48 protein-coding genes, 1 tRNA gene, 2 pseudogenes and 1 riboswitch (1 of these 52 only partly in view) are annotated in these 56,328 nt (G+C 74.5%); of the genes and pseudogenes, 24 read left to right on the forward strand and 27 right to left on the reverse strand.

The window, feature by feature from the left end; genetic code table 11:
- The first annotated feature begins 785 nt into the window (after nt 1–785).
- Together AC07A6_RS27080 and AC07A6_RS27085 are read left to right on the forward strand one after the other, a co-directional pair.
- Nucleotides 786–1,685 carry an arginase family protein gene (locus tag AC07A6_RS27080; RefSeq protein ID WP_362473220.1) on the forward strand — a complete coding sequence of 300 codons (900 nt, stop codon included), beginning with the start codon at nt 786–788 and terminating at the stop codon, nt 1,683–1,685.
- A gap of 64 nt (nt 1,686–1,749) precedes the next feature.
- Nucleotides 1,750–3,723, forward strand: coding sequence for a DUF5107 domain-containing protein (locus tag AC07A6_RS27085; protein WP_478778880.1), 1,974 nt, complete (start codon nt 1,750–1,752; stop codon nt 3,721–3,723).
- Between the two features lie 4 nt (nt 3,724–3,727).
- Here the strand turns inward: AC07A6_RS27085 and AC07A6_RS27090 are convergent, their stop codons facing one another.
- Nucleotides 3,728–4,567, reverse strand: coding sequence for a methyltransferase domain-containing protein (locus AC07A6_RS27090; RefSeq protein WP_478778919.1), 840 nt, complete (start codon nt 4,565–4,567; stop codon nt 3,728–3,730).
- Nucleotides 4,568–4,774: 207 nt separating this feature from the next.
- Here AC07A6_RS27090 and AC07A6_RS27095 point away from each other — a divergent pair, with 207 nt between their 5' ends.
- The 3 genes from AC07A6_RS27095 to AC07A6_RS27105 all read left to right on the forward strand — a co-directional run bounded on the left by AC07A6_RS27095 (nt 4,775) and on the right by AC07A6_RS27105 (nt 7,853).
- The gene (locus AC07A6_RS27095; protein ID WP_362473226.1) at nt 4,775–5,347 is read left to right on the forward strand and encodes a TIGR03086 family metal-binding protein; all 573 of its coding nucleotides are present in this window, start codon (nt 4,775–4,777) and stop codon (nt 5,345–5,347) included.
- 121 nt (nt 5,348–5,468) lie between these two features.
- A complete protein-coding gene (locus tag AC07A6_RS27100; RefSeq protein WP_478778881.1) occupies nt 5,469–6,713 on the forward strand; it encodes an aminotransferase class I/II-fold pyridoxal phosphate-dependent enzyme in 1,245 nt (414 codons plus the stop codon).
- Nucleotides 6,714–6,758: 45 nt separating this feature from the next.
- Nucleotides 6,759–7,853, forward strand: coding sequence for an MBL fold metallo-hydrolase (locus AC07A6_RS27105; RefSeq protein WP_478778882.1), 1,095 nt, complete (start codon nt 6,759–6,761; stop codon nt 7,851–7,853).
- On the opposite strand, the gene AC07A6_RS27110 is transcribed toward AC07A6_RS27105, so the two are convergent.
- The 4 genes from AC07A6_RS27110 to AC07A6_RS27125 form a co-directional block, all read right to left on the reverse strand.
- The gene (locus AC07A6_RS27110; RefSeq protein ID WP_478778883.1) at nt 7,850–8,530 is read right to left on the reverse strand and encodes an XRE family transcriptional regulator; all 681 of its coding nucleotides are present in this window, start codon (nt 8,528–8,530) and stop codon (nt 7,850–7,852) included. The two genes, AC07A6_RS27105 and AC07A6_RS27110, sit on opposite strands and share 4 nt — an antisense overlap.
- Nucleotides 8,531–8,592: 62 nt before the next feature.
- The gene (locus tag AC07A6_RS27115) at nt 8,593–8,931 is read right to left on the reverse strand and encodes a MazG-like family protein (protein WP_478778884.1); all 339 of its coding nucleotides are present in this window, start codon (nt 8,929–8,931) and stop codon (nt 8,593–8,595) included.
- On the reverse strand, nt 8,928–9,572 hold the full coding sequence (locus tag AC07A6_RS27120) for a DedA family protein (RefSeq protein WP_362473241.1): 645 nt from the start codon (nt 9,570–9,572) through the stop codon (nt 8,928–8,930). Before AC07A6_RS27120 ends, AC07A6_RS27115 begins: the two co-directional genes overlap by 4 nt.
- Nucleotides 9,569–10,345 carry an MBL fold metallo-hydrolase gene (locus AC07A6_RS27125; protein WP_362473244.1) on the reverse strand — a complete coding sequence of 259 codons (777 nt, stop codon included), beginning with the start codon at nt 10,343–10,345 and terminating at the stop codon, nt 9,569–9,571. Before AC07A6_RS27125 ends, AC07A6_RS27120 begins: the two co-directional genes overlap by 4 nt.
- Nucleotides 10,346–10,465: 120 nt before the next feature.
- On the opposite strand from AC07A6_RS27125, the gene AC07A6_RS27130 reads away from it, so the two are divergent.
- The 4 genes from AC07A6_RS27130 (at nt 10,466) to AC07A6_RS27145 (ending at nt 15,209) form a co-directional block, all read left to right on the forward strand.
- The gene (locus AC07A6_RS27130) at nt 10,466–10,870 is read left to right on the forward strand and encodes a hypothetical protein (protein ID WP_478778885.1); all 405 of its coding nucleotides are present in this window, start codon (nt 10,466–10,468) and stop codon (nt 10,868–10,870) included.
- A gap of 311 nt (nt 10,871–11,181) precedes the next feature.
- Nucleotides 11,182–13,236 (forward strand): phage holin family protein, encoded by a 2,055-nt coding sequence (locus AC07A6_RS27135; protein WP_386275409.1) that lies wholly within the window; start codon nt 11,182–11,184, stop codon nt 13,234–13,236.
- A gap of 75 nt (nt 13,237–13,311) precedes the next feature.
- Nucleotides 13,312–14,727, forward strand: coding sequence for an amino acid permease (locus tag AC07A6_RS27140; RefSeq protein ID WP_478778886.1), 1,416 nt, complete (start codon nt 13,312–13,314; stop codon nt 14,725–14,727).
- A 41-nt stretch (nt 14,728–14,768) separates the two neighbouring features.
- The gene (locus AC07A6_RS27145) at nt 14,769–15,209 is read left to right on the forward strand and encodes an SRPBCC family protein (protein ID WP_362473256.1); all 441 of its coding nucleotides are present in this window, start codon (nt 14,769–14,771) and stop codon (nt 15,207–15,209) included.
- Nucleotides 15,210–15,291: 82 nt separating this feature from the next.
- Here the strand turns inward: AC07A6_RS27145 and AC07A6_RS27150 are convergent, their stop codons facing one another.
- Both AC07A6_RS27150 and AC07A6_RS27155 read right to left on the reverse strand, forming a co-directional pair.
- Nucleotides 15,292–16,878 carry an RNA polymerase sigma factor gene (locus AC07A6_RS27150; protein WP_478778887.1) on the reverse strand — a complete coding sequence of 529 codons (1,587 nt, stop codon included), beginning with the start codon at nt 16,876–16,878 and terminating at the stop codon, nt 15,292–15,294.
- 214 nt (nt 16,879–17,092) lie between these two features.
- Nucleotides 17,093–17,433: pseudogene (locus tag AC07A6_RS27155) on the reverse strand (SAM-dependent methyltransferase); the annotation flags it as partial.
- A gap of 87 nt (nt 17,434–17,520) precedes the next feature.
- Nucleotides 17,521–17,623, forward strand: a riboswitch (ZMP/ZTP riboswitch).
- Between the two features lie 74 nt (nt 17,624–17,697).
- On the opposite strand from AC07A6_RS27155, the gene AC07A6_RS27160 reads away from it, so the two are divergent.
- Nucleotides 17,698–18,543 (forward strand): bifunctional 5,10-methylenetetrahydrofolate dehydrogenase/5,10-methenyltetrahydrofolate cyclohydrolase, encoded by an 846-nt coding sequence (locus AC07A6_RS27160; protein WP_125603269.1) that lies wholly within the window; start codon nt 17,698–17,700, stop codon nt 18,541–18,543.
- Between the two features lie 60 nt (nt 18,544–18,603).
- Nucleotides 18,604–19,863, forward strand: coding sequence for an NADH:flavin oxidoreductase/NADH oxidase family protein (locus tag AC07A6_RS27165; protein WP_478778888.1), 1,260 nt, complete (start codon nt 18,604–18,606; stop codon nt 19,861–19,863).
- Nucleotides 19,864–19,869: 6 nt separating this feature from the next.
- Here the strand turns inward: AC07A6_RS27165 and AC07A6_RS27170 are convergent, their stop codons facing one another.
- A complete protein-coding gene (locus AC07A6_RS27170; RefSeq protein WP_478778889.1) occupies nt 19,870–20,748 on the reverse strand; it encodes a DUF6545 domain-containing protein in 879 nt (292 codons plus the stop codon).
- Nucleotides 20,749–20,807: 59 nt separating this feature from the next.
- Between AC07A6_RS27170 and AC07A6_RS27175 the strand changes: the two genes are divergently transcribed.
- Nucleotides 20,808–21,041, forward strand: coding sequence for a hypothetical protein (locus tag AC07A6_RS27175; RefSeq protein ID WP_478778890.1), 234 nt, complete (start codon nt 20,808–20,810; stop codon nt 21,039–21,041).
- A gap of 98 nt (nt 21,042–21,139) precedes the next feature.
- Here AC07A6_RS27175 and AC07A6_RS27180 read toward each other — a convergent pair whose 3' ends face one another.
- Nucleotides 21,140–21,703 (reverse strand): toxin-antitoxin system, toxin component, encoded by a 564-nt coding sequence (locus AC07A6_RS27180; protein WP_362466869.1) that lies wholly within the window; start codon nt 21,701–21,703, stop codon nt 21,140–21,142.
- 379 nt (nt 21,704–22,082) lie between these two features.
- Here AC07A6_RS27180 and AC07A6_RS27185 point away from each other — a divergent pair, with 379 nt between their 5' ends.
- A complete protein-coding gene (locus AC07A6_RS27185) occupies nt 22,083–22,514 on the forward strand; it encodes a hypothetical protein (RefSeq protein WP_478778891.1) in 432 nt (143 codons plus the stop codon).
- Here AC07A6_RS27185 and AC07A6_RS27190 read toward each other — a convergent pair.
- A complete protein-coding gene (locus AC07A6_RS27190) occupies nt 22,500–23,315 on the reverse strand; it encodes a helix-turn-helix domain-containing protein (RefSeq protein WP_478778892.1) in 816 nt (271 codons plus the stop codon). The two genes, AC07A6_RS27185 and AC07A6_RS27190, sit on opposite strands and share 15 nt — an antisense overlap.
- A 34-nt stretch (nt 23,316–23,349) precedes the next feature.
- Nucleotides 23,350–25,188 (reverse strand): hydroxysqualene dehydroxylase, encoded by a 1,839-nt coding sequence (locus AC07A6_RS27195; protein WP_478778893.1) that lies wholly within the window; start codon nt 25,186–25,188, stop codon nt 23,350–23,352.
- A gap of 198 nt (nt 25,189–25,386) precedes the next feature.
- On the opposite strand from AC07A6_RS27195, the gene AC07A6_RS27200 reads away from it, so the two are divergent.
- Nucleotides 25,387–25,692, forward strand: a complete 306-nt coding sequence (locus AC07A6_RS27200; RefSeq protein ID WP_362466861.1) for a 4a-hydroxytetrahydrobiopterin dehydratase — start codon at nt 25,387–25,389, stop codon at nt 25,690–25,692.
- Between the two features lie 19 nt (nt 25,693–25,711).
- On the opposite strand, the gene AC07A6_RS27205 is transcribed toward AC07A6_RS27200, so the two are convergent.
- The 7 genes from AC07A6_RS27205 to AC07A6_RS27235 form a co-directional block, all read right to left on the reverse strand.
- Nucleotides 25,712–26,137, reverse strand: coding sequence for an RICIN domain-containing protein (locus AC07A6_RS27205; RefSeq protein ID WP_362466860.1), 426 nt, complete (start codon nt 26,135–26,137; stop codon nt 25,712–25,714).
- A gap of 7 nt (nt 26,138–26,144) precedes the next feature.
- A complete protein-coding gene (locus tag AC07A6_RS27210; RefSeq protein ID WP_478778894.1) occupies nt 26,145–26,987 on the reverse strand; it encodes an aldo/keto reductase in 843 nt (280 codons plus the stop codon).
- Nucleotides 26,988–27,153: 166 nt separating this feature from the next.
- Complete coding sequence (locus AC07A6_RS27215; protein ID WP_478778895.1) at nt 27,154–27,921, reverse strand: ABC transporter ATP-binding protein; 768 nt, start codon at nt 27,919–27,921, stop codon at nt 27,154–27,156.
- A complete protein-coding gene (locus tag AC07A6_RS27220; protein WP_478778896.1) occupies nt 27,918–30,818 on the reverse strand; it encodes an ABC transporter permease subunit in 2,901 nt (966 codons plus the stop codon). Before AC07A6_RS27220 ends, AC07A6_RS27215 begins: the two co-directional genes overlap by 4 nt.
- A 10-nt stretch (nt 30,819–30,828) precedes the next feature.
- Entirely contained in the window at nt 30,829–32,100 is a 1,272-nt protein-coding gene (locus AC07A6_RS27225) for an ABC transporter substrate-binding protein (RefSeq protein WP_478778897.1), read from the reverse strand.
- Between the two features lie 112 nt (nt 32,101–32,212).
- Complete coding sequence (locus AC07A6_RS27230; RefSeq protein ID WP_362466850.1) at nt 32,213–34,039, reverse strand: AMP-dependent synthetase/ligase; 1,827 nt, start codon at nt 34,037–34,039, stop codon at nt 32,213–32,215.
- Between the two features lie 641 nt (nt 34,040–34,680).
- Nucleotides 34,681–35,409, reverse strand: coding sequence for a dienelactone hydrolase family protein (locus AC07A6_RS27235; protein ID WP_478778898.1), 729 nt, complete (start codon nt 35,407–35,409; stop codon nt 34,681–34,683).
- A gap of 668 nt (nt 35,410–36,077) precedes the next feature.
- Here AC07A6_RS27235 and AC07A6_RS27240 point away from each other — a divergent pair.
- Nucleotides 36,078–36,752: a hypothetical protein gene (locus AC07A6_RS27240; protein ID WP_478778899.1), complete on the forward strand. Its 675-nt coding sequence runs from the start codon at nt 36,078–36,080 to the stop codon at nt 36,750–36,752.
- Here AC07A6_RS27240 and AC07A6_RS27245 read toward each other — a convergent pair.
- Nucleotides 36,749–37,600 (reverse strand): LysR substrate-binding domain-containing protein, encoded by an 852-nt coding sequence (locus AC07A6_RS27245; RefSeq protein WP_125819403.1) that lies wholly within the window; start codon nt 37,598–37,600, stop codon nt 36,749–36,751. The two genes, AC07A6_RS27240 and AC07A6_RS27245, sit on opposite strands and share 4 nt — an antisense overlap.
- A 160-nt stretch (nt 37,601–37,760) precedes the next feature.
- Here AC07A6_RS27245 and AC07A6_RS27250 point away from each other — a divergent pair, with 160 nt between their 5' ends.
- Complete coding sequence (locus tag AC07A6_RS27250) at nt 37,761–38,852, forward strand: bile acid:sodium symporter family protein (RefSeq protein WP_478778900.1); 1,092 nt, start codon at nt 37,761–37,763, stop codon at nt 38,850–38,852.
- Between the two features lie 9 nt (nt 38,853–38,861).
- Entirely contained in the window at nt 38,862–39,293 is a 432-nt protein-coding gene (locus AC07A6_RS27255) for a (2Fe-2S) ferredoxin domain-containing protein (RefSeq protein ID WP_362466846.1), read from the forward strand.
- 25 nt (nt 39,294–39,318) lie between these two features.
- Here the strand turns inward: AC07A6_RS27255 and AC07A6_RS27260 are convergent, their stop codons facing one another.
- Nucleotides 39,319–40,527 (reverse strand): Kelch repeat-containing protein, encoded by a 1,209-nt coding sequence (locus AC07A6_RS27260; RefSeq protein WP_478778901.1) that lies wholly within the window; start codon nt 40,525–40,527, stop codon nt 39,319–39,321.
- A gap of 187 nt (nt 40,528–40,714) precedes the next feature.
- Entirely contained in the window at nt 40,715–41,554 is an 840-nt protein-coding gene (gene fdhD, locus AC07A6_RS27265) for a formate dehydrogenase accessory sulfurtransferase FdhD (protein WP_478778902.1), read from the reverse strand.
- Nucleotides 41,555–41,763: 209 nt separating this feature from the next.
- Between fdhD and AC07A6_RS27270 the strand changes: the two genes are divergently transcribed.
- The 3 genes from AC07A6_RS27270 to AC07A6_RS27280 all read left to right on the forward strand — a co-directional run bounded on the left by AC07A6_RS27270 (nt 41,764) and on the right by AC07A6_RS27280 (nt 44,762).
- Complete coding sequence (locus AC07A6_RS27270; RefSeq protein ID WP_385762336.1) at nt 41,764–42,705, forward strand: beta-ketoacyl-ACP synthase III; 942 nt, start codon at nt 41,764–41,766, stop codon at nt 42,703–42,705.
- Nucleotides 42,706–42,860: 155 nt separating this feature from the next.
- A tRNA-Leu gene (locus AC07A6_RS27275) sits at nt 42,861–42,945 on the forward strand.
- Nucleotides 42,946–43,100: 155 nt separating this feature from the next.
- A complete protein-coding gene (locus AC07A6_RS27280; RefSeq protein WP_478778903.1) occupies nt 43,101–44,762 on the forward strand; it encodes a serine/threonine-protein kinase in 1,662 nt (553 codons plus the stop codon).
- A 315-nt stretch (nt 44,763–45,077) separates the two neighbouring features.
- Here AC07A6_RS27280 and AC07A6_RS27285 read toward each other — a convergent pair.
- A pseudogene (locus AC07A6_RS27285) lies at nt 45,078–45,797 on the reverse strand (IclR family transcriptional regulator domain-containing protein); the annotation flags it as partial.
- Between the two features lie 812 nt (nt 45,798–46,609).
- Complete coding sequence (locus tag AC07A6_RS27290; protein WP_362466835.1) at nt 46,610–47,140, reverse strand: sigma-70 family RNA polymerase sigma factor; 531 nt, start codon at nt 47,138–47,140, stop codon at nt 46,610–46,612.
- A gap of 537 nt (nt 47,141–47,677) precedes the next feature.
- On the opposite strand from AC07A6_RS27290, the gene metG reads away from it, so the two are divergent.
- Complete coding sequence (metG, locus tag AC07A6_RS27295) at nt 47,678–49,393, forward strand: methionine--tRNA ligase (RefSeq protein WP_427717142.1); 1,716 nt, start codon at nt 47,678–47,680, stop codon at nt 49,391–49,393.
- A gap of 283 nt (nt 49,394–49,676) precedes the next feature.
- Nucleotides 49,677–50,897 carry a glycosyltransferase 87 family protein gene (locus tag AC07A6_RS27300; RefSeq protein ID WP_478778904.1) on the forward strand — a complete coding sequence of 407 codons (1,221 nt, stop codon included), beginning with the start codon at nt 49,677–49,679 and terminating at the stop codon, nt 50,895–50,897.
- On the opposite strand, the gene AC07A6_RS27305 is transcribed toward AC07A6_RS27300, so the two are convergent.
- From AC07A6_RS27305 to AC07A6_RS27320, 4 genes are read right to left on the reverse strand one after another with little or no spacing between them, the layout of a single operon-like run.
- The gene (locus AC07A6_RS27305; protein WP_478778905.1) at nt 50,860–51,675 is read right to left on the reverse strand and encodes a hypothetical protein; all 816 of its coding nucleotides are present in this window, start codon (nt 51,673–51,675) and stop codon (nt 50,860–50,862) included. The two genes, AC07A6_RS27300 and AC07A6_RS27305, sit on opposite strands and share 38 nt — an antisense overlap.
- A 59-nt stretch (nt 51,676–51,734) precedes the next feature.
- Nucleotides 51,735–52,397, reverse strand: a complete 663-nt coding sequence (locus AC07A6_RS27310) for a response regulator (RefSeq protein ID WP_478778906.1) — start codon at nt 52,395–52,397, stop codon at nt 51,735–51,737.
- Nucleotides 52,385–53,695 (reverse strand): sensor histidine kinase, encoded by a 1,311-nt coding sequence (locus tag AC07A6_RS27315; RefSeq protein WP_478778907.1) that lies wholly within the window; start codon nt 53,693–53,695, stop codon nt 52,385–52,387. The genes AC07A6_RS27310 and AC07A6_RS27315 overlap by 13 nt, the downstream gene beginning before the upstream one ends.
- 42 nt (nt 53,696–53,737) lie before the next feature.
- Entirely contained in the window at nt 53,738–55,192 is a 1,455-nt protein-coding gene (locus AC07A6_RS27320) for a YfcC family protein (RefSeq protein WP_478778920.1), read from the reverse strand.
- A 417-nt stretch (nt 55,193–55,609) separates the two neighbouring features.
- On the opposite strand from AC07A6_RS27320, the gene AC07A6_RS27325 reads away from it, so the two are divergent.
- Entirely contained in the window at nt 55,610–56,182 is a 573-nt protein-coding gene (locus AC07A6_RS27325; protein WP_478778908.1) for a hypothetical protein, read from the forward strand.
- A 66-nt stretch (nt 56,183–56,248) separates the two neighbouring features.
- Nucleotides 56,249–56,328, forward strand: partial view of a bestrophin-like domain gene (locus AC07A6_RS27330; RefSeq protein WP_362466822.1) — the 5' end (the start) only. The gene runs 697 nt beyond the window's last position; 80 of the gene's 777 nt are visible here — the first part of the coding sequence; its start codon is at nt 56,249–56,251; its stop codon lies off the right edge, out of view.

Below are 56,328 nucleotides of genomic sequence, written 5' to 3' on the forward strand. Positions count from 1 at the left end.
GGGTCAGACCCCCGGGAACCACCACCCACATCCTCACTGTCAAGGGCGCTCCTTCGTCGCGTCACTTCGTGATCGCCTTCGGCGACCCTTGACAGGCCGACCCGCCCCGGAAAGCCGAAAGACTGCCGGGAAACCCCCAAAGAAACGGCACGGTCCATAGTTGGAGGGACGGGTCCGTCAGGGATGCAGCGAGGGGCCGGGCCCCGGCCCGCTGGGCATCCGGGCCCTCAAGAGTCGCGCGTGGAAGGTCGTAATCGACCTCCCGTGCGGGAGCCCCCAGGCGCGACAGATCGCTACGCGCTTCTCTTTTCTCAGCGGCCGGCGGCCGTCTTGGGCCGATACCCGCATGAGAGGACGACCAGGACAGCCAGGGAAGGCCTCAGGCGCAGCAGATCGCTACGCGGTCCTCGTTTTCAGGCGGCCGACGGCCGTCCAGGGCTGATACCTGCACCAGAGGGCGAAATGAGCAGCCCTGGAGGTGTCCGGGCGCGGTGGATCGCTACGCGCTCCTCGTTCCTCGGCGGGCGACGGCCGATTTGGGTTGATGCCCGTTCCGGGCCGGGATGGAGCTGTCGGCGCCGGGCAGAATCCAGCCCCGCCTGGGGGCACCTCCCAGCGGTAGCTGGGGGAGTTTGAGGCGCGGGGGTCCGGGGGCGGGGCCCCCGGGAGGGGCCCCCGGGAGGGGCCGGGCGGAGTCCGGGGAACGGGCGAAGGGTGGGGAGGGGCGGGCAGCGCGCAGCGGAAATCCCGGCACGGGCAGCGGTGCATGCCACAGGATGGGCGGCATGCGAAGCCTCGTACTCCTCGACGCCCCGTCCAACCTCGGCCTGCGCCCGCCCGCCCCCGGGACCGTGCCCGGGGTCTACAAGCTCGCCGGCGCGCTGCGCGAGCAAGGGCTGCTCCAGCGGCTCGGTGCCCGTGAGGGCGGGGTGGTCGTTCCGCCGCGCTACGACCGGGGTGGGTGGAAGGAGGGCGACGGCGTCTTCCACGCCGACGCCATCGCCGCGTACACCGTGACCCTCGCCGACCGGATCGAGGCGCACCTGCGGGACGGGGAGTTCCCCGTCGTGCTGGGCGGGGACTGCTCCATCCAGCTCGGCGCCGCCCTCGCGATGCGCCGCCTCGGCCGGTACGGCCTCGCCGCCATCGACGGCTCCGCCGACTTCCGGCACCCCGGCAACGAGGCCGTCAACGGGCCCGTCGGGGCGGCCGGGGGTGAGGAGCTCGCGCTGTCGACGGGGCGGGGGCAGAAGGGCTTGAGCGACTTGGAGGGGCTCGGGCCCTACCTGCGGGAGGAGGACGTGCGGCTCTTCGGGCTGCGTGACGGTGACGGGGACCTGCCGGAGCTGCGGGCGGCCGGAATCGCGGCCCACACCGTCGGGGAGATCCGCGAGCGCGGCGCCGGTGCGGTGGCGCGGGCGGCGCTGGACGGGCTGCACCCGCCGGAGACGGCAGGGTTCTGGATCCATCTGGATGCCGATGTGCTCGATCCGTCCGTCATGCCGGCCGTGGACAGTCCGGACCCGGGCGGGCTGCTGCCGGAGGAACTGGCGGAGCTGTTGGGTGAGTTGGGCCGGTCGCCGCGGTGCGTGGGGCTCAACGTGACCATTTACGACCCGGATCTGGATCCGGACGCGCGTGCGGGCGCGCTGCTCGCCGACCTGGTCGCGGGGGCCTTTGCGTAATCCTGACCGGTGGTGATGTGCGGAACCACTGTGCACGCGGCCCACCCGCGTGTTCCATTTCCCCATGGCGACCACCGTGCGACGTGCCCAGCTGATTCTTTCCGCCGCCTCCTTGGGTCCTGACAACCCGCTGCCCGCGCTGCGCGCCCCCGACGGGGTGCACGAGCTGGACGAGCGTTCGCGGCAGGGGCTGCCGCGCGACATGGCGCGGCAGATTGGCCACGAGCCGCTGCGCTCCCTGCTGCCCGTCCGGATCCGCGACGGATACGGACGGCGGCGGGCGGAGCGGGAGTTCGAGGCGGTCGTCATCGAGAACGGGCTGCTGCGCGTCACCGTGCTGCCCGGGCTCGGCGGGCGGATCCACTCGATGGTGCATATGGGTAGTGGGCGTGAACTGCTTTATCGCAACCCCGTGTTCCAGCCCGCTGATTTCGCGCTGAACGGGGCCTGGTTCTCCGGCGGCGTCGAGTGGAACATCGGGGCCACCGGGCACACCGCCCTGTCCTGTTCCCCGTTGCACGCCGCGCTCGTACCGGCGCCCGACGGGGGTGTGATGGTGCGGCTGTGGGAGTGGGAGCGGCTGCGCGACCTGCCGTTCCAGGTGGACCTGTGGCTGCCCGCGGATTCCGAGTACCTGTACGTGGGCGTGCGCGTGCGCAATCCGCACGAGCGGCCCGCCCCCGTGTACTGGTGGTCCAACACCGCCGTCCCCGAGGGCTCCGGGACGAGGATTCTGGCGCCCGCCGAGGAGGCCTGGCACTTCGGGTACGAGCGGACGCTGCGGCGGATTCCCGTGCCGGAGTGGGAGGGCGCCGACCGGACTTATCCGTTGAGTAGTTACCATCCCGCCGATTTTTTCTACGAGGTCGAGGGCAGGGCCGTTGACCGGCCCTGGATCGCCGCGCTGGATGCGGAAGGGCGCGGGCTGGTGCAGGCCTCCACCGGGCTGCTGCGGGGGCGGAAGCTGTTCACGTGGGGCGCGGGGCCGGGCGGCCGGCGGTGGCAGGAGTGGCTGACGGAGCCCGGTACGGGCGGCTACGCCGAGATCCAGGCGGGGCTGGCCCGCACCCAGCTGGAGCACGTACGGCTGGACGCCGGGGCGGAGTTCAGCTGGCTGGAGGCGTACGGGCCGCTGTCGGCGGAGCCCTCGGCGGTGCACGGGGCCGACTGGGCGGCGGCGCGCGGGGCGGTTTCGGCGGCGCTCGACGCGGTGCTGCCGGCCGGGGCGCTGGAGGCGGCGTACAAGGCGTGGCGCGGGCACGCCGACACCGAACCGGGGGAGCGGCTGGCGGACGGCTCGGGCTGGGGCGCGCTGGAAGTGCTGTGCGGGGGCTTCGAGCTGCCCGGCACCCCCTTCCCGGAATCCACCCTGGAGGAGGAGCAGGAGCCCTGGCTGGAGCTGTGGCGCACCGGCGTCCTCCCCGCGCCGGCCGAGGACGCCCCGCCCGGCCCGGGCCTGGTCGCCGCGCACTGGCGGGACATGCTGGAGACCGCCCCGGCGGACCCGCTGACCGAGTACCACCTGGGGGTGGCCCAGTGGCACGCCGGCGACGTCGCCCAGGCGGTGCGCAGCTGGGAGCGGGGGCTGGCCCAGGCGCCGTCGCGCTGGCCGCTGCTGCGCTGCCTGGCGGCGGCCGACGCCCTGGCCGGGAACGCGGAGCGGGCCGCCGACCGCTACGAGGCGGCCTTCGCGGGCCTGGCGGGGGAGGGCCGGAACGGTGCGTCCTGGGCGGCGGCCGAGGCGGCCCTGGGGCGGGAGGCGATGACCGCCCTGCTCGCGGCCGGACGGCCGGCGGCGGCGCGGGTCGTCTGGGACCGGCTGCGGCCGTCGCTGCGCGAGCAGGGCCGGTTCCGGCTGCTGGCCGCCCGGCTGCTGGCGGCCGAGGGGCACGTGGGCGCGGCCCGGCGGGTCTTCGAGGACGGCTTCGAGATCCCCGACCTGCGGGAGGGGGAGGAGACCCTGTCCGAGGTGTGGGCGGCCCTCACGGACCGCCCCCTGCCCCCGGAGTACGACTTCCGGATGCGCCCGGCGGAGTAGTCCCTCAGACGCGGCACAGCAGTTCGCCGTTCAGGACGGAGAACCAGGCGTCGGGGGCCTTCCCCCAGGCGTGCCAGGCCTCGGCGACGGCGGTCAGCTCCTGCGGGGTGGCGTGGCCGGCCTCCGTCGCGACGGAGGCGTAGGAGGAGGCGGTGGTGCGGTCCGCCCACAGCGAGGACCACCAGGACACCTCCTCCGGCGTGGCGTAGCACCAGGCCGTCGCGGAGGCCGCCACGTCGGTGAACCCGGCCGCCCGCGCCCACGACAGCAGCCTGCGTCCGGCGTCGGGCTCGCCGCCGTTGGCCCGGGCGACCCGCCGGTACAGGCTCTGCCACTCCTCCAGGCCCGGAGTCGCCGGGTACCAGGTCATCGCCGCGTAGTCGGCGTCCCGTACCGCCACGATCCCGCCGGGACGGCACACCCGGCGCATCTCGCGCAGCGCCTGTACGGGGTCTCCGACGTGCTGCAGCACCTGGTGCGCGTGGACCACGTCGAAGGAGTCGTCGGGGAACCGCAGCGCGTGGACGTCGGCCTGGGCGAAGTCGACCGCCCCGGACAGTCCGCGCTCGGCGGCGTACGAGGCCGCCTGCTCCAGCACGTCGGCCGCGGCGTCGACCGCGGTGACGCGGCCGCCGGGCGAGACCAGTTCCGCCAGGTCCGCCGTGATGGTGCCCGGGCCGCAGCCCACGTCCAGCACCCGCATGCCGGGGCGCAGTTCGCCGATCAGGTACGCGGCCGAGTTGGCTGCGGTGCGCCAGCGGTGCGAGCGCAGCACGGACTCGTGGTGGCCGTGGGTGTACAGGGCGGTCTCGTGGGCGTCGCGGGCGTCGTGGGCGTCGGTCATGGCGTACTCCTCGTCGTCGTCGAAGGTCGTCGAAGGCGTTGTGATCACCGTAGGCGATCCGCTCGCGATGCGAGATATGCGTTTCGCCATGTGGACAAGCATGGTGTGGGGCAAGGGGATTGGGCGGGTCGGTGGCAGGGAGGGGTGGGGGCGAGGATCGTGGGGCCCAGGGGGCGGCCGACCTCGGGGCGAAGGACGGTGAGACCCATGCCGCAGACGCTGCTGGAATGGCACGCCGCCGCGTTGCGGCTCTTCGGTGACCGCGTGCGGGCCGTCGGGTCCTCCCAGTGGGACGCGGCCACCCCCTGCACCGAGTGGACCGTGCGCGACCTGGTCAACCACGTCACCGGCGAGCAGCTGTGGATCCCGCCGCTGGTCACCGAGGGGCGCACGGTCGCGGACGTGGGCGACGAACTCTCCGGCGACCTGCTGGGCGACGACCCGCAGGCTGCCTGGGACCGGGCCGCTGCCGCCGGGCACGCGGCCTTCGCCGCGCCCGGCGCGCTGGACCGGACGATCACGCTCTCGTACGGGCCCACGCGCGGATCGGCGTACTGCTCGGAGCTGACGGCGGACTGCGTCGTGCACGCCTGGGACCTGTCGCGGGCCATCGGCGCGGACGACCGGCTGCCGGCCGACCTCGTCGAGTTCTCCATCAAGGAGGTCATGCCGTACGCCGACGGGCTCGCCGCGAGCGGGATGTACGCGCAGCCGCTGGAGGTGCCGGCCGGCGCGGACGCGCAGACCCGGTTGCTGGCCCTCCTGGGGAGGAAGGGGTGAGGGGAAAAGCCCGACGGGGCCGTCACGGTTAACGGGCGTATCGACGTAAATAATCGTATAAAGGGCGGGTCGATCGGTGGTGGCGGCGGAAGGCGGGCACGTGTCGGGGATGGCCGAGGGCATGACGGAAGGGCTCGCCGGGCTCTGGCGCCGCCCGGCGCCGGAGGGGCGCGGGCCCGTCAGGTACGGTCCCCCCGCCCCTGAGCCCGGCCTGCCGGTCCTGCCGGAGCTGACCTCCGTGCTCGCCGCCGCCGCGGACCGCGCCGCCCCCGAACCCCCCGGCGGCGGGCAGGACCTGCGCGAGGCCGCCTGCCGCCACTGGGCCCGGCGCGGGCTCGCCACCGCCCCCGAGAACGTGGCCGCCGGACCTGGCGCGCCCGCCCTGCTGCTGGCCCTGCTCGGCGCCTACGGCGGCGACGTCATGCTGCCCCGGCCCTGTCCCGCCTGGTGGACCCCGCAGGTCCGGTTGTTGGGACGACGGGCCTACCACGTGCCGACCCCGGCGGAGTGCGGCGGCGTCCCCGACCCGTACGCCCTGCTGGAGACCGTGCGGCGGGTCCGCGCCGAGGGCGGCGACCCGCGCGTCCTGCTGCTGTCGGTGGCCGACGACCCGACCGCGACCGTGCCGCCGCCCGAGCTGGTGCGCGAGGCCTGCGAGGCGGCCGAGGCCGCCGGGCTGTTCGTGGTCAGCGACGAGAGCTGGCGCGACACCGTGCACCGGCCGCACGACACGCTGGTGCTGAGCCCCGCCGAGATGCTCCCCGACCGCGCCGCCGTCCTCGTCGACCTCGCCGGAGCACTGCTGCCGGGCGGCTGGCCCGCCGCCGTGGTCCGCTTCCCCGGCACCCCGAGCGGCACCTGGCTGCGCGCCCGCACCCTCGACGTCCTCACCGCCACCGGCGCCCTGGTCGCGGGGCCCGTCGCGGTCGCCGCCGCGCACGCCCTCGACGAGACCGACGCCGTCGCCGGACGCGCCTACGCGGCCGCCGCCCTGCACGGCACGGTGGCCGCCGCCGCGCACCGGGTGCTGCTGGCCGCGGGTGCCCTCGCCCGGCCCCCGCAGGCCGGCCGGCACCTGTACGCCGACCTCACCCCGCTGCGCGCCGGCCTCGCCCGGCACGGGGTCGGGGACGCGATGGAACTGGAGGACTGGCTCGGGGCCCGGCTGGGCACGGCCACACCCGGCGGACAGCGCTTCGCCGACGAACTGGGCGCCCCGCGCGTACGGCTGTCGACCGGACCGCTGCTGGGGGCCACCCCGGCGGAGCGGCTCGCCGCGCTGGGCGCCCGAGACCCGCTGACGCTGCCGCAGGTACGGGGCGCACTCGACCGGCTCGGGTCGGTGCTCGCCGGACTGGCCGACTGAAGTGCGGCCCGCGCCGGCGGGCCGCCGCCGAACGGAGACTTCGCGATGAGGGACCAGCCGGACGCCCCCGTGACCACCGCCCCGGGCGGCGCCGCGGCCGCGCCGCCCGGCCACACGGCCCGCCGCCCGCCGGCGCCCGCCGCGCCCGCCGGACCCCCGCCGGCCCCCGCGCCGGTGCCCGCCGCGCCCCGGCCGCTCGGCGAACACCGCCGCTGGCCGCGCTCGTTCGCCGACCGGCTGACCACCCCGCTGCCCGGGCTGCGCGCCTTCGCCCGGCTGGCCCGCGAGGGCGCCTTCCGGCCCGGGGCCGAGGGGCTGAGCGGCATCCCCGACCTACCGTACGAGCCCGCTCCGCTGCCCGCGGTGCCTCCGGGGACGGTGTCCGCCACCTGGGCCGGGCACGCCAGCTGGGTGCTGCGGACCGGCGGCCTGACGGTGCTGACCGACCCGGTGTGGTCCCGACGGATCCTGGGGACCCCGGCGCGGGTGACTCCCGTCGGGGTGCCGTGGGAGGAACTGCCGCCCGTGGACGCGGTGGTGATCAGCCACAACCACTACGACCACCTCGACGCCCCCACCCTGCGCCGACTGCCCCGCGAAACCGCGCTCTTCGTCCCCGCCGGACTCGCCCGCTGGTGCCGCCGCCGGGGCTTCACCCGGGTGACGGAGCTCGACTGGTGGGAGTCGGCGGAACTGGGCGGCGTACGCTTCGAGTTCGTCCCGGCGCACCACTGGTCCAAGCGGTCCCTGCTGGACACCTGCCGCACCCTGTGGGGCGGCTGGATGCTGACCGACACGGCCCGCAGCCGGAAGGTGTACTTCGCGGGCGACACCGGCTACGGCCACTGGTTCGGGGAGATCGGCCGCCGGCACCCCGGCATCGACCTCGCCCTCCTGCCGATCGGCGCCTACGCCCCGCGCTGGTGGCTGCGCGACGTGCACGCCGACCCGGAGGAAGCCGTACGCGCCTGCCTGGACCTCGGAGCCCGCAGGATGGCCCCGATGCACTGGGCCACCTTCGTACTGTCGGCGGAGCCCGTCATGGAACCCCTGCACCGCACCCGCGCCGCCTGGGCCCGCGCCGGCCTGCCCCGCGAGGACCTCTGGGACCTGCCGATCGGCGCCTCCCGCAGCTTCTAGTCCGCCGGCCCGGCCTTCGCCTTCGGCTTCGGCTTCGCGACCACGTGCATGCGCTCGCCCTGCTTCCCGAAGAGGCTGAGGATCTCCACCGGCCGCCCGTCGGCGCTGCCGAACCAGTGCGGGGTCCGGGTGTCCCACTCGGCGGCCTCACCGGGGCCGAGGACCAGGTCGTGCCCGGCCAGCACCAGCCGGAGCCGGCCGGCCAGCACGTACAGCCACTCGTAGCCCTCGTGCGTGCGCAGGTCGGGGTCGGCGCCGCGGTCCGGGATGACCATCTTGTACGCCTGGAGCGGTCCCAGGCCCTGGGTCAGCGCCACGGACGTCCCGCCGTGCCGCATCGCGCGGGGCGTCATCCGCACCCGGGGATCGCCCACCGGAGGCGCCCCGACCAGCTCGTCCAGGGCCACCCGGTAGGCACGCGCCAGCGGCAGCAGGAGCTCCAGGCTCGGCCGCCGCTGCCCGGACTCAAGCCGCGACAGGGTGCTCTTGGAGATCCCGGTCTCCTCGGACAGCACGGCCAGGGTGAGCCCGCGCCGCTCCCGCAGCCGCCTGAGCCGGGGCCCGACCTCGTCGAGCACGGCGCGGTGCGAGGCGGGTCCGTCCGGCGGGACGCCGCCGGGGCCGTCGGCACGGTCGGGGTCGCGGTCATGAGCATGGGCATGGGCGTGGGCGTCCATGCGGGCATTCCACCCCACCGCCGCCGGAACGGCAACAAGACCGGCGGCCAGGGCGGCGCACCTCAGGGCTCCCGGTCGTCCGGAAGGAAGCGGGCCGACTTCAGGGCCAGTTGCTCCGCGAAGTAGGCCGGCGCGTCCGGCCGCATCCGGGCCAGCGTCACCATCCCGGTGATGATGACGTCGCACACCTCGTCGTGCACGTCGTCCCAGCTGTGCGACTGCCCCTTGCGCGGGTTGCTCCCCGTCGCGCCGATCAACGCCTGCGCGGCCTCGCCGAACTCCTCGCCGATCTTCAGCACTTGCAGTACGTGGCTCTGCGGAGGGTGCACCCCGCGTGCGGCGGCGGCCGCGTCGAAGCGGGCGGCGAGGGCGCGGACCGTGTCCCAGGAGGCGGAGTTCACGGCCGGACCCTGCCCGGCCGCAGCCGCCGCCACACCCCCGGGGCCACGCTGATCAGCAGCGTCAGGCCCACCGCCAGCACCACGCCCTTCCACGGCTCCGAGAACAGCGAGCCGCCCAGGATCCCGATCAGCCCGTACGTAGCCGCCCACGCCACGCAGGCCGGCGCGTCCCCCCGGGCGAACCGGCGCAGCGGCAGCCCGCCCAGCAGGCAGGCCAGCATCACCGGGATCCGGCCCGCCGGGAGCAGCCGCGACAGCACCAGCACCAGCACCCCGTGCTCGTCCAGCTTCTGCCGCGCCCGCTCCAGCCGCTCCGGCTCGGCCCGCCCCCGCAGCGACTCCAGCCACCGGGAGCCGCCCCGCGAACGCACCCCGCGCGACCCCAGCCAGTACAGCGCGACGTCCCCGGTGAAGGCGGCCAGCGCGCCCACCGCGACCACCAGCAGGACCCCGAGCGGCAGCGACTGCTGCTGGTGGAACGCCACCACCGCCGCCGAACTCACCAGCGCCCCCGTCGGGATCACCGGCACCAGCGCCCCCAGCGCCACCAGCACGAACAGCGCCGGATAGCCCACCGCCTGCTGCGTGGTCTCCGGCGGCACCCGGCCCACCACCTCCGCCGCCACCCGCCACCGCGTCACGGCAGCCGCACCCGCTCCCCGTGCCCGGGTACCCGTACCGCTACCTTCGGCGCGAGCCGCCCCGCCAGCCGGGCGAACTCCCCGCCCGGCGCGTGGAACTCGTGCGGCCGCACCGCGTCCATCCCGATCGGCCAGTACGTCCCGTAGTGCACCGGAACCGCCGCCGCCGGAGCCAGCTCCGCCAGGGCCCGCGCCGCCCGCTCCGCGTCCAGGTGCCCCGGCCCCAGGTACGGCCCCCAGCCCCCGACCGGCAGCAGCGCCACGTCCACCGGACCGACCTCCTCGGCCATGGTGTCGAACAGCCCGGTGTCCCCGGCGAAGTAGGTGCGCGCCGCGCCCTCCACCACGTACCCGAGCGCCGGCGCCCGCTGCGGCCCGAACGGCACCCGGCGCCCGTCGTGCCGCGCGCTCACCGCCCGGACCCGCACGCCGTCCCGTACGCCGACCTCCTCGCCCGGCACCACCTCCGTCACCGCCAGCCCCCGCGCCCCCGCGAGCCGTGCCAGCCCCGGCACCGCCCGGCGGGCCCCGCGCGGCACCACCAGCCGGGTGCCAGGAGCCAGCAGCGCCAGCGACGGCAGGTGCAGATGGTCGGCGTGCAGGTGCGAGACCAGCACCACGTCCGCCTCCGCCGCCTCCGGAGGCGGCACCGCCCCGCGCCGCCGCCGCAGGTGCGCGAGCCGCCGGGCGAACAGCGGATCCGTCAGCACCCGCACCCCGGAGTCCCGTACCGCACACGTGGCATGACCCCACCAGGTGATCTCCACCGCCACCCGCCACCACCCCCCTTCCCTCGACAGACCGAGCCTAGGCCGATCCCTGCCCGCCCGCGCGGAAGCAGAACCCGGCGCACCCCTCCTCCCCGGGCCCGGATCGGAGTAGGGTCGGGCGCCATGGATGTGCTGCGCGTGGCCGCGATCGCCAGCCTGGCCCCGCTCGAGGAACTCGATGCCGACCCCTTCGCCGTGGACACCCGCGGCCAGCACGCCGTGTGCGCGCGCTGGGCCGCCGAGCAGGGGTACGTGGTCACCCGGCACCTGCTCTTCTACGGGCTGCGGGCCGACCACTGCGGGCTCTGGCGCGACGTGGACGCCGGACAGGTCGACCTGTTCGTCGCCCCCAACCGCCGGGTCCTGGCCCGGGCGCTGCGCTCCGTCGAGGAGTTCACCGCCGAGTGCGAGCGGCGCGGCGTACGGCTGGAGACCGCCGGGGCCGAGGAGCCGGCCTACACCTCCGCCATGAAGGCCGAGGTGCACCGCCGGCTGTCCATGCCGACCGCCGGCTACGACGGCACCTGACCCCGCGGCCCGGCACGACCGGCCCGCGTCACCCCGTACGACGTCACCCCGTACGACGTCACCCCGTACGACGGCACCCGACGCGACCGCACCCGCCGGCCGCCGGTCCGCCGCGTCCCGTACTCCCGTGCGCCACCCGTGTCGACCGGCCGCTCCCGCCGCCCTGTGCGACGCTGGCAGAGGGGACCGCGGGCCGGGCGCGGGCCGGGGAGCGAGGCGGGTGCGGCGTGTGGCGGGAGCGGTTTCGCTGGCGGGCCGTGGGCGGGGCACTGGTGCGCGTGGTGCTCGTCTGGGCGGCGTCCACCCTGACCATGCTGGTGCTCGCCGGGATCCTGCCCGACTTCCGCCTCCAGTCCGCCGACGGTGACAGCGTCACCCGGATCGGGCTGACGGCCGCCTGGGGAGCCGGGGTCTTCGGCCTGCTCAGCGCCCTCGTGTGGCCGGTCCTGGTACGGGCCCTGCTGCTGGTGCCCGCCCTCGTGCTCGGGCTGCTCGTGTTCTTCCTCAACGGCTCGCTGCTGCTGATGGCCCTCAGCCTGATCCCCGCCGGGCGCGGCGCGGCCGTCGCGCCCGAGACGGCGGTGGTCGTGGCCGCCGCGATGTCCGCCGTGGCCTCGGCCACCTCCACCGCCCTCGCGGTGCGCGACGACGAGGCGTACCGGCGCCGGCTGTACCGGCTCGCCGACCGGCGCCGCCGCCGCTTCGGGGCACCCCCCGGCGGCAGCCCGGGGCTGGTCTTCCTCCAGCTCGACGGGGTCGGCTACGAGGCGCTGCGCCGGGCGGCGGCCGAGGGGCTGATGCCCACCGTGGCCGGCTGGCTGGAGCGCAGCCACCGCGTCATGCCCTGGCACACGGACTGGTCCAGTCAGACCGGCGCCAGCCAGCTCGGCATCCTGCACGGCTCCAACTTCGACGTCCCGGCCTTCCGCTGGTACGAGAAGGACACCGGCGAGGTGATGGTCTGCAACCGGCCCACCAGCGCCGCCGAACTCCAGCGCCGGGCCGTCGAGCGGACCCGGGACGGGGGGCTGCTCACGCTGGACGGCGCCAGCCGGGGCAACCTGTTCAGCGGGGGCGCCGACCAGCTGGCGCTGGTGCTGTCCGTCGCGGCCCGGCGGGGCCGCGCCAACCGCTCCCGCGCGGGCTACTTCGCGTACTTCTCCGACCCGGCCAACGCCGTGCGCACCGCACTGTCCTTCGTCGCCGAAGTGGCCCGGGAGACCGGCCAGTCGCTGCGTTCACGGCTGCGCGGGGACCGGCCCCGGGTGGCGCGCGGCGGGCTCTACCCGCTGATCCGGGCCTTCGCGACGGTGGTCGAGCGGGACGTGGTGGTGGCCGCGGTGATCGGGGACCTGCTCGCCGGCCGCGCCGCCGTCTACGCCGACCTGGTCGCCTACGACGAGGTCGCGCACCACTCGGGCCCGCGGGGCCGGGACACCGACCGGGTGCTGGCCCGGCTCGACCGGAGCCTCGCGCTGATCGCCCGGGTCGCCGAGCACGCCCCCCGGGAGTACCGCGTCGTGCTGCTGTCGGACCACGGCCAGAGCCCCGGGGAGACCTTCCTCGGCCGGTACGGGCTCAGCCTGAAGGACCTGGTCCGGGCGGGCTGCGGGCTGCCCGTCTCCCGCCGGGCCGGCCGCACCCGCAGCGGTGCCGAGGCCCGTGCGGCGGTCCTCGCGGCCCTGCACCGGCCGGTGGAGGAGGAGGCGGAGGAGGCCCGTCCGGGGCCGGGGCCCGGTCCGGTGGTGCTGGCGTCGGGCAACCTCGGCCTGATCTCCTTCCCGGACCTGCCGGGGCGGGCGTCGCGGGCGCTGATCGAGCGGGCCCACCCCGCCCTGCTGCCCACCCTGGCCAACCACCCGGGCGTGGGCTTCCTGCTGGTCGACGGGGAGGTGCTGGGCCCCGACGGGGCGGTGGCGCGGCTGGACGTGCCGGGGGAGGCGGAGGCGCTGCTGGCGCCCTTCGGGCCGGGGGCGGCGCGGGCCGTGCGCCGGACGGACTCCTTCCCGCACGTCGCCGACATCATGGTCAACTCGGCGTACGACCCGGAGACCGGTGCCGTGCACGCCTTCGAGGAGCAGATCGGCTCGCACGGCGGGCTGGGAGGGGAGCAGGCGCACCCCTTCCTGATGTGGCCGACCGTACTGTCGGAGCCGGCCCCGGAGCCGGTGGGCGCCGAGGCCGTGCACGCGGTGCTGCGCCGCTGGCTGCGCGAGGCGGACGGCCCCCAGGTCCCGCTGGCCCCGCGGTCCGCGCAGCAGGCCGAGCGGTCCGCGCAGGCCTCGCGGGAGGATTACCGGCCGGGAGCCCCTTCGGATGGAATCCTTCCTTCCGGGGAGCTCTCCGCGCCGGACGAACCCCGGTGATTTGGCGCCCGGTTCGCGGTGGTCAACCATGTGTTGACCTGCCCAGCATGTGAGACACCCAGAGGCGCACCACCGATGACCAGCACCGCAGCCCCGCCCGCAGAAGCAACGGCACCCGCGCAGGCACTCGCGCAGGAACCCCCGCAGGCACCCCGCCAGGGGGACCGGCACGCCCGCCGCTTCGGCCTCCCGGTCGCCGTCTGCCTGGTCATGGGCAACGTCATCGGCGGGGGCATCTTCCTGCTCCCCGCCTCGGTCGCGCCCTTCGGCACCATCAGCCTCCTCGCCTTCGCCGTCCTGACCCTCGGCGCGATCGCCCTCGCCCTCGTCTTCGGCCGCCTCGCCCAGCGCCACCCGCAGACCGGCGGCCCCTACGTGTACGTGCGCGCCGCCTTCGGCGACTTCGCCGGCTTCCTCGCCGCGTACAGCTACTGGATGACCGCCTGGGTCTCGAACGCCGCGCTCGCCGTGGCCTCCGTCGGCTACCTCGCGGTGCTGTTCCCGGCCGTCGGCGAGCACCGGTGGTCCATGTGCCTGGCCGCCCTGGCCGTGCAGTGGCTGCCCGCCCTCTCCAACCTGGCCGGCACCCGGTACGTCGGCGCCGTCCAGGTCGTCGCGACCGTCCTGAAGCTGGTCCCGCTGCTGCTCGTGGCCGTGGGCGGACTGTTCTTCTTCGACCCGGCGAACCTCGGGCCCTTCCAGGCGAACGACCAGAGCCCGGTGGGGGCGGTCTCCGCCTCCGCCGCGATCCTGCTCTTCAGCTACATCGGCGTCGAGTCCGCCGCCGTCAGCGCGGGCGAGGTCCGCGACCCGGCGCGCAACGTGGGCCGGGCCACCGTACTCGGCACCATCGGCGCCGCCACCGTCTACCTGCTCGGCACCCTGTCCGTCTTCGGCCTGGTCGCCCACGACAAGCTGGTCTCCTCCCAGGCCCCCTTCACGGACGCCGTGAACGTGATGTTCGGCGGCAGCTGGGGCGGCACCCTCGTCGCCTGCGCCGCCGTGGTCTCGATGCTCGGCGCCCTCAACGGATGGACCCTGCTCAGCGCGCAGACCCCGTACGCGGCCGCCAAGGACGGGCTCTTCCCGAAGGCCTTCGAGAAGAAGCAGCGCGGTGTCCCCGTCGTCGGCGTCGTCGTCACCGTCGTCCTGGCCTCCGCCCTCACCGTCTACAACTACACGGCGGGCTCGGCGGCGGTCTTCGAGTCGCTCGTCCTGATCACGACCTTCACCGCGACCGTCCCCTACCTGCTCTCCACCGCGGCCCAGCTGTACTTCCTGGCCTCGGGCCAGGGCGAGCGGGTCCGGCGCGGGCAGCTGGTCCGCGACGCCGTCCTCGCCGGAGCGGCCTTCGCCTTCTCGATGTGGCTGGTCGCGGGCTCCGGCTACGCGGCCGTCTACCAGGGCGTGCTCTTCCTCTTCGCGGGCGTCCTCGTCTACGCGCTGATGGCCGCCCGCAAGCGCCGCGCGGCCGGTACGGCCGCGGAGTAATTTGGAAGAAAGACCGGCCAGGGGGGCTCCGAGGGGTCGCCATGTCCGCGATCAGCAACACCATCGACATCGACCGCAGGCCCGAGGACGTCTTCGCCTACGTGACGGACCCCACGCACCTGCCCGAGTGGCAGGACAGCGCCGTGGCCGCCGTCCCCATGGGAGACCTGCCCGTGCACGTCGGTTCCAGGGTCGCCATCACCAGGCAGTTCGGCAAGCGGAGGATCCCCACCACCATGGAGTTCACCGAGCTCGACCCGCCGCGGAGCTGGCACATCCACGGCGTCGACGGCCCGGTCCGGCCCGACGTGCACGGCAGGATCGAGCCCCTCGACAACGGGACGCGCTCCCGCGTGACCCTGTCGGTCGACTTCGAGGGCCGCGGCCTGGGCCGGGGACTGGTCCCCCTGGTGGTGAAGCCCAGACTCCGCAAGGAGATGCCGCGCAGCGAGGAGAAGCTCAAGCACCTCCTGGAGCACTGACCGCCCCGCCCGGGCGGGGAGGAACGCGGAGGCCCGCGCCGTGACGGCGCGGGCCTCTCGTGTGTCCGGAACCGGGACCGGATCAGTCCAGGTAGTCGCGCAGGACCTGCGAACGCGACGGGTGGCGCAGCTTCGACATGGTCTTGGACTCGATCTGGCGGATGCGCTCACGGGTGACCCCGTACACGCGGCCGATCTCGTCCAGCGTCTTCGGCTGGCCGTCGTTGAGGCCGTAACGCATGGAGACCACGCCCGCCTCACGCTCGGAGAGCGTCCCCAGGATGGACTGGAGCTGCTCCTGGAGGAACGTGAAGGACACGGCGTCGGCCGGCACGACCGCCTCGGAGTCCTCGATGAGGTCACCGAACTCGCTGTCGCCCTCCTCACCCAGCGGGGTGTGCAGGGAGATCGGCTCGCGGCCGTACTTCTGGACCTCGATGACCTTCTCGGGGGTCATGTCGAGTTCCTTGCCCAGCTCCTCCGGGGTGGGCTCGCGGCCCAGGTCCTGGAGCATCTGGCGCTGCACACGGGCGAGCTTGTTGATGATCTCGACCATGTGGACGGGGATGCGGATGGTGCGCGACTGGTCGGCCATGGCACGCGTGATCGCCTGCCGGATCCACCAGGTCGCGTACGTGGAGAACTTGAAGCCCTTGGTGTAGTCGAACTTCTCCACCGCGCGGATCAGACCGACGTTGCCCTCCTGGATCAGGTCCAGGAAGAGCATGCCGCGGCCCGTGTAGCGCTTGGCCAGCGAGACCACGAGGCGGAGGTTGGCCTCCAGCAGGTGGTTCTTGGCCCGGCGGCCGTCCTCGACGAGGATCTCCAGCTCGCGCTTGAACGCGGGCTTGTGGTCCTCCTCCTCTTCGAGCTTGTACTCGGAGAACAGGCCCGCCTCGATGCGCTTGGCGAGCTCGACCTCCTGCTCGGCGTTGAGGAGCGGCACCTTGCCGATCAGCTTCAGGTAGTCCTTGACCGGGTCGGCGGTGGCACCGGCCACCATGACCGTCTGCGCCGGGGCGTCGTCCTCGTCCTCGTCGGACAGCACGAAGCCTTGGCCGCCCGCCTTGGGCGCCTCCTCCTCGGTGTCTTCCGCCAGGTCCTCGACGGCCCAGTCCTCGCCCTCGACGGCCGGGTTCTCGGCGTCGTCGGCGTCCTTGGCACCGGCCTTCTTCGAGGCGGCGGTCTTCTTGGTGGCCGTGGCCTTCTTGGCGGCGGCCTTCTTGACCACGCGCTTCTTCGGCTCGGCGGCGGCCTCGGCCGACACCTCCTCCGACGCGGCGGCCGACGGAGCGGATATCGCCGCGGCGGCGGCCGGGGCGGGAGCGGTGGCGGAGGCCTTGCGCGCGCCGATGGGGCGCGGCGGGGCGACGGCCTTCTTCGTGACGGTGCGGGCCGGGGCGGCAGCTGCCTTGCGGGGCTTCTTGGCAGCAGCCTTCGTGGCGGGGGCGGCGCTGACGTGGAGGGCGACGCCTTCCTCGTCCAGGACCTGGTTCAGGCTGCGCAGGACCCGCTTCCACTGGTCCACCGGGATGCGGCCGGCCTCGAAGGCCTGGCGGACATCGTCACCGTTGATGTGACCCTGCTCGCGGCCGCGCTCGACGAGCGCGACCAGGGCCTCGGATTCGGCGATCTCCGGAGGGAACGTACGGGACGGGCTGAGCGACACAAGGAGCCTCTCGTTGCGAACAGATAGGGAGTGGGCGGGACATCATCGCGCGGACTCGGGAAACAGACCCAAGCGGGTCTGTATTCCGGGGCCGCGCGAGGACACCTGTCGGTTCATCGCCCGCCCGAGTCGATTCGTTACGCGCTGAATTGAGTGACCTGCGCCACGCTGTGGCCGTGCAACCGATCCGGCGTGGATCCGTCCGCACCCCGGGTCACTCCTTCTTGCGGGCCTCGATCAGGAAACGGGCGGTGTGCGCGACGAAGGGACCCTCGCGCTCGATCCGTTCGTGGAGCTCGCGCAGCCGCTCCCGGTAGTGGCCGACCGTGAAGCCGGGAACCATCCAGATCACCTTCCTCAGGAAGTAGATCACGGCACCGATGTCGTGGAACTCCGTACGCAGCCTCCCCCGGACTCCGTCCGGGGGGACCCCCAGGAGCGCAGATCGGTGATCTCCAGTCCGGCCCGCCCGGCGTCGGCGACCGCGTCGTCGGGGTGGCGGGCCCGCCGGACCTCCTCCGGTTGCGGGCCGAGGAAGTACTCGACGAGCTCGAAGGCGACGAGATGGACGAAAGTGCGCGTCATGTCTCGATCGTCCCAGTTCGGGCCCCGGTCATCCACCGGATACGTCGACTACAGTGGGCCCCGGGCCGTGACTGGCGTTCGGGTGGATCACCACCGGGGAGCGGCCCGGCGTACACCTCCACGGTACGTACGTCGTCTGCCGCGCGCCTGGGCGAACCGCGATCAGCGAACCGCGATCCGCAGCGACGTTCAGGAGACCCCGTGACGACTGCCCCCACCGCCACCGCCCAGCTCATGGACGGCACCGCCCTCGCCCGCCGCGTGTCTGAGCGGACCGCCGCCCTCGCGGCGAAGATCACCGAGCGCACCGGCACCGCGCCCTGCCTCGCCACCGTCCTCGTCGGCGAGGACCCCGCTTCCGTGACCTACGTCAAGATGAAGCAGAACCGCTGCGCCAAGGCCGGGATCACCTCCCGCCACGTGGAGCTGCCGGCCGAGACCACCACCGAGGAGCTCGTCGCCGCGATCACCGCCCTCTCCGAGGACCCCGAGATCAGCGGCATCCTGCTCCAGCACCCCGTCCCGCACCACATCGACGAGCGCGCCGCCTTCGAGGCCATCGCCCCCGGCAAGGACGTCGACGGCGTCACCATGCACTCCTTCGCCGCCATGGGCTTCGGCCTGCCCGGCTTCGTCTCCTGCACCCCCGGCGGCATCATGCGCCTGCTGGAGGAGTACGACGTGGACCTCACCGGCAAGCACGCCGTCGTCGTCGGCCGCAGCGCGATCCTGGGCAAGCCCGCCGGGATGCTGCTGCTGGAGAAGAACGCCACCGTCACCTACTGCCACTCCCGCACCCAGGACCTGCCCTCGATCGTCCGCCAGGCGGACGTCCTGGTCGCCGCCGTCGGCAAGGCCGAGTTCATCCGGGGCGAGGACATCAAGCCCGGCGCGGTCGTCCTGGACGCCGGCTACAACGAGGGCAACGTCGGCGACGTCCACTTCGAGTCGGCCGCCGCCCGCGCCTCCCTCATCACCCCGGTGCCCGGCGGCGTCGGCCCGATGACCATCGCGGTCCTGCTGGAGCAGACCGTCCAGGCCGCCGCGGCCCAGGCCGGACTGGACCTCGCGGAGCTCTGAGGCGATCATCTTGTGGCGCGGCCCCGCGTGACGGCCGCGCCACAAGCTTGGGGGACTCGGATGGACCTGTTCACACCGCTCGGCCTGCCGGGAGGCACCACCCTTCCCAACCGTCTCGCCAAGGCCGCCATGGAGGAGAGCTTCGCCGCCCAGCCCGGCCAGCTCCCCGACGCGCGCATGGAACGGCTGTACGCCCGCTGGGCGCGCGGCGGCGCGGGACTGGTCATCACCGGCAACGTGATGGTCGACCGGCGCGCCCTGACCTCCCCGGGCACCGTCGTCCTCGACGAACACTCCCCGCTGGAGCCCTTCCGCCGCTGGGCCGCCGCCGCGACCTCCGGCGACGCCCGGGTCTGGATGCAGATCAACCACCCCGGCCGCCAGGTCGGCTCCGACATGCCCGGCACCGCCTGGGCACCCTCCGCCGTCCCCATCAGCCTCGGCAAGCACACCAAGCGCTTCGCCCACCCCACCGCCATGACCGGGGCGGACATAGAGGCGACGATCGCCCGCTTCGCCCTCACCGCCGACCGGGCCGAGGAAGCGGGCTTCCACGGCGTGCAGGTCCACGCCGCGCACGGCTACCTGCTCAGCCAGTTCCTCTCCCCGCTCGTCAACCGGCGCACCGACCGCTGGGGCGGCAGCCTGGACAACCGCGTACGGATGCTCACCGACACCGTCGCCGCCGTCCGGGCCCGGGTCTCGGCCGGCTTCGCGATCGGCGTGAAGCTGAACGCCGCCGACTTCCAGCGCGGCGGCTTCGACAGCGAGGAGGCCGCCCAGGTCATCAAGGCCCTCGACGGCCTCGGCGTGGACCTGGTCGAGCTGTCCGGCGGCACCGTCGAGAGCCCCGCCAGCATGGGCCACACCACCGACCAGCGGACCCTGGAGCGGGAGGCCTACTTCCTCTCCCTCGCGGAGCGCCTGCTGGAGACCGCGACCGTGCCGCTGATGCTGACCGGCGGCATCACCCGCCGGGCCACCGCCGAGAAGGCCCTGGCCCGCGGCGTCGCCGTCGTCGGGATGGCCTCCGCCCTGGCCCTGCACCCCGACCTGCCCGAGCGCTGGCGCGCCGGCGAGGACGTACGGGTGGACGTGCCCCGGCTCGGCTGGCGGGACCGGAGCCTGGCAGCCGCCGGCACGCTGGCCCTCGTACGCTTCCAGCTGGACCGGCTCGCCCAGGGCCTGGAACCCCGCAGCCGCGTCTCACCGCGCTGGATCTTCACCGCCGACAGCCTCCGGCACCGCCGCAGGGTCCGCGCGTACGGCGCCTGGCTCGCCCGCGAGCCGTCCTCCGATACCCGCGGGACGGCTTCCTAGGGCCCCCTACGCGGCCTCCCGGCCGACCGGCAGGCCCCGGCGGGCCGCCTCCACGATCGGCGAGCCGCGGAACTCCCGGGCGAGCGCGGCCAGCGGCTGGCCGTCGAGGCGGTACGGGGCGGGTTCCGCGGAGCCCGCGCCCGGGGCGCCCGACCGTTCGGCCGCCGCCCGCGCCCGGCAGGCGGCGGCGAGCATGGCCGCGTCCGCCACCACGGCCGCGCCCGCCTCGGTCAGGCCCTGGCGGCGGGCGGCCCCGTACGCGGCCGTCCGCACGGCGGGGTCGAACCAGCTCGCCAGGGCCAGCAGCCCGTCGTCGATCACCGACTCGCGGTGGATCAGCCGGATCCCGACCGGCGACCACCAGGTCAGCGGCACCGTCGCCACCCCGGCGTGGGCGAACCCGTGCAGGGCCTTCCACAGCGGGCGCAGCCTCCGGTACTGGCTGAAGTCCCGCCAGGCCGCCGAGCCGCCGACCATCGGGACGATGAACCCGGTGCCCACCAGCAGCGCCGCCGCCGAGGCGAGCGGCGGGGCCACGTACGTGGACAGGCCGTCCCAGTCGCGGCCCGCCCAGCGCGCTCCGACCGCCGCCCACTTCGCGACGAGGTACCCGAGGTCCAGCACCCCGCCGAGGGTCAGCAGCGCCAGCCCGGTGCGCAGCGGCCGCAGCGCGGGGTCGACGCGCAGCATCCACTTCAGCGAGAGCAGGCTCAGCGCGGCGCTGCCGACGGTGTGCGCCAGCAGGTAGGAGACGATCATCTCGCGCAGCCACGGCGTGTTCGCGTAGTACGTGTCCAGGTCCCGCAGCCGCTCCACGCGCGCGTCCCCGAGCACGAAGAAGGCCACGATCAGCACGGTCACCGCGCCGAACACCGCCACCGTCACCCAGGTCGCCCGCCGCAGCGCCGCCGCCGGACCCCCCCGCCCAGTGCAGGATCAGCACGATGGAGGCCCCCGAGAAGGCCGTCAGCACGCCGTACACCAGCGGGGCGGCGAAGTTGGCGACCCCGGTGAGCCGGTTGACCGCCGCGAGGGACGGCGGGGGCGCCAGGAAGGTGAGCAGGCAGCCGACCACCAGCAGCGCGCACACGGCCCGCATCAGCGGCTGGTCCCAGCCCCGCCGCAGGGCGGGCGCCTTGATCAGCAGGGCCAGCACCAGCACCGAACCCGCCAGGTAGAGCGGCAGGCCGTCCTTCACCGCGCACGGCCGGGGGTGTGGTCGAGCTGGAGCGGGGCGCAGGTGGGGGGCATCGTGCGGTGCTTTCTGTCGGGGCGGTCAGCGGTTCCAGCCGAGCGAGGACTTGATGCGCTCGGTCCCGTCCGGGGAGGGCTCCTGCGGGGGCGGGGGCAGGAACGCCTTCAGCACCTTGCCGAGGTGCAGGCCGAAGGTCTCGGCCCGGATCTCCGCCGGATCCTCCCGGTCGGCGCGGGCGGCCGCCTGACGGACCACCGAGTCCAGGGCCGAGTCCTGCCGCAGCAGGTCCGCGAGGCTGCCGTACGGGCCCGTCAGCCGGGCGGCCACCGCCATGCCGGGGCCGTGGCCGTCGCAGGCGCCCTCCTCGATGTGCCACAGCTCGTGGCAGGCGATCACCAGCTGGTGCTCGGGCCGGGTGCGGGCCTCCACCACGACCAGGTCGCGCTCCTCCAGCTCCAGCCACAGCCCGCTGGCGGTCTCCGGCGGGAACGGGGCGAAGCGGAACTCCACCGGCCGCCCGCCGCGCCGGCGCCCGAACGCCGCGCACAGCCCCTCGATGATCGCCTCGGCCCCGGCCGGTGCCGTCAGCCGCGCCTCCGCCACCAGCTCGGCGCCGAGCTTCCGCATGGTCCGTGTGGTCCTCATGGCGCTTCCCCCTCGGCGGTAAGGTCCGGGCGCGCGGCCCGCGGCTCGGGCCCGGCCCCGCCGGCACCACGGCGCGGCGGCCCCGGCCCCGCCGGGACCGGCTCGGGCGCGGCCCGCACCGGAGGGTTCTCCGTGTCTCGACAGGGCGTTCGGGTCGGTGGCTCGGTGCTGCGAAGCCTATCCGCCACCCCCGCCCCCAACCACCGCATCCCCCACACTGCCCCCGCCCCCGCCCCGCCGTGACGGCCATGACCCCGGAGGTAATCGACCCCGCGCGGGGGCCGGCGGCAGAGTGGGGGCATCGGGTTCCGGGGCCGCGCACTCGGCTCCGGGACCCGTCCCCACCAGCACGAACGACCCCGATGGAGGCTGAACCGCCATGTCCGCGACCCTGCTCGGCAGCATCGCCCGCACCACCGCCCCGCAGACGATGCTGCGCCGCTTCCTCGCCCTCGACGCGGTGGTCACCACCGGCAACGGCCTCGCCTACGCGGCCTTCTCCGCACCGCTCGGCCGGCTCCTCGGCGTCGGCCAGACCACCCTCTTCGAACTCGGCCTCTTCCTCACCGCCTTCGGCGCCGGAGTCGGCTGGCTGGCCTCGCGCCGGCGCCCGCCGGTCTTCCCGGTGAAGTTCGTCATCGAGGCCAACTACGCGTGGGCCGCACTCAGTCTGGTCTCCCTCGCCGTCTGGTTCGAGCCGACCACGGCCGGCACGGTGTGGATCCCGGCGCAGGCCCTCACCGTGGCCGGTTTCGCGCTCCTCCAGCAGCTGGCGCTGCGCTCGGCCGGCGAGGGCTCAGGGGCCCAGTGAGCGCAGGTACTTCACCGTCGCCGGGTCGGCCGGGAGGAAGGTCTCGATGGCCAGCTCGGCGACGGTCACGTCCATCGGCGTGTTGAAGGTCGCGATCGACGACACGAAGGACAGCAGGTGCCCGTCGTGCTCGATCACCATCGGGAGCGCGATGTACGGGACCGGCTCGTCCGGTTCGGCGTCGCCCGGACGCTCCGGCACCGGGTAGGCCGACACCTCCTCGTACAGTGCGCGCAGCGGCGCGGAGCGGGCCAGCGCGATCTGCCGCTCCATCTGCGCCAGCAGGTGCCCGCGCCACTCCCGCAGGTTGCGGATCCGCGGGGCGAGGCCCTCCGGGTGCAGGGTGATCCGCATCGCGTTCAGCGGCGGCGCCAGCAGGTGTTCCGGCAGCCCGTCCAGCAGCATCCCGATGCCCCGGTTGGCGGCCACCACGTCGTACACCGCGTCCACGACCAGCGCCGGGTAGGGCTCGTAGCCGGTCAGCAGCCGCTGCATGCCCTCGCGCAGCGTCTCCATGGCCGGGTCGTCCAGCGCGGTGTGCGCGTAGTGCGGGGCGTAACCCGCCGCGAGCAGCAGCGCGTTGCGCTCCCGCACCGGTACGTCGAGCCGGTCGGCGAGCCGCAGCACCATCTCCTCGCTCGGCCGGGACCGGCCGGTCTCGATGAAGCTGATGTGGCGGGACGAGGAGTCGGCGCGGCCCGCCAGCTCCAGCTGGCTGATTCCGCGCCGCTCCCGCCAGGCCCGGAGCAGGGCGCCGACCGTGGGCGCCGAGGAGGTCGTGGAGGAGGTCGTGGAGGTCATGGTCGCGACGGTAGTCGAGCGGAGCGCCCCCCGGTCAGCCCAGGTCGAAGACGTTCCGCAGGCCGAGACGGTAGCGCCACAGGTCGTGCCGCTTCGCCGGCTCCAGCCCCGGCGGCCGGTGGCGCGGGATCACCGCGCACCGCGCCGCCCCCGAACCGTCCCGGTCCAGCAGGGCGTTGACGGCCGCACGGGCCGAGGCGTTCGCGCCCTCCATCGTCGCGAGGTCGATGTCGACGGCCACGTAGTCCCCGCTGAGGAAGAAGTTGGGGACGCGGGTGCCCGCGCTCGGCCGGTCGTGGAAGGTGCCGGTCGGGTGGATCAGCAACTCGTCCTGGTTGACGGGCTCCGGGGTGCCCAGGCCGTCCACGCCCGGGTCCAGGAACCAGGAGTGCAGGGTGCGGTCGGCCAGCAGGGTCCGGCCGGTGTCGTTGAGCGAGGCCTTCAGCTGCGCCCACACCTCCCGTGCCACCTCCTCCCGGGTGCACTGCTTGGCCGTCTTCCCGTACAGGATCCCGGGCCTGTCCCACTCGGAGACGTCCACCGACAGGCAGTCCACGACCGTGCCGTCGCCGTAGTCGGCCGGGAAGTCCCGGGCCGGCCAGTGCTCGGCCTGCTGGATCGCCGTCAACGACCACGGCGAGTCGATGCAGTTGAGGTGCCCGTGCACCAGCGGGGCGCGCTCCGTCAGATAGAACTGGATGCCCGTCATCCAGTCCGTCCGCAGCCGGTCGCAGCGCCCCAGCATGGGGTCCGCGGCCCGCAGCGCCGGGCTCCAGGTGCGCCGGGCGTGCTCCACGGGCAGGGCGCTGACGTAGTGGTCGGCCGTGACGGTCTGCCGCGCCCCGTCCGGGTCCAGGAGCACGGCCCCGCTCACGCGGCCGTCCCCGTACCGCACCTCCTGGACGGTCCAGCCGATCCTGAACTCCACGCCGAGGGACCGCAGGTGGCGCTCCCACGGGTCGATCCACGCCTCGTTGGTCGGCAGGTTGAGGATGCGGTCCGGCGGGCCGTCCGCGCCCTGCCCGAGCGCGTTGCAGACGAAGGCCTCCCCGAGGGTGCCGACCGTACGGGTCGAGGCCTCCTCGGCCTTGGTGGCCACGATGTTGCGGGTGATGCCCACGGCCAGGATGCGCTGGTACTCGGTGGACATTCGCGCGGCCCGGGTGAACTCCCACCAGGGGGTGCGCTCCCACACCTCGTCGCGGCGCTCGTCGCAGCTGGTCAGGAAGACCAGCACCCGGTTGACGAAGTACGCGGTCTCGTGCGCGGGCAGCCGGACCAGTGACTCCAGCATCCCGGTCAGGGCGCGCCGCAGCTCCTCCGGTGTCAGCCCGGCGGGGGAGTGGCCGGGCCAGGGGATGGGGGCGCGCAGGTCCTCGCGGCCGCCCGCCCGGGCGAACATCATCTCCGGCGGGGCCACCAGGTTGTCCCACACGCCGTTCGCGTTGCCGGGGAACGGGATGCGGCGCATGGTGTCCGGGAGGTTGTGGTAGATCCCCGGGATGAAGCGGAACCCGTGCTCGGCCGGCAGCGGTCTGCGGCCGCCGCGGGCGCTGCCGGGCACGTCCATGCTGCGGGCCTTTCCGCCCAGCGCGCGGCGTTCGTACACGGTGACGGCGTAGCCGCGCTCCGCGAGCTCGTGCGCGGCCGTCAGCCCGGCCACCCCGCCGCCCAGGACGGCGACGGAGCGCCCCGCCCGGGCCGGCGGGCCCACGGCGGCCGCGGCGGGCCCCGCGAGGGCGCCCAGGGCCGGGAGGGTGCCCGCGGCGGCCGCCGCGCCCGCGATGAACCCGCGCCTGGAGCTTCCGGGGGTCCCCGCGGCCGCCGTGCCGTCCGCGCCCGCCGTGCCGTCCGTGTCGCCCGTACCGGCCATGCGCCGCCTCCTTGTTACCGGTGGTAATGCTCGGTCCGGCGCTGGAGCATAGGGCGGGCGGCGGGGGCCCGGAAGCGCCGTGAAGCACCCGGGCGCACTATGGCGGGAAAGGTTCACCACGGCGCGCGCCGTGGAAAACTGACAGCACATCACGGGATGACGGGATGACGGGCACGACCACGGGGAAGGAGACAGCGGATGCCGAGCGACCCGCTTTCGCAGAAGGAGATCGAGGACCGCCTCCGGGAACTCCCCGGCTGGACCTTCGACGACGACCGCATCGAGCGCACGTACCGGGTGGCCACGCACCGGGCCGCGAGCGCCCTGGTCTCCCACATCTGCGTGGTCCAGGACGAACTGAACCACCACTCCGAGCTCACCCTCGGCTACAACACCGTCCGCCTCTCGGTGAACAGCCACGACGCGGGCGGCGTCGTCACCGAGAAGGACTTCGAACTCGCCGAACGCGTCGAGAACCTGGCCCCCGCCCACGGCGCGGCCTGACAGGGCCGCGCGGGCAGCGTCAGACGGGCTCCAGCCGCCACCACTGGGAGGGCGAGTCGGTGTCCTCGCCCTGCCGGACCCGGCCCTCGCCGTCGGCCTCCAGCGGCAGCCCGCTGATGCACGCCACCAGCGACACCACCCCCGGATCGTCCAGGTGCCGTTCCACCAGCCACTCCTGCGCGCCGAAGGCGTTGGCCCGCCACACCTGCACCCGGGCCCCGCTCTCGGTCGAGGCGTTCGCCACGTCCAGGCGCCGCCCGTTGTCCTCGCTCACCACGTGGAAGACCCCGCCCCCGCTGTGCACGGCGCAGACCCGCCACCGCCGGGCCGCCGCCGGAGCGGGCGGCCCGTCGGGGCCGACCCGCACCCGGGAAGCGCCCTCCAGCTGGAGCACGAGCCCGCTGTCCACGTTGCGGATCCGGTAGGTACCGTCCTCGAAGTTCATCCGCGGCTCAGATGTCGAAGACGGCCGGATCCGGCCCGATCCGGTGCCCGCCCGCGCCCAGCGCGTCCAGCGCCGCCAGGTCCTCGGCGTCCAGCTCGAAACCGAACACGTCCAGGTTCTCGCGGATCCGGGACGGGGTCACCGACTTCGGGATCACCACGTTCCCCAGCTGGAGGTGCCAGCGCAGCACCACCTGCGCGGCGCTGCGGCCGTGCTTGGCGGCGACCGACACCACCGCCGGCAGCCCGAGCAGCTCCTTGCCCTGGCCCAGCGGCGACCAGGCCTCGGTGGCGATGCCCAGCGAGGCGTGCAGCGCGCGCAGCCCGGCCTGCGGGAACAGCGGGTGCAGCTCGATCTGGTTCACCGCAGGAACAAGCGGGCTCACCTCGCGCAGCCGCTCCAGGTCCTCCGGACGGAAGTTGGACACCCCCACCGCCCGCGCCCGGCCGCTCGCCGCGATCTCCTCGAACGTCTTCCAGATGGTCAGGAAGTCGTCGCGCATCGGACGCGGCCAGTGGATCAGGTACAGGTCGACGTGGTCCAGGCGCAGCTTGCCGAGCGAGTCGTCGAAGGCGCGCAGCGTCTCGTCCCGGCCCCACCGCTGCTTCGAGCTGTTCCACAGCTTGGTGGTGACGAACAGCTCCTCGCGCGGGATCCCGGACGCGGCGAGCGCCTTGCCGGTGCCGCGCTCGTTCCCGTAGACCGCCGCCGTGTCGACGCTGCGGTAGCCGGCCTCCAGCGCCGTCGAGACGGCCTTCTTCGCCTCGGAGTCCGGCACCTGCCAGACCCCGTAGCCGAGCTGGGGCATGGACGTGCCGTTGTTGAGCCGGACGGCGGGCACCTGGTTCACGTCTGGTTCGTTCCCTCGGGTCGGTGGAGCGGTACGGCCGCGCCGCGCGGGGTGCGGCGCACGGGGTGCGACAACCGGCCCCCCGCCCACCCTATTCCCGCCACCCGTCCGTACCCGGCCCCGCCACGGAATCGGCCCGGCACCACTACGGGGCGGCCCGCCACCACTACGCCGTCCCCAGGTACGCCTCCCGTACGCGCCGGTCCGCACGGACCTCGGCCGGGGTGCCCTCCGCGAGGACGCGACCCAGGTCCAGGACGACGACCCGGGTGCACAGGTCCATCACGAACGCCACGTCGTGCTCCACCAGCAGCACCGCGCAGCCCTCCTCCGCCGCCAGGCGCCGCACCACCCCCGCGAGCTGCTCCCGTTCCGGCGCCGACGTCCCCGACGCGGGCTCGTCGAGCAGCAGCACCCTCGGCGGGTCGGCCACCGCGCGGGCCAGTTCCACCATCCGGGCCTGCCCGACCGGCAGCCCGCCCGCGTACGAGGACCCGAGCGCGCCGATCCCGCAGTCCGCCAGCACCCGCCCGGCCCGCTCCCGGCGGGCCCGCTCCCGGGCCCGGCGGGCGGGCAGGGCCAGCAGGTCCGCGGCCGGGCCGCCCCCGCCGCCCCGCCACTCCTGCGCGACGAGCACGTTGTCGGCCACGCTCAGCTGCCCGAACAGCTGCTGCCGCTGGAAGGTGCGGCGCATCCCGTGCCGGGCCCGCCACACGGGGGAGCGGCGGGTGATGTCCGCCCCGTCGAGCAGGACCCGCCCCCGGTCGGGACGCCGGATCCCCGACAGCACGTCGAACAGGGTGGTCTTCCCGGCCCCGTTCGGCCCGATCAGCCCGCACACTTCCCCGGCCCCTACGCCGACGTCCACCCCGGCCAGCGCCCGGACCCCGCCGAATCCCACATCGATCCCGCTCGCGCGGAGCACGTCGCTCATGGCGCCATCCCCAGGTAGGCCTCGGTCAGCCGGTCCTGCTCCACCTCGGCCCGCGGGCCGCACCAGGAGACGCGGCCCCGGGCGAGGTAGGCCACCGTGTCGGCGATCCCGAGGACCTCGGCGGCCTTCTCCTCCACCAGCAGCAGCGCGCTGCCGGCATCGCGGAGCTCGGTCAGCAGCGCGAACACCTCCTCCACGACGCGCGGCGCGAGCCCGAGCGAGGGCTCGTCCGCGATCAGCACCGCCGGCGGGCGCTGGAGCAGCGGGGCGAGCGCGAGCATCTGCTGCTCCCCGCCCGACAGGGCCCCGGCGGCGACGGCGCGCCGCTCGCGCAGCCGGGGGAACCGGCCGTACACGGCGTCCCGTTCGCCGGGGTCCTCCAGGTACAGGGCCAGGTTCTCCTCGATGGTGAGCGCGGGGAAGATCCCGCGGCCCTCGGGGGCGAGCAGCACCCCGGCGCGCGAACGGCGTACGGGCCCGTCGCGGGTGGCGTCCCGCCCGGCCACGGCGACCGTCCCGCCCGTGGCCGGCAGCAGCCCGGCCGCGACCCGGCAGGCGGTGCTCTTCCCGGCGCCGTTGGGCCCGAGCACGGCCAGGATCTCCCCGCGCCGGACGGCGAGGTCCACGCCGTGCAGCACGGTCCCGCCGTCGTACCCGGCGATGACCCCGCGCAGTTCGAGGGCCGCCGCCGCCGCCGCCGTTGCTGCCGCTGCCGCCGCCCTGCCGGGCACCGCCGCACGCGGGTGCGGGACGGCCAGGTGGCGGCCCGTCGGCGCGGCGGGTCCGGGCCCGGCGGGGTCTTCTCCCGCCCCGCCCCTTCCCGCGGCACCGGTCAGCGGCTCCGCCACGGGCGCGGCTCCGTCACTCCCGCCACCGGCGGCAGGGGTCCCGGCTCCGCCTCTCGCGGACCGGGCAGCTCCGCCCTGGGCGGGCGCGGCCCCGGCGGCTCCGGCCCGGACCGGGGCGGCTCCCGGCCGGTTCCCCTTCCGCCCGGCCAGGGCAACGGCTCGGCGGACCGGGAGCGACGCGCAGTAGCCGTCCGGGTCGTTGGCCAGGGCCAGGCCGGCCAGGCCGAAGAGGATCACCGGGAGGTGGGCCGACTCCGTCACGTAGTCCGACAGCAGCCGCGGGGCCACCGCGAACACCAGCCCCGCCACCACCGCGTACGGCGCCCTCCGCACCCCGGCCGCGACCACCACCGCCAGCCACACCAGCCCCGTCATGGCGGTGAAGTCCGTGGCCGTGATCCGGGTGTTGTACGAGGCGTACAGCACGCCCCCGAAGCCGGCCAGCCCCGCCGACAGGGTGAACAGCAGCAGCTTCGTCCGCAGCACGGACACCCCGGAGGCCATCGCCGCCGCCGGGGCCGAGCGCACCGCGAGCATCGCCCGCCCCGACGGGGAGTTCCGCAGCGCGCCCAGGGCGGCCGCCACCAGCGAGACCAGGACCACCAGGGCCAGCCCGAACGCCCGGTCGTCGGACAGGTCCACCGGCCCGATCACCGGCCTCGGCACCGCCCAGCCCGCGTCCCCGCCGCGCAGCCACCGCATCTGGAACAGCACCTGGTCGGCGAGGAACGCCAGTGCCAGCGTGGCCAGCGCCAGCGAGCGCCCGCCCAGGCGCAGCGCGGGCAGCGCCACCAGCGCCCCGAGCGCGGCGGCCACACAGGTCCCCGCCGCCAGCGCCACCGCGAAGGGCCAGCCGCGGCTCATCAGCAGCCCCGCCACCAGCGCGGCCCCGGTGACGAAGGTGGCCTGCGCGAGCGAGACCATCGCGCCGAGCCCGGTGACCACCGTGAAGGACATGAACACCAGGCCGATGGCCAGCCCCTGGGCCAGCAGCCCGCTCCAGAAGGGGGTGGTGACGGTGTAGAACGCCGTGCCCAGCAGGACGGCGCCCGCCGCCCACACCCCCCACCGGCGGCCCCACGGGGCCCCGGCCAGGTGGTCGGGCGGCGGCGGCTCCACGGCCGTCACCCCGGCGGTCCGGGCCCGCCGGGTCAGCACCAGCAGCCCGCCGAACAGGATCAGGAACGGCACCGCCGTGCGGAACCCGGTGATCCCCTCGGCGAAGGAGGCGTACCCGGCGACGAGGTTCTGCACCACCCCGAGCCCCAGCCCGCCCGCGAAGGCCAGTGGTACGGAGGCGAACCGCCCGATCACGGCGGCCGTCGCCGACACGAACAGGAACAGGGTGAAGTCGTGCGCGGACAGCCCCAGCAGCGGGGTGGCCAGCACCCCGGCGAGCCCGGCCAGCGCGGAGGCGATCATCCACGCCACCGACGACAGCCGGTCGGCGCTGATCCCGCGCAGCTCGGTCAGCGAGCGGTTGTCGACGGCGGCCCGCAGCCGCAGCCCCAGCCGGGTGTGCCGCAGCAGCACCCACAGGGCGGCCGCGACCACCGCCGTCACCACCCAGGTGATCAGCTGGTCGGAGTCCACGCCGACGCCGTCCGCGAGCTGCCAGGACCGTGCGGGGCTCGGCCCGACACCGGGCAGCCCGAACTGGTTCTCGGCGGGCTTCAGCGGCAGGCCCGCCTCCGTCAGGACGTCCACCGCCCACAGTCCGGCCGCCGGCAGCGCCACCAGCAGACCGATGGTCGCCACGATCTGGGCGGTCTCCCCGACCCGCGCGAGCCGGCGGAACATCAGCCGGTCCAGCCCCCACCCGAGGCCGGGCGCGAGGACGCACACCACCAGCAGGGCGGCCGGGACGGCCGGCCAGCCCAGCCCGGAGTGCAGCTCGTAGAAGGTGAGCGCGCACAGGTAGGCGGTGGCCCCGTGCGCGAAGTTGAACAGCCCGGACGCCGAGTACGACAGCACCAGCCCGGTGGCGAGCAGTGCGTACAGGGCGCCGGAGACCAGGCCGCTCAGTACGAAGACGAGCAGGTCGCCCATGCCGGCGCCCCTACTTGAAGGGGATCGGCTCGTGGCACTCGAACGGCACGGAGACCTCGTACCGGCCGCCCTTGAGCTGGACGAGCGCCCCGCAGCCGAAGCTGTCCTTCTGGCCCTTGGGCTCGGCGCGGTCGCCGACGAGGGTGCCGGTGTCGGAGAAGGTCTGGGCGGCGTTCTGGAAGTGCGTGGTGGTGAGGTCCTTGCCGGCCTTCTGGGCGATGGCGAGGAAGAGGTCGGCCGACATGTACCCGGTGAGCATGTGCATGTTCAGCGGGACGTCCTGTCCACCCGAGGCGGCCTTGATGTCCGCCTTGAACTGCTTCATCTTCGGGCCGTCCGACTCGAAGGGCTCGAACTGGAGCAGGACGTGCACCCCTTCGAGGGCCTGCCGGGTGGCGTCCTTGGCGAGCAGCCCGGGGTCGTAGTCGGTGGGGTCGGAGAGCAGCCCCTTGTAGCCGGCGCGCTTGAGGGCCGTGAAGAGGCCGATGTTGTTGGGGGTCTGCATGACGGAGACCACGGCATCGGGCGCCTTGCCCCCGCCGCTCTCCATGATCTCCTTGACGTACGCGCTCCAGTCGCTGGGCACGGCCGTCGCGGGGACCGAGGCCTTGGCGTAGGAGACGGTGAACCCGGCGGCGGCGAAGCCCTGCTGGAAGGTGCGGATGCCGAACTTGCCGGCGTCGCTGTCGTTGGCGATGACCGCGACCGACTTGCCCCCGGCCCCGCCGAGGAGCTTGGCGATGCCCTCGGGCCAGGTCTGGTTGAGGGTGCCGCCGGGGGAGGGGACCAGGCAGCCGTTGAACCCGTAGATGTACTTGGGGCCGCAGAAGGAGGGCAGGGTGCCCCAGCCGAAGGTGGGGACCTTCTCCTGCTCCAGGAAGTCGGCGCCGGAGAAGGTGACCGAGCTCATCGGGGCGACGGCGAACACCTTGTCCTGCTGGACGAGTTTGCGGGCCGCGGCCAGGTTCTTGCCGGGGTCCTGGCCGTCGTCCTCCGCGCCGATGTAGTCGATGGTGCGCCCGTGGACGCCGCCCTCCGCGTTGGCCCTGAGGTAGCGGGCCTTCGCCCCGAGGTCGGTGTCCTTCTTGCTGTAGCCGCTGGCGCTCGTCATCGAGACGATACCGCCGACCTTGATGGTCTTGTCGGTGACCCCGCGCTGGGCTCCCGGCGCGTCCCCGGACTTCCCCGGCATCGTCTGGTTCGAAGTGGAGGCGGAATTGCAGGCGGAGACGAGCGCGAGGACGGCCGCCGCGGCGGCCAGGGCGCGGATGGGTCGCGACATGGGTGGGATCCCCTCCGTAGGAATCCCCGCATTCTGTGCGTGACCTGACGCACCGTCAATATCTTCGGCGAGATGAAATGACGGACCGTCAGATGGCATGCACAGCCGGTGCCTACGACGGGTACAGACCCGCGACCTCCCGCTCGTACGCCTTCTCGATCGCCCGCCGCTTCAGCTTCAGCGACGGCGTCAGCAGCCCCCGCTCCTCCGTGAACTGCTCGGCCAGCACCCGGAAGGCACGGATCGCCTCGGCCTGCGACACCAGCGTGTTCGCCGCCACCACCGCCCGCCGCACCTCCGCCGTCAGATCCGGGTCCCCCGCCACCTGCTCGGCCGTCCGCTGCGGCAGCTTCCGCATGGACAGCCAGTGCGCGACCCCCTCCATGTCCAGGGTCACCAGCGCCGCGACGAACGGCCGGTCATTGCCCACCAGGACGCACTGCGACACCAGCGGATGCGACCGCACCCGCTCCTCCAGCGCCGCCGGCGCCACGCTCTTGCCGTTCGAGGTCACCAGGACCTCCTTCTTGCGCCCCGTGATCGTCAGGTACCCGTCCTCGTCCAGCCGGCCCAGGTCCCCGGTCGCCAGCCACCCGCCCCGCAGCACCTCCTGCGTGGAGCGCGGATCCCCCAGATAGCCCGAGAAGACGTGGCCGCCGTGCAGCCACACCTCCCCGTCGTCGGCGATGTGGACCGTACTGCCCGGGATCGGCGGGCCCACCGTCCCGTACTTCACCGCCCCCGGCGGATTCGCCGTCGCCGCCGCGCAGGACTCCGTCAGCCCGTACCCCTCGAACACCGTGATCCCGGCACCGTCGAAGAACAGCCCCAGCCGCCGCGACATCGCCGACCCGCCCGACATCGCGTAACGCACCCGGCCTCCGAGCGCCTCGCGCACCTTGCCGTACACCAGCTTCTCGAAGAGCTGATGCTCCACCCGCAAAGCCGCCGAAGGTCCCGAACCCTTCCCGAACGCCTTCTGCTCACGGGCCTCCGCGTACCGCACGGCCGCCTCCACCGCCCGGTCGAACGGCCCCCGGCGGCCGTCCGACTCCGCCGCCCGCCGCGCCGCCGCGAAGATCTTCTCGAAGACGTACGGCACCCCCAGCACGAACGTCGGCCTGAACGCGGCCATGTCCGGCAGGAGTTCGGCGGCAGCCACCGCCGGCTGGTGCCCCAGCTTCACCCCCGCCCGCACCGCCGCCACCTCCACCATCCGCCCGAACACGTGCGCCAGCGGCAGGAACAGCAGCGTCGACGGCTGCTCCCCGCCCGGCCCCGCCCGGAAGACCGCCTCCCAGCGCGCCACCAGCGTGTCGGCCTCGTACATGAAATTGGCGTGGGTGAGCACGCACCCCTTGGGCCGGCCCGTGGTCCCCGAGGTGTAGATGACGGTCGCCACGGCATCCGGGGTCACCGCCCCGCGGTGCCGGTGCACCACGTCCTCGGCCACCCCCCGCCCCGCCGCCACCAGCTCCTCCACCGCCCCCGCGTCGAGCTGCCACAACAGACGCAGCCCCGGCAGCCGCTCGATCACCGAGCCGACCGTCATCGCCTGGTCCTCGTCCTCCACCAGACAGCCCGTGCAGGCGGAGTCGTACAGGATCCAGTGCACCTGCTCCGCCGACGACGTCGGGTACACCGGGACGGGCTGCGCCCCGATCGTCCACAGCGCGAAGTCGAACAGCGTCCACTCGTAGCGGGTGCGGGACATCACGCCGACCCGGTCCCCGAACCGCACACCCTGCGCCAGCAGCCCCTTGGCCAGCGCGAGCACCTCCCCGGCCAGCTGACGGGCGGTCACGTCCCGCCAGACCCCGTCCGCCTTGCGCCCGAGCACCACGTGCTCCGGATCCTGCCCGGCGCGCAGGAAGACGGTGTCGGCCAGCCCCCCGGCCGCCGCGCCGGTGACCAGGGGTGGGACGGTGAACTCGCGCAAGTTCCGCTCCTCTGCGTGCAGGGCGCCGCGACGCTACCTCACCCGCACCCGTGCCCGGCACCCCCGCGGAAACCTCCACAAGATCCCCCCGCCGCCGCACGCCCCGCCACCTGCGACGCGGACGCACGTACGGGGTTTGGGCGGGGGTTCGGATCTGGGGGGGGCGGGGGCGGGGGAGCGGGATCCCGTTGGACCGGATCAGGGCTGGTTGGGGGCTTCCCGTCAGTCCCATCGTCCTTCCGTGTCGTGCCGGCCTGTCAAGGGCGCTCCTTCGTCGCGTCACTTCGTGATCGCCTTCGGCGACCCTTGACAGGCCGACCCGCCCCGGAAAGCCGAAAGACTGCCGGGAAACCCCCAAAGAAACGGCACGGTCGATAGTTGGAGGGACGGGTCTCTCAGCGATGAGGCGAGGGATCGGGGGCCGGCCCGCCGGGCATCCGGGCCCCCACATCCGCGAATCTGGGCCAGGGGCGCGACTACCCGCACGAGAGGCCGACCAGAGCGACCTCCAGACCCCCCAAGCGCAACAGATCGCTACGCGCTCCTCCCGGCTTGGCGTCCGACGACCGTCCTGGGCTGATACCCGCATCAGAGGGCGACCACGGAAGCGCCCGGTGCGCGGCATTGAGGGGAGTGGACTGTCAGTGCTCCGTCACGGGCAGGCACTCGGCGAGGAGGTCGACGACGTCGCGCCAGGCTCGCTGCGCGTGCCGTGGGTGGTAGCCGACGCCGGGGACCACGGGGTGGGCGACCGGCGGGTGGTGGAAGGCGTGCAGGGCGCCGCCGTAGACCGTGAGGCGCCAGTCGACGCCCGCGGCCTGCATCTCGGCGGTGAACGCGTCCCGTTGCGCGGGCGGCATGATCGGGTCTTCCGACCCGACCCCGGCCCACACCGGGCAGCGAATGCGCGCCGCCTCGCCCGGTCGGCCCGTGGTCAGCGCGTTGACCGTCCCGATCGCGCGCAGGCTGACGCCGCCGCGCCCGAGTTCCAGCCCGACGGCACCTCCCGTGCCGTAGCCGACGGCGGCGATCCGGTCGGGGTCGGCCCGCGGTTCGGTGCGCAGCACGTCGAGCGCCGCATGGCCGATGCCTCGCATCCGGTCGGGATCGGCGAGCAGCGGCAGGCAACGAGCCAGCATCTCCTCGGGGTCGCCCAAGTAGCGCCCGCCATGAAGGTCGAAGGCCAGCACTACGTATCCCAGCTCGGCGAGGGCGTCGGCCCGGCGGCGCTCGACGTCGCTGAGCCCCATGCCCTCCGGTCCGAGCAGCACCGCGGGCCGGCGGCCGACACCGGCCGGGAGCGCGAGGTGCCCGATCATCGTCAAACCGTCGGCCGGATACTCGACCGTACGCGTCGTAATCGTCGTCATGAGACCGGACCGTAGTGATCGTCGAGCCCGGTCCGCCCGGTGTTTTGCCGCCGGCGGAACCCGTGAGCCAGATGCACTCGATCGCCCCGGTCGGATCTTCACCGAGGAGCAGTCTGTTCGTCCTCTGGTGCGGGTATCAGCCCAAGACGGTCGCCGGACGCTGAGACGGGAGGAGCGCGTAGCGATCTGCTGCGCCTGGAGGCTCCGCAGGTCGCCGAGATCAACCTTTCGTGCGGGTAGTCGCGCCCCTGGCCCGGAAACATGGATCTGGGGGCCCGGATGCCCGGCGGGCCGGCGCCCGGTCCCTCGTCTCATCGCTGAGGGACCCGTCCCTCCTCCTCTGGACCGTGCCGTTTCTTTGGGGGTTTCCCGGCAGTCTTTCGGCTTTCCGGTTCGGGTCGGTCGGTCAAGGGTGGCCGAAGGCCATCGCGTAGCGACGCGACGAAGGAGCGCCCTTGAGGGACCGGCCCGAACCGGAAGGACGATGGGACTGACGGGAAGCCCCCAACCTCCCTGATCCGGTCCCGGGGGATACCGCCCCCACCCCCCGGACGCATGACCCGGTCCGCCGTCCGGCCCAGCGGTGCGGGATGTCGTCGGGGCCTTGCCCCCGGGGCGTGGTCGGCTGTCGGGCGGTCATTCCCGCCGCCCCCGAAAGGTGATCCCCGGTGAAACGTCCCCGCCTCCTAGCCGCGACCGTTCCCACCCTCCTCGCCGCCGCACTCGCTGCCGCGCCGGCCTCCGCCTCCACCGCCGACCCCGCCGGACCGGCGGCGCGGCCGCACGTCCCGCACTGCGTGGCCACGGACGGCTTCGACTTCAACAAGGTCTTCCACGTCAAGGAGCGGATCATCGCCCCGCCGCTCTCCTGCCGGGTGGCCACCGCGAAGGAACCCTGGGTCAGGGCGGTCTTCGGCTGGTCGACCCAGACCGCCGACGCCGCCGTCTATCCCGCCGACTACACCCCGCTGCGCCGCGCGCCCATCGAGGACTTCAACGCCAAGTTCGTCAGCGCCACCTACGTGCACGACATCGGCACGCCGCAGGAGCAGACGTTGACCTTCGACAAGAAGCGGGCCCTGCGCACGGGCCTCACGGACCTGGCCGGGTTCCCGCAATCCGTCCCCGTGTCACCGCCCCTGAAGGCGCTGAGCGTCGGTCAGCACACCAGCACGGTCTTCATCACCCTCAGCGCCGAGCACTGCGACGGCTTCACCACCGACCGCGAGGCGAGCTGCCTGCCCGCGGGCACCATCCGGTTCAGCGACGACACCCCCTTCGAGGTCCAGCCCCGCCCCCGCGACATCAAGCACCCCGACCGGAAGCCGAACAAGGCAGGCTAGGCCGGCCGGCTCAGGCGGTCGCCGCCCGCCAGGACGGCGGCCGCCAGGGCCTCCGACGCCGGGGTCGGGCGGCGGCCCTGGAGCAGGGCGAACTCCACCGGGCCCAGCTCCGGCAGGCCGCCCACCCGTACCAGCCCCGGCGGGATCAGGCCCCGGGTGTGCGCCATCACCCCGAGCCCCGCGCGGGCCGCCGCGATCAGGCCGCTCAGGCTGCCGCTCGTACAGGCGATCCGCCACGCCCGGCCGTCCCGCTCCAGCACCTCCAGGGCCCGCGCCCGGGTGATCCCCGGCGGCGGGAACACGATCAGCGGCACCGGGCGCTCCGGGTCCACGCGCAGCCCCTCGGCGCCGATCCACACCATCCGGTCCCGCCACACCAGCCGGCCCCGCTCGTCCCCCGGCCCGCGCCGCTTGGCCAGCACCAGGTCCAGGCGCCCCGCGTCCAGCCGCTCGTGCAGCGTTCCCGAGAGCTCCACCGACAGCTCCAGGTCCACCTCGGGGTGCTCGTGCCGGAACCCCTCCAGGATCTCCGGCAGCCGCGTCAGCACGAAGTCCTCCGACGCCCCGAACCGCAGCCGCCCCCGCAGCCGGGTCCCCGTGAAGAAGGCCGCGGCCCGCTCGTGCGCCTCCAGGATGGTCCGCGCGAAGCCCAGCAGCGCCTCGCCGTCCTCCGTCAGCCCGACGCTGTGCGTGTCCCGCACGAACAGCGGACGCCCCGTCGCCTCCTCCAGCCGCCTCACGTGCTGGCTGACCGTGGACTGCCGCACCCCGAGCCGGGCCGCCGCCTGCGTGAAGCTCAGCGTCTGGGCCACCGTGAGGAAGGTGCGCAGCTGGACCGGGTCGTACATGACCCCAGCCTACGCCCGGGTCATCGCGTTCCGTGATGGCAGTCAGTTCGGTGTGCGTGTTTCCCGATGACCGCCGACCCGCGACGATGGTCGTACCCCTCGCACCCCCTCGCACCCCCCCGCACCCCTCCCCCCCGTACGACAGCAAGTGAGCACCCCCATGCGACGCCGCCCCCGCCTGCCCGCCCGGCTGCCCCTGGACCCGTACGTACTGGCCCTGCTGGCCACCGTCGGTGTCGCCGCGCTGTTCCCGGCCACGGGTGCCGGTGCCACCGTCGCCGACGGGGCCGCCACCGCCGCCGTGGCCCTGCTGTTCTTCCTCTACGGGGCCCGGCTCTCCACCCGGGAGGCCCTTGACGGCCTGCGCCACTGGCGGCTCCACCTCACCGTCCTGGCCTGCACCTTCGTGCTCTTCCCGCTGCTGGGCCTGGCCGCCCGCTTCCTGGTGCCCGGCCTGCTCACCCAGCCCCTCTACGGCGGGCTGCTCTTCCTCTGCCTGGTCCCCTCGACCATCCAGTCCTCCATCGCCTTCACCTCCATCGCCCGGGGCAACGTCCCCGCCGCGATCTGCGCGGGCTCCTTCTCCTCCCTCGCCGGCATCCTCCTCACCCCGCTGCTCGCCGCCGCCCTCCTCGGCAACGACGCCGGCGGGTTCTCCCTCGACTCCCTGCTCAAGATCGTCCTCCAGCTGCTGCTGCCCTTCCTCCTCGGCCAGGGCCTGCGCCGCTGGGTCGGCGGCTTCCTGACCCGCAACAAGAAGGTGCTCGGCTACGTCGACCGGGGCTCGATCCTGCTCGTCGTCTACGCCGCCTTCAGCGCGGGCATGGCCGCCGGGGTCTGGCACCAGGTCAGCCTCCCGCGCCTGGGCGCCCTGATGGCGGTGGAGGCCGTACTCCTCGCCGTCATGCTCCTCGCCACCTGGTACGGGGCCGCGCGCCTCGGCTTCGGCCGCGCGGACCGCGTCGCCATCCAGTTCGCCGGGTCGAAGAAGAGCCTGGCCGCCGGACTCCCCATGGCCAGCGTCCTGTTCGGGCCCCAGGCCTCCCTGGCGGTGCTCCCGCTGATGCTGTTCCACCAGATGCAGCTGATGGTCTGCGCGGTCCTGGCCCGCCGCCGCGCCCAGGACCCCGAGGCGGCCCTCCAGGAGCACCTCGACGACCAATCCGACGACCAATCCGACGACCAACTCGACGCCCGCCGTGTGGTGGAGGTCTCGCCCGGGGTCCAACCCCCCGCCGCGCAGGGCCGGTAACGTGCGGCGGTGACCTGGATACGCCCGCTCGCCGCCACCGCCCCGCGCCCCTGCACCCTCGTCGTCTGCCGGGGCTGCTGCTGCGGGGACCCCCGCAAGAACCCCGGCTCCGACCACGCCGGCCAGCTCGCCCGGCTGCGGGAGGCCGCGGCCGCGTCCGGCGGGCGCCTCGCGGTCCGTACGAGCGACTGCCTCGGGCCCTGCGCGCAGGCCAACGTGATCGTGGTGCAGCCCACCACCGAGGCGCGCCGGCGCGGAGCCCGGGCGGTCTGGTTCGGCTTCGCCCTGGACGACACCGCGACGGACGAGATCATCGCCTGGGCCGAATCCGGCGGCCCCGGCGCGACCCCGCTCCCCGCCACCCTCGACCTGCACCGCATCGACCCCCCGGAGCCGAAGCCGCCCACGGCCTCCCGGCGGGGCGGCCGCCGCAGCCGTTAGGCAGGGCCCCTTCGACCGGACCGGCTCAGCCGCCCACCGGCAGGGCCTCCACCGAGGCGAGGGCCGGGAACGGCGGGTCACCGATGCCGCCGAACGCGTACACGCAGGTCCGCGCACGGCCCCGGGTGCCCCCCGGGCACGGCGCGGTCGCCGCGGCGAGCTCGAAACGCGGGGTGGCGAGGGCGGGCAGGGCGCTCCAGGTGTTCGCGGCGGGGTCCAGGACCTCCGCCGAGCCCGTGGCGAACTCGCTGAAATCGGTGAAGCCGCCGATCGCGTACACGCAGGACCGCTTCGGCGCCCTGTCGCTCCGCGGGCAGGGGCCGGCGGTACCGCCGAGGGCGACGCGCGGGCTGCCCAGCGGGGCCGCCGGCCGCCACTGGTCCACGGCCGGGCCGTACGCCTCCACGGTGCGGAGGATCTGGTCGGTCTCGTTGAACCCGCCGACGGCGTACACGCACGTGCCCTTCAGGCCGTCCACGCCCGGGGGACAGGCGGTCGTCGCCGCGGCGGCCGCGTCGCGGGGCGTGCCGAGCGACCTCACGGGGCGCCACTGGTTCGTGGCCGGGCTGTACGCCTCCACCGTGTCGCTGTAGGCGCCGCCGACCGCGTACACGCAGCTGCCGCCCTCCAGCCCCGCCACGTCCTCGGGACAGGGGGCCGTCGCCGCGGCGGCGAACCCGCGCGGGGTGGGGAGGGCGTCCAGCGTCCGCCACTTCCCCGTCGCGGGGCTGTACGCCTCCACGGTCCCCACGTTGACGTCGCCCTTCAGGCCGCCGATGGCGTACACGCAGAGTCCCTTGAGCCCCTTGACGCCCTTCGGGCACGGGGCCGTGGTCGCCCTCGCCGCGTAGCGGGGCGTGGGCAGGTCGTCCAGTTTCCGCCACTGGTTCGTGGCGGGGCTGTAGGCCTCCACCGTGGCCAGCTCGGGCGAGTCGTTCTGGCCGCCGATGGCGTACACGCACGTGCCCGCGAGCCCTTCGACGTCGGGGCAGGGGGCGCTCGTGCCCGCGAGGCCGTACCGGGGCGTGGGCAGGTCGGGGACCGCCCGCCATCCGTCGTCGGCGTGCGCGAGCCCGGGCGCCAGCGCCAGCAGCGGGGCCACGGCCACGGCGGAGAGCCGCAGGACCCAGGGCCGCCGGGCAGCCGGCCGCGCACCCGTCGGCGGACCACCGCCGGACCGCCGCCCCGTTTCACCCCTGCGGGCACCGCCCGCGCGCACAGCCGAGATCTTCACGCGTGATCCGTCCTTCCGGTACTGGAGCCACCGCCCTCCGGGCGTTCCGCCTCACGGAAACACCGGCGCGGAACGGGCGCACCACGGACCCCGGCAAACGGCGGATCGGCATCCGGACACGGACACACACACGCAACCGGACCCGGAATACGCACCCGGACCCGGACCTGGACCCGGACCCGGATCCCTACGCGGTGCCCGGCAGGATGACCCGCTGCTCGCCCGCGTACACGTTCATGTCCGGGCCGCGCAGGAAGCCGACCAGGGTCAGGCCCGACTCCAGGGCCAGGTCCACCGCCAGCGAGGACGGCGCCGAGACCGCCGCCAGTACCGGGATGCCGGCCATGACCGCCTTCTGCGCCAGCTCGAAGGACGCCCGTCCCGACACCAGCAGCACCGAGCCGGCCAGCGGCAGCCGGCCCGCCTGGAGCGCCCGGCCGACGATCTTGTCCACGGCGTTGTGCCGGCCCACGTCCTCCCGTACGTCGAGCAGCTCGCCCTCCGCCGAGAACAGCGCGGCCGCGTGCAGCCCGCCCGTGCGGTCGAAGACCTTCTGCGCCGCGCGCAGCCGGTCCGGCAGCTCGGAGAGGAGTTCCGCGCGGACGCGTACCGGATCGGCGGCGAGCCCCGGGAAGCGGGTCGCCGTGCGGACCGCGTCCAGGCTGGCCTTGCCGCACAGTCCGCAGGAGGAGGTGGTGTAGACGTTCCGCTCCAGCGTGATGTCCGGGACGGGAACCGAGGGGGCCAGCTGGACGTTGACCACGTTGTAGGTGTTGGAGCCGTCCTCGGTGGCGCCCTCGCAGTACGTCACGGCCTGGACGTCCGAGGCGCGCGCCATGACGCCCTCGCTGACCAGGAAGCCCGCCGCCAGCGCGAAGTCGTCCCCCGGCGTGCGCATCGTGATGGCCAGCGGTTTGCCGTTGAGCCGTATCTCCAGCGGCTCCTCCGTGACCAGGGTGTCGGGCCGGACGCCCGCCGCTCCGCCCCGGATGCGTACGACACGGCGCCGCTCGGTGACCCGTCCCATCGCGATCAGCCCACCTGTTCCGTCCTCGCGTACACCTGACGAGGACATTCTCCCGGATCCGCCACCGCGACCGGTTCCGGCAGGAAGTTGCTCGGAATGCTCCAAATTCCGGTGGCGGAATCCTGTTGGGTCACGCGCACACGTACCCACCGGTAGCAGGCAAAGCTGGGTCAACCTGACTGCCTGCCCTACAGAGGGGGACCCCGCCCATGACCGGTTCACGCGTGGTGGCGCTAGGGCACTACCAGCCCGCGAAAGTGCTCACCAACGAGGACCTCGCGGCCATGGTCGAGACGAACGACGAGTGGATCCGCTCCCGGGTGGGCATCCGCACCCGCCACGTGGCGGGTGCCGACGAGCCGGTCGACGAGCTCGCCTACCAGGCCGCCGGCAAGGCCCTCGCGCACGCCGGCCTGAGCCCGGACGACATCGACCTCGTCCTCGTCGCCACTTCCACCGCCATCGACCGTTCCCCCAACATGGCCGCGCGCGTCGCCGCCAAGCTGGGCATGCGCGGTGCGCCCGCCGTGATGGACATCAACGTCGTCTGCTCGGGCTTCACCCATGCCCTGGCCACTGCCGACCACGCGATCCGGGCCGGCTCCGCCACCCGCGCGCTGGTCATCGGTGCCGACAAGATGACCGAGATCACCGACTGGACCGACCGCACCACCTGCGTGCTGACCGGCGACGGCGCGGGCGCGGCCGTCGTCGAGGCCTGCGAGGAGCCCGGCATCGGCCCGGTGCTGTGGGGTTCGGTACCGGAGATGGGCCACGCCGTGCGGATCGAGGGCACGCCCCCGGTCTTCGCGCAGGAGGGCCAGTCCGTCTACCGCTGGACCACCAGCCAGCTGCCGCCGCTGGCCCGCAAGGTCTGCGAGAAGGCCGGGATCACCCCCGAGGACCTCGCCGGGGTCGTGCTGCACCAGGCCAACCTGCGGATCATCGAGCCGCTGGCCGCGAAGATCGGCGCCGTCAACGCCGTCGTCGCCCGCGATGTCGTCGACTCCGGAAACACCTCCGCCGCGAGCATCCCCATGGCCCTCTCGAAGCTGGTCGAACGGGGCGAGATCCCCTCCGGCGCCCCGGTCCTCCTCTTCGGCTTCGGAGGCAACCTCTCCTACGCCGGCCAGGTCATCAGCTGCCCCTAGGCCGGCGTCGCCTCCCCGCGCCGCCGGGCCCCCGGCATGCCCGCAGGTCAGCGCGGCGTGTCGGGACCGGCGGCCGCTCGTAAACGTGGTCGGAAGCCGGCCGATCCCCTGCTATGGTTGTCCATGTCGCCACGGGAAACCGGGGCCGACCACCGGTCCGGGTGGCGGAATGGCAGACGCGCTAGCTTGAGGTGCTAGTGCCCTTTATCGGGCGTGGGGGTTCAAGTCCCCCCTCGGACACACAGAGGAAGAACCCCACTCCGGTGGGGTTCTTTCGCGTTTCCGGGCGGAACCGGTCCCCTTCCGGGGCGAAGCCCGGGTGAGCTCGGCGCAGAACGGGGTGGCCGGATCCGCCCGTGCGGCATCATGGGGCCTGACCGGGTCGAGGGGGGAACGTGTCGCAGGACGAACCGCGCAATGACGTCGTGATCGCCGGGCGGTACCGCCTGGGGAAGAGGCTGGGCCGCGGTGGCATGGGGACCGTGTGGCAGGCCTCGGACGAGCTCCTGGGCCGCGCGGTCGCCGTGAAGGAACTCCACGTCGGCGAGGGCAAGGAGGCCGCGGGAGCCCTCCGCGAGGCCCGCACCGTCGCGCAGATCAAGCACCCGCACGTCGTCGTCGTGCACGACGTCGTCGAGGACGACGGCCGTCCGTACATCGTGATGGAACTCGTCGAGGGCGGCTCGCTCGCCGACCGCCTCGGCGCCACCGGTCCGCTGGACGCCGCCGAGACCGCCCGCATCGGGCTCGCCCTGCTCGGCGCCCTGAGCGCGGCGCACGACCGCGGGGTGCTCCACCGCGACGTCAAGCCCGCCAACGTCCTCATGGAGGCGGGCACCGGCCGGGTCGTGCTCACCGACTTCGGCATCGCCCGCCTCGCGGGCTCCACCACCATCAGCGAGACCGGGGCCTTCGTCGGCTCGCCCGAGTACACCTCCCCGGAGCGGATGCAGGGCGCCGCCGCCGGACCCGAGTCCGACCTGTGGTCCCTCGGCGCGCTGCTCTGCGCCGCGCTGACCGGCGAGTCGCCCTTCCACCGGGACTCGCTGGGCGGGGTGCTGCACGCCGTCGTCTACGACGAGATCCGCCCGCCGGTGCAGGCAGGGCCGCTGACCCCGCTCGTCCGCGGCCTGCTGGAGCGTGACACCGAACGCCGGCTGGGGGTCGCCGACGCCCAGCGGATGCTGTCCGCGTACGTCACCACCGGCAGCCTGCCCCTCCTCGACCGCACCCCCGGCCCGGCCCGCCCGGCGGGGCCGGCCACCCCGCCCGGGTACTCGCCGACCGAACGCGTCACCGCCCGGACCGGCCCCGCGGCCGAGCCGGGGAGCCGCCGGGCCGGCCTGCGCGTCGGGCTGGTCGCCGCGCTCGTCGTGGTGGCCGTCATCGGCGCCGTCGCCGTCACCTCACTGCTCTCGGACCGGGCCGGGGACAAGGGCCGGGCCGCCGGGCCGGGCAACCCCACCTCCCCTTCCCCCGGTGTGACCACGTCCGCACCGCAGTCCCCGACGGCCCCCACCCCGCCCACGTCCGCCCCGGGGGCCACGGCCACGGCCACGACCACGGTGACCGCGCCGGCCCCGGCGCCGCCCGCACAGCCGGCCCCCGGCAAGGCGGCGCCCGCCGGGTACCGCTTCGTCTCCGACCCGGAGGGGTTCGGGCTCGCCGTGCCCCAGGGCTTCCAGCGCACCACGGACGACCAGCGGGTCTTCTACGTCTCCCCGGACGGCGCGATCCGGATCGGCATCAAGGTGAAGCCGGCCTCGGGCGGGCCGCTCGCCGCGATGCGGCAGTCCGACGCCAACGGCCCGTCCAACAACCCGGGCTACCGCGACAACAGCATCGTCCCCACCACCCACAACGGACTGCCCGCGGCGCTCTGGGAGTTCACCTGGAACGGCTTCACCGCCGCGGAGGGGCCCCGGCACACTTTCGACCTGTGCTGGGACGAGAACGGCCGGATGTACGACGTCTGGGTCTCGGCCCCCGTCGGCCGCCTCACCCAGTCCAGGGGCCACTTCGACGCGGCCCTGGACTCCTTCGTCCCCGTCGGGTAGGCGTCAGTCCGCGCGCCCCCGCCGGGTACCCAGGACCACCAGGCCCTGCGGGGCGGGCAGGCTGCCCGGGGCGAGCGGGGCCAGGGTCTGCGGCAGCGCGAGGCGCGGCCCCCCGCCCTCCGGGGGTGCGTCGAAGAGGTACGCGGCCCCCGAGGAGGAGTCGCTGACCAGGTGCGGGCCGCCGGCCGACGCGGTGAAGCGGGTCAGCGGGGTCCGGAAGAGCCGGCCCAGCTGGCGCAGCGTCTCCGGGGTGGCGGCGGCGGGCGGTGCGGCGGGCGCCGCGCCGGCCGGGACGTCCGGGGGGATGGCCCCGGACAGCAGCAGGGCCAGCAGCACCGGGACCGCCTTGCGGCGCAGGGCCTCGGTCGCGGAGCCCAGCCGGTGCGCGTGCGCGGCCGGCAGGGACAGGGCCAGGCTCCCGGCGGCGTCGCCGGTCGCGATCGGCACCGCCGAGCAGACGACCCCGGGGGAGTACTCGCGCAGGTCGAACACCGGGGCGCCCGGAGCCACCGCGTCCAGGGCGCTGAACAGGGCCCGGCTGTCGGTGATGGTCCGCGCGGTGAGCCGGGTGGGGCGGTGGCGGGCCACGTGGTCGGCCCGGCCGTCGTGGTCGAGCTGCGTCAGCAGGCACTTCCCGACCGCGCTGGCGTGCGCGGCCGCCCGGAAGTCCACCCACTCCCGCACCGGCGGAGCCCCCGGCCCGTCCGCCATCTGCGTGATCCGGACCTCGCCCTCTGCGTACCGGCTCAGGTACACGGCGGCGCCCGCGCTGTCGCGGGCCAGCGCCAGGGTGCGCTGCAGCTGCCCGGCCAGGCCGGTGCCGCCGGGGGCCGCGAGCCGCTCCAGGGCCGGCCCCGGCGCGTACACCCCGGGGGCGGGGCAGTACGCGTACTCCTCCTCGCGCAGCATCACGAGCAGCGGGCGCAGCTCCGCCCCGGCCAGCCCGGACTCCCGTGCGAGCTGGGCGGCCCGCACGCCGAGCGGGTGCCGCTCCAGGACCCGTACGGCGGCCAGCGCGCGCCGCGCCTGGGCCAGGGCCTCGCCGGTGTCGGACTGGACCACCGTCCCCCGCGCGGCCGACGTCAGCGCGGGGTGGCGCAGCGGGCCCGCGCCGGGGCGCGGCCGGGGCGCCGGGGGCGGGGGCGGCGGCAGGAACGCGGCCAGCACCGCGGGCAGCCCCGGCCTGGGCAGCGGTACCGGGCCCAGGTCGGGGTCGTCGCACTGGTCGACGTACCGCAGGACGGCCGCCTGGGCGCACAGCCGCACCTCGCGCAGCTCGCGGCGGCCGCCGGGGCGGAACCCGCGGCGGCCCAGCTCCCGCGCCCAGAGGCGGGCGTCGTGGTGCTCGCCGCGGCGGGAGTGGTCGAGGAAGAGGCAGTAGGCGGCCGGGGCGGTGCGCGGGCTGCCGGAGCCGGCGGCGAACTGCCACCAGAAGCGGGAACCCTCGCGCAGCCCGGCCAGGTACAGCAGGCAGCCGAAGACGACCGCGCCCGGCAGGTCGCTGTGCCGGCTCTCCAGGAAGGCTTCGAGGTCGGCCCCGGCGCGCGGGTCCCCGACCACGGCCAGGCAGGCGGCCTTCAGGTCCCGCCGGGCCCGCTCCGACTCCAGCGGGCGGTCCCGCGCGGGGTCGCTCCAGCCGAAGGGCCGGCGCCGGCTCCGGGACGGGGCGGCCGCGGGGGCGCCCGGGGCGCGGGGCACGCGCAGCAGCCGGGCTTCGGCCGCGCCCAGGTCGTAGTGCGGGTAGCGGTCGCGCACGCCCGCGCGGGCCAGGAACTCCGCCAGGGTGCGCGGGGCCGCCGCACGGCCGCCGCCTGGGCCGGCGCCGGGGCCGGGGTCCTCGCCGGGCCTCATGATCCGGCGGACGTGTCGAGCAGCCGGGCGAGGCGCCGGTGGGCCTGGCCGAGCTGCGAGCGGACGGTGGCCTCGTCGACGCCCATCACGGCGGCGGCCTCGCCGGGGGTGCACTGGAGCCCGTAGCTCAGCAGCACGGTGTCCCGCTGCCGTTCGGCGAGGCGGGAGACCGCCGAGTAGAAGCGGATGGTGTCGGTCAGTACCTCGTACTGGTCGGCGTGCGCCTCCTTGAGGGCCGCTTCGAAGGCGCTGATGTCCATCGGCTCGGGGCGGCGCAGGCGCGGGTCGCGGCGCTGCTGCCAGTCGACGATCCGCTGCTTGAGCACGGTCCAGGCGTAGGCGTCGAGGCGGTCCATGTGGAGCATGCGCAGCCACTCGTTCATGATCGAGTCGAAGGTGGCGTCCACCGCGTCCTCGGCGGCCGCGTCGGAGCCGAGCTGGAGGTACGCGAAGCGCATGTACGCGGGCCGCCGGTTCGCGTGGAAGGCCCAGTACGACAGGCGCGCGGTCGGATCCCACTGACTCATGGGCGTCGGCTGCCGCCGTCGGCTGGGCAGTCCCACGGCCCCGCCGGACTCCTCCGGTCCGCCATCGTTCACCGTTCCCCACCTCATCCCCTGGTGCGGGGTCCATGAGAGCAGCGCCTACGCCCTCCGAGAAGGCGGAGGAGCAACATGAGGGGATTAGGCCCGGGGGTGATCGGATGATGACCGATGCCGATCACGCGAGGTGCCGCGGAGCACGAACGCATATGCCGGGGCCGTGCGGGGCTGTCCGCGGCTGTTCAGGTCGTCCGGGGCCGTCCGGGGCCGTGCCGGGCCGTGCGGGGTCCGGCGGGCGGACGCCGGTCGGGGCCCCGGCGGTGCGGCTGTAGCATGGGCCCATCGCGAGGGCCGTGACGGAGAGGTCACAGTCCTCGCTTTTGCGTTGCGTCCCCGCGCACCGCCGCCGGCCCCCCGGACCCCCGGGAAAAGCCGACGCGTGGCGTTTCGCCGGTTCGATACGATGAACCGCGCGTTGTCACGCGTAGATCCGTACAAATGAAACGAATGGAGCATCCGAGGATGGCTCGACACCTGATCACCAGCGCGCTTCCCTACATCAACGGGATCAAGCACCTGGGCAACATGGTCGGGTCGATGCTTCCGGCGGATGTGTACTCCCGGTACCTCCGCCAGCGCGGCCACGACGTCCTGTACATCTGCGCCACCGACGAGCACGGCACCCCCGCCGAACTCGCCGCCAAGGAGAACGGCCTCCCGGTCTCCGAGTTCTGCGCGCAGGCCCACGACGCCCAGAAGGCGGTCTACGACGGCTTCGAGCTGTCCTTCGACTACTTCGGCCGCAGCTCCTCCGCGCAGAACGTCGAGATCACCCAGCACTTCGCGCGGCAGCTCCAGGCCAACGGCTTCATCGAGGAGCGCGCGATCCGGCAGGTGTACTCGCCCGCCGACGGCCGCTTCCTCCCGGACCGCTACGTCGAGGGCACCTGCCCGCACTGCGGCTACGACAAGGCGCGCGGCGACCAGTGCGAGAACTGCACCCGCGTCCTGGACCCCACGGACCTGATCGAGCCCCGCTCGGCCATCTCCGGCTCCACCGAGCTGGAGGTCCGCGAGACCAAGCACCTCTTCCTGCTCCAGTCCAAGCTGCAGCACGAGGTCGAGGCCTGGGTCGCGCGGCACGAGGACGAGTGGCCCCAGCTGGCCTCCTCCATCGCCCGCAAGTGGCTGACCGAGGGCCTGCACGACCGCGCCATCACCCGCGACCTCGACTGGGGCGTCCCGGTCCCGGCCGACACCTGGCCCGAGCTGGCCGCCGAGGGCAAGGTCTTCTACGTCTGGTTCGACGCGCCGATCGAGTACATCGCCTCCACCAAGGAGTGGGCCGACGCCGACCCGGCGAACCGCGACTACAAGTCCTGGTGGTACGAGGCCGAGGACGTCCGCTACACGCAGTTCATGGCCAAGGACAACGTCCCGTTCCACACGGTGATGTTCCCGGCCACGGAGCTCGGCACCCGCGAGCCGTGGAAGATGGTCGACTACGTCAAGGCCTTCAACTGGCTGACGTACTACGGCGGCAAGTTCTCCACCTCGCAGAAGCGCGGCGTCTTCACCGACCAGGCGCTGGAGATCCTGCCCGCCGACTTCTGGCGCTACTTCCTCATCGCCAACGCCCCCGAGTCCGACGACTCGTCCTTCACGTGGGAGCACTTCGCGGCCACGGTCAACAAGGACCTCGGCGGCACCCTCGGCAACTTCGTCAACCGCGTACTGACCTTCTCCCGCAAGAAGTTCGGCGACGAGGTCCCCGCCGGCAGCCCGGCGGGCGAGGCGGAGGCCCGGCTCGGCGAGCAGATCGCCGAGCTGCTGGCCGAGTACGAGGGCCACATGGAGACCCTCCAGTACCGCAAGGCCGCCGCCGCGCTGCGCGCCCTGTGGTCGGCCGGCAACGCCTATCTCGACGAGAAGGCCCCGTGGCTGGAGGTCAAGACCGACCTCGACGCCGCGGCCCTCACCCTGCGCACCGCGATGAACCTCATCCACCTCTACTCGGTGGTCTCCGAGCCGTTCATCCCGGCCTCGGCGCGCGCCATGCGCTCCTCCTTCGAGCTGCCCGGCGACACCGCCGCCTGGGTCACCCCGGAGCAGGCCAAGGCCCTGGACGCCGTCCCGGCCGGGACGCCGTTCACCGTGCCGCCGGTGCTCTTCGCCCGGGTCACCGAGGAGGACCTGGAGTCCTACCGCGAGCGCTTCGGCGGCGACCCGGAGGCCTGAGCGCTCCGGTGACCGCCCTGGAGGGGCGCGGCCCGCACGGCCGCGCCCCTTCGGCGTACCCGGGGGCGGGGCGGACGGACGCAGCCGGGGGCATGCCGGGCCGCCGGCTCCGGGGGCGGGCCGGGCGGGCGCGTCCGGGGGCGGGCCGGGCCGCCGGCTCCGGGGGCGGGCCGGGCGGGTGCGTCCGGGGGCGGGCCGGACCCCGATGGTAGGCAAAACCCCACCGTGAGAACTCCACCTGGGCGTGCAGACCCGGCCGGGGGCGCGCGGCTGGAATGGGTCCATGACCCCTTCCCGTACCGCGCGGTGGACCGCCGGCTGGCTGCTCGCGGCCGCCTGGGCACTGTCGTTCCCGCTGTTCTCCGCCCTCGCCCCGCACCGCCTGTGGGGCTGGTGCGCGGCCGCCGGATACCTTGCCGCCGCGGCCGCCACCGCCCTGGGCCGGCGCCGGGAGGCGCTCGCCGCGGCGCTGCTGGGCGCGGTCGCCGTACCGCTGCTGTACCTGGTGCTCACCGGACAGGGGCAGTCCGAGGTCGGCGTCATCGAACGGTCCGGGCGGCTCCTGCTGGAGACCGGAAGGCTTTACGTGGACCAGCCCGCCGGGGTCGAGGAGTACACCCCCTACCTCCCCGGCATGGCCCTCCTGGGCATCCCGCGCGCCCTGCTCGGCGACGGCTGGGGCGACGGGCACCAGTGGGCGGTGCGCCTGCTGGGCGACGCCCGGCTGTGGTGCGCGGCCGTGCTGTTCGGCGGGATGCGGGCGGGCCGCCGCCTGCTGGGCGCGGCCCCCTCCCCGCTGCTCCCGGCCCTGGTGGCCTCGCCGGTGGTGGCGCTCCCGCTCGCGGTGAGCGGGGTGGACCTGCCGCTGGCGGGGCTGTGCTGCCTGGCCCTCGCGGCGGCCGCCTCCGGCCGCCCGGCGGCCTCCGGGGCGGCCCTGGCCGCGGCGTGCGCCCTCAAGTGGACGGCGCTGCCCGCGGTGGCGGTGGTGCTGGCCCTCCTCACGGCGTGCCGGGGCCGGCGGGCCGCGCTGCGGTGCGCTCTGGTGACGCTGCTGGGCACGGCCGCCCTCGTGGCGCCGGGCCTGCTGCTCCAGCCGGGGGAGCTGTGGCGGCAGGTGTTCGCCTTCCCGACCGGGCGGGCCGAGGTGCCGACCCCGGCGAGCAGCCCGCTGCCGGGGCACCTGCTGGCGGAACTCGGGCCGTGGGGCTGGTACCTGACGGTGGGTCTGCTGGCGCTCGGGGGGCTGGGGGTGGCGGTGTCGCTGCTGGTGCGCCCGCCGCGCACGGTGGTGGCCGCGGCCGACCGGCTCGCGCTCGGCCTGACCCTGGCCTTCCTGCTGGCCCCGGCGGGCCGCTTCGGCTACCTGGCGCTGCCGCTCCTGCTGGCGGCCTGGGCCCGCTCGGCGGCCCCGGCCGGGCCGGCGGGTCCGGCCGCCTCGCGGATCGTGGCGCGCTCCCGGGAAGGGTTCAGTGGTTCCCCTCGTACCGCGTCACCCGGTCGGTGACTCCCTTCTGGAGCGGCTGCATCCCGTCGACCAGCTTCTGGAAGTCGCCGGTCCGGCCGTCGGACCACTGCCCCAGGGAGACCACCATGACCCGGCCGTAGCCGGCGAAGGACTGCACCATCCCGGTCTCGGGGCCGAGGGTGGCCAGGCCGGATCCGCGCGGCGGGGCCTGCGTGCCCACCTGGTAGTCGTTGAAGGCCATGGTCAGCTCGGTCACCGCCCTCAGTGCGTCCTGGGGGTCCTTCATGGTGAAGACGGCCAGGTTGTACTGGTTGTTCCGGGCGTCCTTGTAGAGCGCGATCTGCTCGCCCACGCAGCCCCGGCCCGACTCGATCAGGGCGGCGAGGCGCGGGCCGACCGAGTCGCGCTCGGTGCAGGACGGCATCACGGCCGAGCCCACCCGGGTGAAGGAGCCCCCGGCACCGTCCGGGACCTGCTCGGGGAAGACCTCGGCCAGCGGGACCATCGGCCGGGCGGCGGCGGTGGCCGCCGGGGCGGCCGGAGCCGCGGGCGAGGGCGTGGCCCCGGGCGTGGTGTTGGCGGCCGCGGTGGCCGTGGGGCCGTCCTCGGAGGCGGCGGACGTCAGCTTCAGCGCGGCGAAGGCGAGCGATCCCGCCAGCAGGGCCAGGGCCAGGTTGCGGGACCACACCCGCTTCGGCGGCGCGGGCGCGGGCTGCTCCAGGGGCCCGTTGGCCCGCTCGAACTCCCTCTGGAAGGCTCGCCAGCGCTCCTCCTCGGACTCGTCGCGGCCTGGCGTGATCTCATCGTTCTTCGACACCCGGCGACCTTAGCGACCACTCAATATGAACTGAACACCCGCAGGTCACGTCCTGATCACTATGCGGAATCCGCAGTGCCGCGCATATGGGCCAGAACGGCCAGAACTCGCCGGTTGCCCTCCGTCGGGTCCAGGTCCAGCTTCGTGAAGATGCTGCTCGCGTGCTTGACGACGGAGGCCTCGGTGATGAACAGGCGGGCCGCCAGGGCCTGGTTGTTGAGGCCCTCCGCCATCAGCGCGAGCACCTCCCGCTCGCGCGGGGTCAGGCGGGCCATCGGCTCGTTCGCAGGCCGCGGCGCGAGCAGCACGCGGACCACCTCCGGGTCGATGACCGTCTGCCCCTCGTGCACCCGGCGCAGCGCGTCGAGGAACTCCTCCACCTCCCCGACCCGGTCCTTGAGCAGGTAGCCCAGCCCGGCCGCCGAACCGCCGGTGAAGAGCTGGGTCGCGTACGCCGTGGCCACGTACTGCGAGAGCACCAGGACCGGCAGGGAGGGGTCCGCGGAGCGCAGTTCGAGGGCGGCCCGCAGCCCCTCGTCGCGCAGCCCGGGCGGCATCCGCACGTCCGTGACGACCACGTCGGGCCGTTCGGCGGCCACGGCGCGCAGCAGCGCGGGGGCGTCGCCGACGGAGGCGAGGACGCGGTGGCCGCCGAGGGTCAGCAGTTCCGTCAGCCCGGCCCGCAGCAGTACGGAGTCCTCGGCCAGGATCACCCGGAGCACGGGACCTCCACCCTCAGCTCGGTCGGACCGCCCACCGGACTGGACACCGTCAGCCTGCCCTGCAACATCGCCACCCTGTCCGCGAGACCCGCCAGGCCCGCCCCCGCGCCGGGATCGGCCCCGCCGCGGCCGTCGTCGGTGATGGTGAGGGTGAGCCGGTCGCCCTCGACCCTACCGGCGACGCCGACCCGTGAGGCGCCGCTGTGCTTGGCCGCGTTGGCGAGGGCCTCGGCGACGGTGAAGTACGCCGTGACCTCGACCGGTTCGGGCAGCCGGGGCAGCTCCAGGTCCACCGTGACCGGCACGGGGTGGCGCAGCGCGACCTCCGCCACCGCCGCCGCGAGCCCGTGGTCGGTGAGCACCTGGGGGTGGATCCCCCTTACGAGGTCCCGCAGTTGGGCGAGGGCCAGTCTGGCCTCCTCGCGGCCCCGGCTCACCAGTGCGGCCGCGTCCGCCGCCTCCGGGTGTGAGCGCAGCCGCAGTTCGGCGAGGCCCAGGGTCATGCTGAGGGCCACCAGCTGCTGCTGGGCCCCGTCGTGCAGGTCCCGTTCGATGCGCCGCCGTTCGGCTTCGAAGGCCTCGACCAGCCGGACGCGCGAGCGGGTCAGCTCCAGCACCCGGTCGTCCTCCGCGCGCGGCCCGAGCAGCAGCCGGGCGCACTTGACCTGGGCCCCGGCGATCAGCGCGCCCGCGTACGCGGTCAGCACCAGCCCGGCCAGCCCCGCGGCCGTACCGCCCAGTGCCTCCAGCGGCCCGGCCACCACCTCGCCGGGCACCAGCATCACCGGCTCCGGCGCGAGCGCCCACACGATGACGGGGGAGGCCACCAGCATCAGGGAGAACGCCAGCAGTGACAGCACCCCGAAGCCGGCCGCCGCGAAGACCACGCCGAGCAGCACGGCGTACCCGAACTCCCGCCAGGTGGCGCGCTCGCGCAGCCGGGTCCGCAGCCAGGCGGCGGGGCCGGCCCCGGCGAGCGAGGTGTGCGGGTCGGCCACCGGCTCCGGCTCGACCCACCGCAGCCGGCGCCGCTCCAGCTCCCCGAGCGGCACCGCCCCCGCCAGGGCGGCGGTCAGCAGCAGCAGCCCGACCCCGGCCACGGCGAGCAGCACCCCGAGCCCGAGGAGCAGCGCCAGCGCGAGCAGCACCCCGTACCCGAGCGGGAACCCGCTCCCGAGGTACGCCCAGCACCGCCAGGGCCACCAGGAGCCCAGGAACCGCAGCGGCCGCCGCAGCGCCCGCCAGACGGCGACGGGCGGGGCGGGCGGGACGGGTGCGGAGGGTATGGATGCGGACATACCGACAGCCTAGGCGAGGTGCCCCGGTCTGCTCACGGGCCGTCACATCGCCGCGCCCACCGCCAGGAAGCCGCAGATCAGCACGAACAGGATCGCCAGCAGTGGCCAGACGAAGCGGAGGTATTTGTCGTAGCCGACCTTGGCCAGGGCGACGCCGCCGATGGTGACCGCCGTCGTGGGGACCCAGAGGTTCATCCAGCCGCTGGCCGCCTGCCAGGCCGTCACCACCACCGCGCGGGAGACGCCGGCGAAGTCGGCGAGCGGGGCCAGGATGGGCATCGCGAGGGTGGCGTGGCCGGAGGTGGAGGGGATCAGGAAGGCCAGCGGGAGGTTGACGAGGAAGACGATGACTGCGAAGAGGCTGGACGAGGTCCCCTTGACCACGCCCTCGATGGAGTGCAGGACGGTGTCGGTGATCTTCGAGTTGTTCATGATCACGGTGACCCCGCGCGCCAGCATGATGACCAGGGCCGGGGAGATGAAGTCGGCGGCGCCCTGGACGACCGTTGAGCTGAGCTCCGCCTCGCCCATCCGCGCCACCAGACCCACGAGGACCGCGGCGCACAGGAACAGCGCGGACAGCTGGGGGAAGGACCAGTCCAGCTCCCACCCGTACGGGGTGGCGTCGGCCTTGCCGGTGAGGGCGCTCGACCAGGGCACCACCGAGAAGATCATGAAGGTGAAGACCAGGACGAGCAGCACCAGTACGGCCTTGTGCAGCCGCGTCAGCTGCGGCTCCACATCGGCGTCGGCGGCCGCCTTCTGGGTCAGGTCGCCCGGCAGGAAGCCGCACAGGGACCTCTGCGGGTCCCGCTGGACGCGCCGCGCGTAGCGGACGACGTACAGGACGGTGACGGCGGTCAGCACCACCCACATGACGCCGCGCAGCAGGATGCCGTCGCCGAGGGAGATGCCCGCGGCCGAGGAGGCCACGCCCGTGGCGAAGGGGTTCACGGTGGAGCACAGCACGCCGATGCCCGCGCCCAGGATGGACGCCCCGACCGCGACGAGCCGGTCGTAGCCCAGCGCCAGCATCATCGGCACCAGCAGGCCGTAGAAGCCGAGGGTCTCCTCCGCGAAGCCCTCGACCGTGCCCAGGACCGAGAAGACCACCATCACCGCGGTGATCAGCAGGGCCCCGCGGTCGCGCAGCCGGTGCGCGAGGCGGGCGATGCCCCGGTCCAGGGCCCCGGTGGCGAAGACGACGGTGATGAAGGCGCCGATGGCGAGCACGAAGAGGAAGACGCCGGCGCTGCCGTACAGGGCGCCGGTGAAGCCCGGGCCCACCTCGCCGGTGGCGGTGTCCTGGATGCCGTAGAGGCCGTTGACCGGGGCGAGGAAGAGGTCGTCGAGCCGGTCGGTGAGGCTCCGGTCGCCCTCGACGCGGTGGTACGTGCCGGAGACGGGCGCACCGTCGTCCCCCCGGTCGTACAGCCCGGCCGGGACGAGGAAGGCCAGCAGCCAGACGGCGACCGTGACCAGGGCCAGGATGGTCAGGGCGCTGGGGAAGCGGAGCCCCTTGGCCGCGGCGGCCGGCTCCGGCTCCGGTTCCGGCTCCGGCCCGGGCTCGGGCGGTCGCTCCGGCCCGGGCTCCGGCGGTCGCGGCGGCCCGGGCTCCGGCCCCGGCTCCGGCTGCGGCCTCGCGGAAGGGGGCCCATCGTCTGCTGCCACGCGCCACCGTCCCTCTGCCGCTCGTTGCTCCGATCATCGGCCGGGCGGGCGACGGGCGCCGTGGTGTGCTGGGCCGCGCGGGTGAGCGCCCACGGCCCGGCGGCCCGGCCCGGGGGCCCGTGCACGGTGCGAAGTGAGCCGTCGCACAAGGATCTTGACCTGTCCGGCGCGTGTCCGAAGGCGGGCCTTGATCGTTTCTTCAGCCGTAACCCTCATATCGGCTGCCGGATCGGGAGGACCGCGGTGACGGCTTGGCAGTATTTCGCCGGGGCGGGGCTGGTGGCCGCGCTCTGCCCGCTGCACGGCCATGTGGCGGTCGCGGGCGACGGCCACGGCCGCGGCGCCCGGGTCGACGTGTGCGTGCCCGACGGGCCGGCGAAGCCGCCCGCGGTGCGGCTGCCCGCCCTGCCGCCCCCGCCCGTGGCGCGGCCGGGGACCCCGTCGGCGCGGCCGCCCGTACGGGTGACCGTGCCCGGCGCCGTCCGGCCCACGGTGCGCCACCCCGGCGACGCGCCGGGGCCGGCGGAGCGGCCCGCGCCCGGGGCGGCGGTGCCCGGCGGGCCGGCGCAGCCGCCGCAGGCTCCGCCGGCGGCGGACCCGCAGCCGGAGCCGGCCCCGGCCGATGCCCCCGCCCCGCCCGGGGCCGCAGCCGCCGTCGAACGGGTGAGCAGGTTCCACGTGCGCCCGTACCACTCGGTGGCCCTGCAGCGGCGCGGCCCGGACGGACTGAGCACCATGATGCTGATGGTGGTCGTGACCACCCCGGCCGTGCTGGCCGCCGCCGCGCTGCGCCCCCGCTCCAAGAGCCGGAGCTGACGTCCCCGGGCGCCCCGCCCCCTCGCGCATCCACGCATCCACGCATCCACGAACGGGAGATCCCTCGTGTCCGAATGGCTGGTCCTGGCCGTCGCCATGGCGCTCGTCTGCGCCCTCGTCCTCGCCATGACCGTGGTCCGGCACCG

It is taken from the genome of Streptomyces sp. NPDC044002 (genome assembly GCF_056434525.1).

What these genes read in the sequence shown, in the direction of transcription:
- AC07A6_RS27080 (WP_362473220.1), top strand. Translation starts at nt 786, where the DNA reads ATGCGAAGCCTCGTACTCCTCGACGCCCCGTCCAACCTCGGCCTGCGC.
- AC07A6_RS27085 (WP_478778880.1), top strand. Translation starts at nt 1,750, where the DNA reads ATGGCGACCACCGTGCGACGTGCCCAGCTGATTCTTTCCGCCGCCTCC.
- AC07A6_RS27090 (WP_478778919.1), bottom strand. Translation starts at nt 4,567, where the DNA reads ATGACCGACGCCCACGACGCCCGCGACGCCCACGAGACCGCCCTGTAC.
- AC07A6_RS27095 (WP_362473226.1), top strand. Translation starts at nt 4,775, where the DNA reads ATGCCGCAGACGCTGCTGGAATGGCACGCCGCCGCGTTGCGGCTCTTC.
- AC07A6_RS27100 (WP_478778881.1), top strand. Translation starts at nt 5,469, where the DNA reads ATGACGGAAGGGCTCGCCGGGCTCTGGCGCCGCCCGGCGCCGGAGGGG.
- AC07A6_RS27105 (WP_478778882.1), top strand. Translation starts at nt 6,759, where the DNA reads ATGAGGGACCAGCCGGACGCCCCCGTGACCACCGCCCCGGGCGGCGCC.
- AC07A6_RS27110 (WP_478778883.1), bottom strand. Translation starts at nt 8,530, where the DNA reads ATGGACGCCCACGCCCATGCCCATGCTCATGACCGCGACCCCGACCGT.
- AC07A6_RS27130 (WP_478778885.1), top strand. Translation starts at nt 10,466, where the DNA reads ATGGATGTGCTGCGCGTGGCCGCGATCGCCAGCCTGGCCCCGCTCGAG.
- AC07A6_RS27135 (WP_386275409.1), top strand. Translation starts at nt 11,182, where the DNA reads ATGCTGGTGCTCGCCGGGATCCTGCCCGACTTCCGCCTCCAGTCCGCC.
- AC07A6_RS27140 (WP_478778886.1), top strand. Translation starts at nt 13,312, where the DNA reads ATGACCAGCACCGCAGCCCCGCCCGCAGAAGCAACGGCACCCGCGCAG.
- AC07A6_RS27145 (WP_362473256.1), top strand. Translation starts at nt 14,769, where the DNA reads ATGTCCGCGATCAGCAACACCATCGACATCGACCGCAGGCCCGAGGAC.
- AC07A6_RS27160 (WP_125603269.1), top strand. Translation starts at nt 17,698, where the DNA reads ATGGACGGCACCGCCCTCGCCCGCCGCGTGTCTGAGCGGACCGCCGCC.
- AC07A6_RS27165 (WP_478778888.1), top strand. Translation starts at nt 18,604, where the DNA reads ATGGACCTGTTCACACCGCTCGGCCTGCCGGGAGGCACCACCCTTCCC.
- AC07A6_RS27175 (WP_478778890.1), top strand. Translation starts at nt 20,808, where the DNA reads ATGGAGGCCCCCGAGAAGGCCGTCAGCACGCCGTACACCAGCGGGGCG.
- AC07A6_RS27180 (WP_362466869.1), bottom strand. Translation starts at nt 21,703, where the DNA reads ATGAGGACCACACGGACCATGCGGAAGCTCGGCGCCGAGCTGGTGGCG.
- AC07A6_RS27185 (WP_478778891.1), top strand. Translation starts at nt 22,083, where the DNA reads ATGTCCGCGACCCTGCTCGGCAGCATCGCCCGCACCACCGCCCCGCAG.
- AC07A6_RS27190 (WP_478778892.1), bottom strand. Translation starts at nt 23,315, where the DNA reads ATGACCTCCACGACCTCCTCCACGACCTCCTCGGCGCCCACGGTCGGC.
- AC07A6_RS27195 (WP_478778893.1), bottom strand. Translation starts at nt 25,188, where the DNA reads ATGGCCGGTACGGGCGACACGGACGGCACGGCGGGCGCGGACGGCACG.
- AC07A6_RS27200 (WP_362466861.1), top strand. Translation starts at nt 25,387, where the DNA reads ATGCCGAGCGACCCGCTTTCGCAGAAGGAGATCGAGGACCGCCTCCGG.
- AC07A6_RS27205 (WP_362466860.1), bottom strand. Translation starts at nt 26,137, where the DNA reads ATGAACTTCGAGGACGGTACCTACCGGATCCGCAACGTGGACAGCGGG.
- AC07A6_RS27215 (WP_478778895.1), bottom strand. Translation starts at nt 27,921, where the DNA reads ATGAGCGACGTGCTCCGCGCGAGCGGGATCGATGTGGGATTCGGCGGG.
- AC07A6_RS27220 (WP_478778896.1), bottom strand. Translation starts at nt 30,818, where the DNA reads ATGGGCGACCTGCTCGTCTTCGTACTGAGCGGCCTGGTCTCCGGCGCC.
- AC07A6_RS27225 (WP_478778897.1), bottom strand. Translation starts at nt 32,100, where the DNA reads ATGTCGCGACCCATCCGCGCCCTGGCCGCCGCGGCGGCCGTCCTCGCG.
- AC07A6_RS27235 (WP_478778898.1), bottom strand. Translation starts at nt 35,409, where the DNA reads ATGACGACGATTACGACGCGTACGGTCGAGTATCCGGCCGACGGTTTG.
- AC07A6_RS27245 (WP_125819403.1), bottom strand. Translation starts at nt 37,600, where the DNA reads ATGTACGACCCGGTCCAGCTGCGCACCTTCCTCACGGTGGCCCAGACG.
- AC07A6_RS27250 (WP_478778900.1), top strand. Translation starts at nt 37,761, where the DNA reads ATGCGACGCCGCCCCCGCCTGCCCGCCCGGCTGCCCCTGGACCCGTAC.
- fdhD (WP_478778902.1), bottom strand. Translation starts at nt 41,554, where the DNA reads ATGGGACGGGTCACCGAGCGGCGCCGTGTCGTACGCATCCGGGGCGGA.
- AC07A6_RS27270 (WP_385762336.1), top strand. Translation starts at nt 41,764, where the DNA reads ATGACCGGTTCACGCGTGGTGGCGCTAGGGCACTACCAGCCCGCGAAA.
- AC07A6_RS27290 (WP_362466835.1), bottom strand. Translation starts at nt 47,140, where the DNA reads ATGAGTCAGTGGGATCCGACCGCGCGCCTGTCGTACTGGGCCTTCCAC.
- metG (WP_427717142.1), top strand. Translation starts at nt 47,678, where the DNA reads ATGGCTCGACACCTGATCACCAGCGCGCTTCCCTACATCAACGGGATC.
- AC07A6_RS27300 (WP_478778904.1), top strand. Translation starts at nt 49,677, where the DNA reads ATGACCCCTTCCCGTACCGCGCGGTGGACCGCCGGCTGGCTGCTCGCG.
- AC07A6_RS27315 (WP_478778907.1), bottom strand. Translation starts at nt 53,695, where the DNA reads ATGTCCGCATCCATACCCTCCGCACCCGTCCCGCCCGCCCCGCCCGTC.